This window comes from Methylobacterium sp. 092160098-2 (assembly GCF_028920805.1).
Taxonomy (GTDB): Bacteria; Pseudomonadota; Alphaproteobacteria; order Rhizobiales; family Beijerinckiaceae; genus Methylobacterium; species Methylobacterium fujisawaense.
Genome location: NZ_JAQPZJ010000001.1, coordinates 2,902,011 through 2,958,092 on the forward strand (window position 1 = coordinate 2,902,011; position 56,082 = coordinate 2,958,092).

Below are 56,082 nucleotides of genomic sequence, written 5' to 3' on the forward strand. Positions count from 1 at the left end.
TAGGCTCGCGCCTTCAACAGGACTCCGCCGGACCTGGAACACGCAATGGGCGCCGCCTGCTGCGACGATGATCGCGCCGGTCGCGATCGGGTCTATTCGGGCGGAACGAGACGGGATCGTTTTTTATCATGGCGCGCCGCTGCGAACTCACCGGCAAGGCCGTTCAGGTCGGCCACCTCGTGAGCCACTCGAACCGCAAGACCAAGTGCCGGTTCCTGCCGAACCTGTGCAACGTCACCCTCCAGTCCGACGCGCTCGGCAAGCGCGTCCGTCTGCGGGTCACCGCGCACGCCCTGCGCTCCGTGGAGCACCGCGGTGGGCTCGACGCCTTCCTGATCAAGGCTGGCGAGGGCGACCTGTCGCAGACCGCCCGCCTCCTGAAGCGCGAGATCCACAAGAAGCTCGCCGAGGCCCCGGCCGTCGCGGCCTGAGTCTCCGGGCTTCACGCCATCCTTCATCGGACGGTTCGAACCGCCGTGGCCCCCGAGGCCGCGGCGGTTTCCGCTTGCGCGCAACAGGCACAGTGATCCGGAAGATCCCGTTCACGACCGCATCCTGAGGGGCCCGCGTCAGCGGGCCGCCAAGGAGGGCTCCAGGGATCGGGCGGCCTGACGGAGGTTTCCTTCGCGGCCTCCGCGGCGCTCCGGCATCTCAGGGTGAGAGGCCGGAGCGGACGGGCCTCGAGGTCGGAGAAGGCCCGCGGACGGTCAGCGCCGCCCGCCCGCCGCGCGCAGCATCCGGCCGGTCGGTGCCGGCGTGCCGTTCTCTTCGAACAGCTCCGCGAGCTTCTCGGTCATTGCCCCGCCGAGTTCCTCGGCGTCGATGATCGTCACGGCGCGGCGGTAGTACCGCGTCACGTCGTGGCCGATGCCGATGGCGAGCAATTCCACCGGCGAGCGCGTCTCGATCTCCTCGATCATCCAGCGCAGGTGCCGTTCGAGATAGTTGCCGGCATTGACCGACAGGGTCGAATCGTCCACCGGCGCGCCGTCCGAGATCACCATCAGGATCTTGCGCTGTTCCGGCCGGCCGAGCAGGCGCTTGTGCGCCCAATCCAGCGCCTCGCCGTCGATATTTTCCTTGAGAAGACCTTCGCGCATCATCAGGCCGAGGTTCTTGCGCGCCCGCCGCCAGGGGGCGTCGGCCGATTTGTAGACGATGTGGCGCAGGTCGTTCAGGCGGCCGGGATTCGGCGGCTTGCCGGCGGCAAGCCACGCCTCGCGGCTCTGGCCGCCCTTCCAGGCCCGGGTGGTGAAGCCCAGGATCTCCACCTTCACGCCGCAGCGCTCCAGTGTCCGCGCCAGGATGTCGGCGCAGGTCGCCGCCACGGTGATCGGCCGGCCGCGCATCGAGCCGGAATTGTCGAGGAGCAGCGTGACGACCGTGTCGCGGAAGTTCGTATCCTTCTCCTGCTTGAAGGAGAGGGGCTGGTAGGGGTCGATGACCACGCGCACGAGCCGCGCCGGGTCGAGCTGACCTTCTTCCAGGTCGAAGTCCCAGGCGCGGTTCTGCTGGGCGAGGAGGCGGCGCTGAAGCCGGTTGGCGAGGCGGCCGACCACCCCCTGCAGATGGGAGAGCTGCTTGTCGAGGTAGGAGCGCAGGCGCGCCAGCTCGTCGGCGTCGCACAGCTCCTCGGCGTGGATGACCTCGTCGAACCGGGGGTTGAACACCCGGTATTCGGGGCCGCGCGCCTCGTTGCCCTGCCGCTGGGGCGGCCGCGAGGCCTCCGAGGCCTCCTCGGATTCCGCATCCTCCGCCTCCTCGGGCAGCTCGCCCGAGGGCGCATCGGCGGATTCCTGGGCGCCGTCCTCGATCTCGTCGGAGGCTTCCTCGGAGGTCTCGATCTCGGCGCGCTCGCCCTGGCTCTTCTCCTCCGAATCGCCCTCGCTCGGGTTCTGCTCCTCGTCCTGGGCGTCGTTCTCGTCGTCGTTCTCGTCATCCTCGGCGTCGAACGGCGTCTCGTCCGACATGTCGAGGGAGGTGAGGAGATCGCGCACCGAGCGGGCGAACTTGCGCTGGTCCTCGATCGAGCCGATCAGCCCGTCGAGATTCGGGCCGGCCTTGGACTCGATATGCTCGCGCCACAGTTCGACGATCTTGGTGGCAGCCTCGGGCGGCTTCTGGCCGGTCAGGCGCTCGCGCACCATCAGGGCGACCGCGTCCTCCATGGGGGCGTCGGCCCGGTCGGTGATGGTCTCGTACTTGCCGCCGCGGTGGTAGCGGTCCTCCAGCATCGCCGAGATGTTGCTGGCGACGCCCGCCATCCGGCGCGAGCCGATCGCCTCGACCCGGGCCTGCTCGACCGCGTCGTAGACCGCCCGGGCAGCGGCGTTCTCGGGGGCGAGGCGGCGATGGACGGCGACGTCGTGGCAGCCGAGCCGCAGCGCCATGGCGTCGGCATTGCCGCGCAGCACCGCGACGTCCTGCGCCGAGAGCTTGCGCGGCGGCTCGGGCAGCCGGGCCTTGTCGCCGGTGAGCGCTGGCCGGTCGGTGGCGTAGGTGACCTCGACCTCGGAGCGCCGGGCGATGGCGCGCAGGCAGCCGGCTACCGAGCGCTTCAGGGGCTCGGCCACGGGTTCGCGGCGCTCGCCGGGCTTGCGGTTGGAGATGGACATGCGGGCTACCGGTCGACGTCGACTTCGAAGGGGCGATTCAGGATGTCGTCCCAGCTGTAGGGACACTCCGTGGGCAGGGTTTTGGGCGAGCGCCTCATCTGCCGGGCCGCCCCGAGGCGACCGAGGCGGAACCCGTCGCGCTGCACCTCGTCCAGGCTGGATCTCAACCCGGGGCTCTTCCGCAGCGGGATCAGGATGCGCTCACGGTGCTCGGCGATGCTGATCGTCCAGCTGCGGCGTTCCGGCTGATGATCCCATTCCAGCATGTGGAGCAGGACGATCTCCACAGCGCTGGTGAGCCGGTGATATTCGCTCAAGCCCACGTCGCTCAGCTCCTCGGCGATGTTGTCGAGGTCGAGGGCGTCCACCCGGCCGGCGCGGAGCAACGCCACCTGCTCCTGAACCCAGCTGTAGAGATCATCCGCGTAGCGCGTCCGCCCCTCGGCATGCGGAGCCGCCGGAGCGTCCTCGCGGGTCGGGGCCGGATGCGCCATCGCGTCCTCCATGCAGATCAGCTCAGCGCGACGTTCACCGCGCTCTCGGGCAGCTCCTTGCCGAAGGCGCGCTGGTAGAACTCGGCCACCAGCGTCCGCTCCAGCTCGTCGCACTTGTTCAGGAAGGTCACCCGGAAGGCGAAGCCGATATCCTTGAAGATGTCGGCGTTCTCGGCCCAGGTGATCACCGTGCGCGGGCTCATGACGGTGGACAGATCGCCGTTCATGAAGGCGTTGCGCGTGAGATCCGCCACCCGCACCATCCGGTTGACGATGTCGCGGCCCTGGTCGCTCCGGTAATGCGTGGCCTTCGAGAGCACGATGTCGACCTCGCGGTCGTGGGGCAGATAGTTCAGCGTCGTGACGATCGACCAGCGGTCCATCTGACCCTGGTTGATCTGCTGGGTGCCGTGATAGAGGCCCGAGGTGTCGCCCAGTCCTACGGTGTTGGCCGTGGCGAACAGCCGGAAGGCCGGGTGCGGGCGGATCACGCGCTTCTGATCGAGGAGCGTCAGGCGGCCCGAGAGTTCCAGCACGCGCTGGATCACGAACATCACGTCCGGGCGGCCGGCATCGTACTCGTCGAATACGAGGGCCACGTTGTTCTGCAGCGCCCAGGGCAGGATGCCGTCCTGAAAGGCGGTGACCTGCTTGCCGTCCTTCAGGACGATGGCGTCCTTGCCGACGAGGTCGATGCGCGAGACGTGGCTGTCGAGGTTGATGCGGATGCACGGCCAGTTCAGCCGGGCGGCCACCTGCTCGATATGGGTCGACTTGCCGGTGCCGTGATAGCCGGTGACCATCACGCGGCGGTTGCGCGCGAAGCCCGCCAGGATCGCGAGCGTCGTCTCCCGGTCGAAGATGTAGTCCGGATCGAGATCCGGCACGTGCTCCTCGGGCTCGGCATAGGCCGGGACCTTGAGGTCGAGGTCGATGCCGAAGACATCGCGGACGGAGACGGTGCGGTCGGGCAGCGCGGCGGGCGTATCGTCAGAGAGCATTCGGAACCTCGTGAGGCGCGGTCGCTCCACTCCCTAGCAGTGGACCATCCGCGCGAAAGGACGTCGAGCCGGGCCTCCGCGGCGGGGCGAAGCCATCCTTAGACGGCGACGCGCCCGGGCGCCACCGACCGGCATCGACCCCATATAGGGTCGCGCCGTGCGGATTGCCCTATCCCGGATGCGAACCGGCGTGCAGGGTTCGTGCCGGTCAGCAGAGTCCGGCTCCACGCAGCACGTCGTGAGCCCGGATGATGTCGCGCAGCCGCTCCTCGAACGACCGGTCGCCGCCGTTGGCGTCGGGGTGGAAGCGCTTCACCAGGATCTTGTACTGCGCCTTGATGGCGGCCGAATCCGCGCCTTCCTCAAGGCCCATCACGTCGAGGGCCCGGCGGACCGTGGCCGAGTGGCGGGGCTTGCGCGGCTCCTCGGGCTGACGCGCGCGCCGGCGGGCATCGCCGACGCCCTCGCCGCGCAGGATGCCCAGCGGATCGACATAGGCCCAGTCGCGGGCCGGCTCGTCCGCCGGTTTCGCCTGGCCGGTCCGGTTCACGCCCATCGCCCAGGTCGGGCGATGCCCGATGATCGCGTCCTTCTGGTAGGCCTGGACGGCGGCATCGTTCATGCCGTCGAAGTAGTTGTAGGTCGCGTTGTAGGCGCGGACGTGGTCCATGCAGAAGCGCCAGTACTGGCCCTCCGCCTTCCGGCCCTTGGGCGCCCGGTACAGACCCGGATGGGTGCAGCCCGGACTCTCGCAGACGCCCTCGGCCGCGGCTTTCGGCTCGTCGCAGGACGGTTTGATCCGGATGCTGTCGAACAGGCGCGAGTTGAGATCCATGACGGGCCGATTATGAGGGGGCAGACCTGAGACACAAGGGCACCGGGCCTGATGACGCATGCGCGGGATCGGGCTTGACGGCAGCCCACGAACGCGACGCGAGGGCAGGATGACGGATGGTGCGGGCGCGAGGGGCACCCTGCGGGACTGGATGGAGACGCGGCTGCGGGAGCAACTCGCGCCGGCGCGCCTCGACGTGATCGACGAGTCGCATCTGCATGCCGGTCATGCGGGGGCACGGCCGGGGGGCGAGACCCACTACCGGCTCGACATCGTCGCGTCGGCGTTCGAGGGCAAGAGCCGCGTGGAGCGGCACCGCTTGGTGAACGCAGTCCTGGACGATGCGTTCAAGCGCGGTCTTCACGCCCTCGCCGTGCGCGCCCGCACGCCGGCCGAGGCCGCCTGACCCGGCCGCGCGGCCGCCCGCGGGCAGCCCTCGGTCCGCGCGGGGCGGTGGCGTGGGCGGGGCAGCGGATTGAGGGGAATGTGGTTATGGGGATACCCCTCTGCATCCTCCGCCCCGCGCCCGATACGCGGGCGCGGCGGCCGTTGACGATCCTGTCGGAGAGGCCGCCATGTCCCTGCGGGTGACGCCGCGCATCGCCATCGCGGAGGACGAGATCACCTTGTCCTTCATGCGTGCTTCGGGCGCGGGCGGCCAGAACGTCAACAAGGTCGAGACGGCGGTCCAGCTCCGCTGGCCGGTCTTGGATTCGCCCTCCGTGGATGACCGCGTGAAGGCGAACGTGGTGCGGCTCGCGGGGCGGCGCATGACCAAGGACGGCGTCCTGGTCCTCATCGGGCAGCGGCACCGGACGCAGGAGCGCAACAGGGCCGAGATCCTGCAGCGCCTCGTCGACCTCGTGGCCGAGGCCGCCAAGCCGCCGCCCCCGATCCGCCGGGCGACGAAGCCCACGAAGGGCTCCAAGGAACGGCGGATCGTCGCCAAGAAGAGCCGTGCCGTGATCAAGCAGGGCCGGGGCAGCTACCGGGATTCCGACGGCTGATCCCGCGCCCGCCCCGGTGGGATCTCAGTGGATGGCGTCGATGACCTCGGCCTTCGGGCTGGCGTCGGGCGCCGGAGAGGAGCCCGCCACCAGCGTGCTGCCCGGCTTGGCGATGGTCAGCACGATCGCGATCAGCGCCAGGATGGCGGCGAGCGCCGCCGGGAACAGGAAGGCCGATTCGCCGTAGCGGATGTCGAGCAGGCCGCCCACCACCGCGCCGGTGCTGAGACCGGCCCAGAGCGGCGCCTGGATCCAGAAGGAGGGCGCCACCGTGCCGAGCAGCAGGTTCGCGCAGCCGGTGCCGAAACGCACCACGGCGCCGGTGACGTAGGTGAGCGCCAGGGAGCGGCCGCCCTCGTCCTGCAGCGTCGCGTTCTGAAGGCCCAGCGCCAGGACGATGGGATAGGCGTGCAGCGGATAGGCGAAGGTGCCCCACGGCATCAGCAGGCCGCCGGCGAGCAGCAGGGCCTGGAGCGTCAGCAGCACGGCGAGGCGCCAGCGCCCGACCCAGGCGGCGATCAGGGTCCCCAGGAAGGCGCCGAAGCAGAACATGCAGATGGTGCTGGCGACGCGGGTGACGTTCTCCCAGTCGCCATTGGCCACCGCCACGCCGAAGCGGGTGGTGTTGCCCGACATGAACGACATGAACAGCTGCGAGAATTCCAGGAAGCCGATGGAATCGGCGCAACCCGCGAGCGCGGCCAGGGCGATCGCGAACGGGATGCGGGTCCGCGGATCGGCCGGAAAGGACTTGTCGGCCGGCGGTTCTGGCTTCCGCTCCGGTGTCGCGCGGCCTGTCCTGTTTCCGTAATCCGCCATGCTGATCCCCCGATCGAGCGGCCGCGCCCATTCGCGGCCGACAAACAATGGACGAAGAGCCAAGCGGTTTCATGCCGATGTGCGGCGCAGCACAACGACGCGCCCCGGCACCGGCCGCCCACCCTCGCGCCGGATGTGGGCGGGACGCAGAGTCAGGATCTCCAGTCCGGCGCCGATGGCCGTCGCCGCGATGTGGGCATCGGCATGGGCATAGCGTCCGTCCTTGCCCAGGACCGAGCCGGCACCGTCGTAGGATTGCACCGTGACGGCGCCGAGCCCGCCCGGTCGCAGGACTCGGCCGATCCCCGTCAGGAACGCGGCGAGGTCCGCCACGTAGATCAGGACGTCCGCGGCGAGGCAGAGATCGGCGCAGGCCTCCGGCAGGTCCGCCAGGGCGGCGGAGAGGTCGCCTTCGATCAGGCGGTCGTAGAGCGGCCGATCCCGCCACGTCTTGGCCCGCGCCATTGCCAGCATCCCGGGGGAGAGGTCGATCCCGGTGAGATGATCGAGCCGGTCGCGCAGAACGGTGCCCATCAGCCCCGTGCCGCAGCCGAGATCGAGCGCGACCGGGAAGCGCTCCGGGACGCCCGGCAGGGCGTCGCGGACGCGTTGCGGGCCGACATAGCCCAGGCCCTCCACGAGGTGGTGCTCGAAACGCGGCGCGTAGTCGTCGAACAGAGCCCGGACATAGGCGGGCGACAGGACCGGGAGGCCGTCGCCGACACCCAGGCGGACGAGATGCGTGCACACGCCCAGCCTGTCCTCCGGATCGATCTCGAGGGCGCTGGCATAGGCGCGTGCCGCCGCGGCACGCAGGGCCGGATCGGCGCCGGAGGCCGCCAGACCCTCCCGCGCCCGGCCCAGCAGGAGCCAGGCGGGCGCGTAGCGCGGAGCAAGGTCCAGGACCTGCTCGGCGAGGTCGGCGGCGCCCGCATGGTCGCCGTCGGCCAAGCAGGCCTCCGCGTAGCGATAGCGGCGATCGGCGAGGAGGTCGCCGGAACTGAGCTGCGAGGCCATGCGTCTGCCGGGTCGGGGGCGCCTATATATCGGGGCCACCGGCGGACTCCACCGGCTGCACGGACCCGATGCCGATACGCGCCAGCGATCTCCTCACCCTGACCCGCGAGGGTCTCTATTGCCCGCTCGGGCGCTTCCACGTCGATCCGACCTGGCCGGTGGAGCGCGCGCTGATCACCCACGGGCACGCCGACCATGCCCGCGCCGGCCACGGACAGGTTCTGGCGACGCCCGAGACCCTGCGGATCATGGCGGTGCGCTACGGCGCGGAGTTCTGCCGCCAGCGGCAGGAGGCGCCGCTCGGTGCGGCGCTCCGCGTCGGCGACGTCACCGTGCGCTTCGCGCCGGCGGGCCACGTGCTCGGCTCGGCGCAGATCGCCATCGAACGGGACGGGGTCCGGGTCGTGGTCTCGGGCGACTACAAGCGGGCGCCGGATCCGACCTGCCTGCCCTTCGAGGTGGTGCCCTGCGACGTGTTCATCACCGAGGCGACCTTCGGCTTGCCGGTCTTCACGCATCCCGACACGCGGGGCGAGGTCCGCAAGCTCCTCGACTCGGCGCGGCTGTTCCCCGAACGCGCCCACATCGTCGGCGCCTACGCGCTCGGCAAGGCGCAGCGGGTGATGGCGCTTCTCCGGGAGGAGGGCTGGGACCGCCCGATCCACCTGCACGGCGCCATGGAGAAATTGACGACGCTGTACAAGGAGGAGGGGGTGCCGCTGGGCGACACGCCCAAGGTCGTGGCTGCCGAGCGCAAGGACCTGCAGGGGGCGATCGTGATCTGCCCACCCTCGTCGATCCAGGATCTGTGGTCCCGGAAGTTCCCCGATCCCGTGACCTGCTTCGCCTCGGGCTGGATGCGGGTGCGCGCCCGCGCCCGCCAGAAGGGCGTCGAGCTGCCGCTGGTGATCTCCGACCATTCCGACTGGCCGGACCTGTGCCGCACCATCCGCGACACCGGTGCCGGCGAGGTCTGGGTCACGCACGGTCAGGAGGATGCGCTGGTCCATTGGTGCGGGACGCAGGGTATCAAGGCCAAGCCCCTCCACCTGCTCGGCTACGGCGATGACGGCGAGGCCGAGCCGGGCTCCGTCGAGGCCGGCTCCGGGACGGAGGCGGCGGCGTGAACGCATTCGCCCACCTCCTCGACCGCCTCGCCTACGAGCCGCGCCGCAACGCCAAGTTGCGGATGCTGCAGGACTACTTTTCGCGCACCCCCGATCCTGAACGCGGCTACGCGCTCGGCGCCATGACCGGCACGCTGAGCTTCCGCGAGGCCAAGCCGGCGCTGATCCGCGGACTCGTCGAGGAGCGGATCGACCCGGTCCTGTTCCGGCTGTCGCACAACTACGTCGGGGATCTCGCCGAGACGACGGCGCTGATCTGGCCCGTCCCTTCTCTCTCTCCCCGCGCAGAGGGGGGAGGGGATGGGGCCGCCGGGATCGGCCACAACAACCCGCCGCCACCGAGCTTGGCCGAAGTCGTCGAGACGCTCAGCACGATCCCCAAGCGCGAGCTCTCCCGTCACCTCGCCGGCTGGCTCGATGCCCTCGACGAGACCGGGCGCTGGGCGCTCCTGAAGCTCGTCACCGGCAACCTGCGGGTCGGCGTCTCGGCGCGGCTCGCCAAGACGGCCGTCGGCGCCTTGGGCGGCCACGAGGCCGATGCCGTGGAGGAGGTCTGGCACGGGCTGACCCCGCCCTTCGCGACCCTGTTCGCCTGGGTCGAGGGCCGGGCCGAGCGGCCCGAGACCCTGAATCCCGCCCCGTTCCGGCCGCCGATGCTGTCGCACCCGATCGAGGAGGAGGCCGACCTCGAGAAGCTGGAGCCCGAGGCCTTCTCGGCCGAGTGGAAGTGGGACGGCATCCGCGTCCAGCTCGTCGGCGGCCTCGACCGGGCGGGTCAGCAAGTCGGAAAGGTCTATTCCCGCACCGGCGAGGACATCACCGGGGCGTTCCCGGATCTCGCCGAGGCCATCACCTTTACGGGGGCGATCGACGGCGAATTGCTGATCCTGCGCGAGCGGCGCGTGCAGAGCTTCAATGTCCTCCAGCAGCGCCTGAACCGGAAGGCGGTGACGGCCAAGCTCCTGGAGGAGTTTCCCGCCCATGTCCGGGCCTACGACCTCCTCACCCTCGCGGGCGAGGACCTGCGGGCCGAACCCTTCGAGGCCCGTCGAGAGAAGCTGGAGGCGCTGGTCACCCGCCTCGACCACGCGCGGATCGATATCTCGCCCCGTGTGCCCTTCGCGGATTGGGCGGCGCTGGCAGCCGCCCGGGCGGATCCGGCCTCGGTGGGGGCGGGCGAGGATGCCGACGCCATCGAGGGCGTGATGCTCAAGCGCCGGAACAGCCCCTACCTGCCGGGCCGTCCCAAGGGACCGTGGTGGAAGTGGAAGCGCGAGCCGCACATCGTCGACGCCGTGATGATGTACGCCCAGCGCGGGCACGGGAAGCGCTCGTCCTTCTATTCGGACTACACGTTCGGGGTCTGGCGGGCGGCGCCCGAGGGCGGCGACGAGCTGGTGCCGGTGGGCAAGGCCTATCACGGCTTCACCGAGGCGGAACTCGCCAAGCTCGACCGCTACGTCCGCAACAACACCACCAAACGCTTCGGCCCGGTGCGCGAGGTCGCCCATGGACGCGACGCCGGGCTGGTGCTGGAGATCGCCTTCGAGGGCGTCCAGCGTTCGACCCGGCACAAATCGGGGGTGGCGATGCGCTTCCCCCGGGTCAGCCGCATCCGCTGGGACAAGCCACCCGCCGAGGCCGACCGGATCGACGTGCTGGAACGGATCCTCGCTCGCGGCGAGCGCGAGATCGCGCCGGGGGCGGCCCTGATGGAGGAGACCGGATGAGACGGGGAAACACCAGGGCCGGCACGATCGGTCCGGTCGAGGCGCTGGCCTCCGGCGCCGTGGAGCGCCAAGCGAGCGGGCGCCTCACCATCACAACCGCGGGGCCGGGCTTCACGGATTTCACCGCCGCGGTGGTGGCCTTCGTGCGCGGCAGCGGCATCCGGGACGGTCTCGTCACGGTGTTCTGCCGGCACACCTCGGCCTCGCTCACCATCCAGGAGAATGCCGACCCCGACGTCCAGACCGACCTGATGACCGCGCTGGACGGGTTCGCGCCGCGGCAGGCCGGCTACGTCCACGGCGCCGAGGGACCGGACGACATGCCGGCCCATATCCGCACCCTGGTCACCGATTCGGCCCTCACCATCCCGCTGGTCGATGGAACGCTGGCGCTCGGCACGTGGCAGGGGATCTACCTGATCGAGCACCGCGACCGGCCGCATCGGCGGGAGATCGTGCTGAGCGCCCTCGGGGCCTGACGCCTCCACGGTCGCCGCAGGTGGAGCGAAGCGACCCGGGCCAGTGCGACCGGATCGGGCTCGGCGCGGCGGGATTGCGGCGCCCCGCTACCCCCGACGCCCCCGGGCCGGCTCAGCAACATGTGTAAACACACCGTCGGTTAACCATAGTGCACGCCTATGGGTCGTCGTCGGGTCGGGAGCCGTGCCGCTCCGGCGAATGGAGACCCCGATGGGCCTTTTCACCGCGCTCTCGAATTCGATTTCCGGCGCCTCGGCGCAGTCGCTAGCCCTGAACAACATCTCGGGGAACATCGCCAACACCCAGACGGCGGGGTTCAAGTCCACCGAGACGAGCTTCGCCGACATGCTGGCCGAGACCGATCGCAGCACACAGCTGGCCGGCGGGGTGTCGCCGGGCACGCGCAACAGCCTGAACATCCAGGGTACGGTGCAGTCGACCGGCGTATCGACCAATCTCGCCATCTCGGGCAACGGCTATTTCATCGTCCGGAAGAACACCGGGACGACCCAGAGCCCGAGCTTCACCGGGGATACCGGCTACACGCGACGCGGCGACTTCGCACCGGACGCCAGCGGCTATCTCAGCAACGGTGCGGGCTACTACCTGTTCGCCGGCCCGTCGGCGACCGCGCCCGTCCAAGTCCCCACCGGCGCCAATACCCTGTCGAGCCTCACGGTCTCGCCGGCCGGCACGCTCACCGGCACGGCCGCGGATGGCAGCTCCGTGGCGCTCGGCTCGCTGCAGCTGGCGCAGTTCGGACTGCAGGACAATCTCGCTTCCCTCGACGGGGGGACCTACGTGGCGACGGGTCAGTCGGGCACGCCGAGCTACGGCCTCAACGGCGCGACCATCGCCGCCGGCTCCGTGGAGCAGTCGAACGCCAGCATCTCGGATCAGTTCTCGAAGATGATCGAGACCCAGCAGGCCTATACCGCCAACACCAAGGTCATGAGCACCACCGACCAGATGCTGCAGGACGCCATCGCGATGTACACCTGACGCGGTAGCGGGGCGGCCCGAGCGGTCGTCCAGGATCAGGGTGGCCCCCGGGACGGGGGCGAATGTCAGGATGCGGTCGGTCACGACACGGGGCAACCGGTCACAGGAACTTCAGCGGGTCCTTCTCGGGCGGGGGCGGCGCCACGTCGGCGCGGTTCCACCAGCCGCCGCCCAGGGCCACGAACAGGGCGGCGGTGTCGGCGTACTGCGTGGCGCGCGCCGCGGCCGAGGTGACCAGCGCCGAGAGGTAACCCTGCTGGGCGATCAGCACCTGCGAGGAGGTGATCGCCCCCGCCGTGTACTGCTTGCGGATCAGCCCGAGGCTCTGGTTCGTGGCGCTCACCGCCGCGTCGGCGGCGGCCACGGCCTTCGCGTCGGCCTGGAGCGCCCGCAGCGCGTCGGCGACGTTCTGGAAGGCGGTGATCACCGTCGCCTTGTACTGCGCCTGCGCCACCGTCAGCGATTCCTCGGCGGCGCGCTGCCGCCGGAACAGGGTCCCGGCATCGAAGATCGGCGCCGTCGCCTGCCCGATGATCGTGAAGAACGCCGCCCCTGGACTTGTGACCTGAGCGATCCGGGTGGCGCTGGAGCCGCCCGTGGCGGTCAGGCTGAATTGCGGCAGGCGGTTCGCCACCGCGACGCCCACCGTGGCGCTCGCCTGCTGCACCAGGGCCTCCGCCGCCTTCACGTCGGGCCGCTGCTGCACGAGCCGCGAGGGCAGGCTCACCGGGAGCCGCGTCGGCAGGCGCAGGGCGGCGAGGTCGAAGGTCTCGGAGACCTCGTCCGAGGGCAGGCGCCCGGCCAGCGCGGTGAGCAGGTTGCGCTGCTGCGCGAGCGCCTTCTCCAGCGGAGGCAGCAGCTGCTGCGACAGCGCCAGCGCCGCCTGCTGCTGCACCACGTCGGCCCCGGCAATCTGCCCCAGGGAGAGCTGCTTGTTGTAGAGCTGCAGCACCTCGGTCTGCGCCTGGATCACCTTGCGGGTCGCGTCGATCTGCGCCCGCAGGGACGCCTCCTGGATCGCGGCGGCGACCACGTTGGCGGTCAGGCTCAGATAGGCCGCCTCCAGCTGAAAGCGCTGGTTCTCGGTGGTGGCCTCCAGGGACTCGATCTGCCGGCGGTTCCCGCCGAACACATCCGGATTGTACGAGACCACCGCCTGCGGCGTGGAGAGGCTGTAGAGATACTGGTTCTGGTTGTTGAGGGGCGATTGCAGGTCGAGGCCGGGCGCCTGGGCGCCCTGGATCTGCGGGGTCGCGGTCAGGCTCGGATAGAGCGTGCCCTTCTGGGCCAGCACGTTCTGCTGCGCCACCCGCAGGGAGGCCTGCGCGGCCTCCAGCGTCGGGTTGTTGGCGAGGGCCTGCTCCACGAGGCGGTTCAGCGCCTTCGAGTGGAACAGGGTCCACCACTGGCCGGGGATATCGGCGCCGGAGACGAAGCTCTGGTCGGCCGAGCCGCCCTGCCGGGTCCGGATCTTGTCGGCCGCGGAGGGATTCTGCAGCGGTTCCTTGGTGTAGCGGCCGACCGGCGGATCCTCGGGCGGCACGAAGTTCGGGCCGACCGCGCAGGCCGACAGGCACAGGGAGGCCGCCAGCACAGCGGCTGCCCGTCTGCACCGTCCCGGCGCAAAGTCCACCATCCCGCCCCCGAAAACCCCACCTCGGTAGAGCGGCGCGGACCGCATCCAAGTCAATGCAACTGTCCCCTGTTGGCGCCCGCGGGGATGCCGTTGTGGCGCCCCTGCAACGGGCAGAGCCCCCGCCCGTGCGGTCGTGAACCGGCTCACGCGGCGGCCCGATGCGCGGACCGGGCCTGTGCGTCCGGGTTCGGGTGCCGTCGGGAGAACAGGGAGATCAGCACCGGCACGACCACGAGGATCAGGTTCGGCGCCAGGATGATGCCGCCCACCACCACGAGCGCCAGCGGCTTCTGCACCTGCGAGCCGATGCCGGTGGAGACCGCCGCCGGCAGCAGGCCGACGCAGGCCGCCACGCAGGTCATCATCACCGGGCGCATGCGCACCACGGCGGCGTGCCAGACCGCCTCCTGCCGCTTCCAGCCTTCGTCGAGCAGCTGGTTGTAGTAGGCGAGCAGGATCACGCCCTCCATGGTCGAGATCCCGAACAGCGCGATGAAGCCGATCGCCGCCGAGATCGAGAACGGCGTGCCGGTCAGCGCCAGGGCGAAGATGCCGCCGATCATCGCCATCGGGATCACCGACAGGGTCAGCAGCATGTCGGCCACCGACGAGAAGTTGATGTAGAGGAGCAGCGCGATCAGCAGCAGCGTGATCGGCACCACGAGGCTGAGCCGGGTGGCCGCCTCCTTCAGGTTGGTGAACTGCCCGACCCATTCCAGCCGGTAGCCCGGCGGCAGGTCCACCGCGTCGGCGACCTTGCGCTGCGCCTCGATCACCGCGCTGCCGAGGTCGCGGCCGCGCACCGAGAACTTCACCGGGATGTAGCGCTCCTGGTCCTCGCGGTAGATGAACGAGGCCCCCGAGACGAGATCGACATCGGCGATCTCGGAGAGCGGCACCTGGATGACGCCGCCGTTGGGGTTCTGGGCACCGACCGCGATGTTGCGGATGCCGGCCAGCGACGAGCGGTACTCCTTGGCGAGCCGCACGCGCATCGGGAAGTGACGGTCCGAGCCGTACTCGTAGAGGTCGCCCGCGGTCTGGCCGCCGATCGCCGCCTGGATGGTGGTGTTCACGTCGCTGATCGAGAGGCCGTAGCGGGCGGCCTTGTGGCGGTCGACATCGATCCGCACCGTCGGCTGGCCGAGGGATTCGAAGACCGACAGGTCGGTGACGCCCGGGACGCTGGCGAGGGCTGCCTTCACGGCATTGGCGGTCTTGGTGAGCTGGGTGAGGTCGTTGCCGTAGATCTTGACCGAGTTCTCGCCCTTCACGCCCGAGGCGGCCTCCTGCACGTTGTCCTCGATATACTGCGAGAAGTTGAACTCGATGCCGGGAAACTCCGCCTCCAGCTTCTTGCTCAGGTCCTGGATCAGCGTCTCCTTGTCGAGGCCCTTGCGCCACTGGTCGATGGGCTTGAGCGGCGCCAGGATCTCGACGTTGAAGAAGCCCGTGGCGTCGGTCCCGTCGTTCGGGCGGCCCTGGTGCGACAGGACGGTGGTGACCTCCGGGACCTCCTGGAAGATCTTGCGCATGCGCTGGACGTAGGCGTTGCCGGCCTCCAGCGAGATCGAGGCCGGCATCGTCCCGCGCACGTAGAGATTGCCCTCCTCGAGCCGCGGCAGGAATTCGAGGCCGAGATTGCGGGCCGTGAGCCCCGAGACCAGCAGGACCGCCAGCATCACGGCAAGCGCCAGGACGCGGTTGCGCAGGCCGAAGGCCAGCGCGCGTTCGTGGCCGACGCGCAGCACCCGCACGATCAGCGTATCGCGCTCCTCGAGCTTCTTCGGCAGCATCAGGGCCGAGAGCGCAGGCGAGACCGTGAAGGTGGCGAGCAGGCCGCCGAGCAGCGCGTACGCGTAGGTCTTGGCCATCGGGCCGAAGATGTGGCCCTCGACGCCGGTCATCGTGAACAGCGGCAGGAAGCCGACGATGATGATCGTCGCCGAGAAGAAGATCGCCCGGTTCACCTCGCGCCCGGCGACCGCGATGGTACCGAGCCGGCCCGTCAGGCCGTCGGGCGGCGTCTCGCCCTTCACGTGGTCGGGCTCGGCGATGTGGCGGAAGACGTTCTCCACCATGATCACGGTGGCGTCGACGATCAGACCGAAATCGATGGCGCCCAGCGACAGGAGGTTCGCCGAATCGCCGCGCACCACCAGGATCAGGATCGCGAAGCCGAGGGCGAACGGGATCGTCGCCGCCACGATGATCGCGCTGGTGAGCGAGCCCAGGAACAGCCACTGCACGACGAAGACCAGCACCACGCCGAAGACGAGGTTGTGCATCACCGTGTGGGTGGTGGTGTGGATCAGGCCCGAGCGGTCGTAGATCCGCTCGATCTTCACGTCGGGCGGCAGGATCGTGGAGCTATTGATCTTGTCGATCTCGGCCTCGACCCGTTCCAGCGTCGGCAGGCTCTTGCCGCCGCGGGTCATGAGCACGATGCCCTCGACGATGTCGGGCTGGTTGTCGTGGCCGACGATGCCGAGGCGCGGGGCGTTCGACACGCGCACCTCCGCCACGTCCCGCACCAGCACCGGGGTGCCGTTGACGAGGCTGATCATCGTGTCCTTGATGTCGTCCATGTCGCGGATCAGGCCGATGCCGCGCACCACCGCCGATTGCTGGCCGACGTTCAGCGTCTGGCCGCCGACGTTGATCGAGGCGTTGTTCAGCGCGTTGGTCAGCTGCACCAGGGTCAGGCCCTGGGCCTGGAGGCGGTTCAGGTCGACCGCGACCTCGTATTCCTTGGCCTTGCCGCCGAAGGCCGTGACGTCCACGACGCCGGGGATCGCCTTGAACCGGCGCTGCAGAACCCAGTCCTGCAGGGTCTTCATGTCCATGGGCGAGTAGCCCGCCGGGCCGACGAGCTTGTAGCGCATGATCTCGCCCACCGGGCTCGTCGGCGAGATCTGCGGCGTCGCTCCGTTGGGCAGCGTCGGCGCCTGCGACAGGCGGTTGAGCACCCGCTGCAGCGCCTGCTCGTACGTGTATTCGTAGTTGAACTGGACCTTCACGTCCGAGAGGCCGAACAGCGAGATCGTCCGCACGACCTGGGCGTTGGGGATGCCGGCGAGCGCCACCTCCAGGGGGATGGTGATGTAGCGCTCGATCTCGTCGGCGGACTGGCCCGGGTTCTGGGTGATCACGTCGACCAGCGGCGGGACCGGGTCGGGATAGGCCTCGATGTTGAGCTGCGTGTAGGCGCCGTAGCCGACGCCGAGCATCACGACGAACAGCAGCACCACCAGCACGCGCTGGCGCAGCGAGAAGGTGATCAGGGCGTTCATCGGACCGGATCCCCGCTCAGGACGCCTTGTCGCCGGTGGCCGCCCGATCGATGAACAGGGCCCCCCGGGTGACCACCTGCTCGCCCGCGCGCAGGCCCTGGACGACCTGGGCATTGTCGCCGTTGATCAGGCCGAGCTTGACGTCGCGCGCCTCCACGGCTCCGTCGGGCCGCGCCACCCAGACATGGGTGCGGTCGCCCTCGTACACGATGGCGGCCACCGGCACGCTCGGGCTCGGCTCGCCCTTGCCGGTGATGATCGTGTAGGTGGCAAACATCTCCGGGCGCAGCACCCGGTCCGGGTTGTCGACCTCGCTGCGCACGGCCAGCCGCCGCGTCGCCGGGTCGAGGCTGGAGGCCATGTAGTTCACCCGGGCCTTGAACACCCGGGCGCCGAAGCCCGCCACCTTCGCCTCGACCTCCTGGCCGATGCGGATCTTCGGGATCTCGCTCTCGCGGACGTTGGCGACGAGCCACACCGTCGACAGGTCACCGATCACGAAGACCGGGTCGCTGGAGGCGGAGAGGTACTGGCCGGTGCCGACCTTGCGCTGGACGATCGTGCCGGCGATCGGTGCCCGGATCTGCGTCTCGGCGCTCATCGTGCCCTTCTTCTCGAAGGCGGCCATCTCGGCGTCGGTCTTGCCCAGCATCCGCAGACGGTTCTTCACCGCGTCGAGGGCGCCCTCGGCGGTCTTCAGGTCGCTCTGGGCGGCGATGACGTCGTTCTGGGCCGATTGGTAGTCCTTCAGGGCCGTCGCGTGGGCCTGGAACAGCTCCTGCTGCCGCTGCGCGATGGTCTGGTCGAGCTTCAGAAGCGCCTGCTGCTTCTGGAGGTTGTTCACGGCGGCCTGATAGTCGTTCTGCGCCTGGACCATGTCGGTGGCCTCGAGCGTCAGCAGAACGTCGCCGGCCTTCACGTCGTCGCCGGCGCGGGCCAGGACCTTCGTCACGCGGCCGGCATAGGGCGAGACGACCGGGACGTTGTCGTCCTCGTTGAGGGCGATCCGTCCCTCGGCGGTGCCCTCGGGCCGGAACACCAGGTTGGCGACCGGCAGGATCTCGAAGGCGGCACGCTGCTCCTTGGAGGGCCGGAACACCCGTTCCACCGGGCCGGCCTTCTCCACATCGATGCCCGGGTCAGGGTTGGCTGGTGCGAACAGCCCCGTCAGCGCGGCGACGAGGTTCGAGGCCGTCTCGCGGGTCCGGTCGGAGAACGCGAAGGCCAGGCCCGCAGCGGCCGCGAGCAGGACGGCGACGACCAGGAGGCCGGACCACCGACGGTTGCGCGGGGGCACGGTGACGGCCTCGTCCTGGTCCAGCGGATTTCGGGCGTCCATGCGGATGATCTTCTAGGTCCGGGCCATGGGACCGGGCTGATTGACGAGGGTACGATTCGTGCCAGGACGACGCCGAGATCAATGCGATCGCTGGTGCTTTTCTATGGCGCTCCGCGGGATGGTTCCCGGCAGCAACGCGTGCCTAGAGCAAAGCTTGTCAGACAGGCAATCGATCTGGCGCCCCAGTCGCGAAACCGTGTGGCCCCGTCTTCCTTTGACGGGATTTGTTACAATATGACAACGCTCGCGGGGCCTGACCCGCCCGATCCCGATTCCGTCACCGAAGAACCCGTCATGTCCGAAACGAGCAACGCTCCCGCCCCGGCCGCATCCGGCTCAGCCGCCGGCAAGATCCCGGTCACCGTGCTCACCGGCTATCTCGGCGCTGGCAAGACCACGCTCCTCAACCGGATCCTCACCGAGAATCACGGTAAGCGCTACGCCGTGATCGTCAACGAGTTCGGCGAGATCGGCATCGACAACGACCTCGTCGTCGGCGCGGACGAGGAAGTGTTCGAGATGAACAACGGCTGCGTCTGCTGCACGGTGCGCGGCGACCTGATCCGGATCATGGATGGGCTGGTCAAGCGCCGAGGCAAGTTCGACGCGATCATCGTCGAGACCACCGGCCTCGCCGATCCGGCCCCCGTGGCGCAGACCTTCTTCGTCGACCAGGACGTGGGCGAGGCCGCCCGCCTCGATGCGGTGGTGACGGTGGCCGACGCCAAGTGGTTGTCCGACCGCCTGAAGGACGCCCCCGAGGCGAAGAACCAGATCGCCTTCGCGGACGTGATCCTGCTCAACAAGAGCGATCTCGTCTCCCCGGCCGACCTTGACCGGGTCGAGGCCGAGATCCGCACGATCAACCCCCTGGCCAAGCTCCACCGCACGCAGAACTGCGCGGTGCCCCTCGAGGCCGTGCTGGAGCGCAACGCCTTCGACCTCGACCGCATCCTCGACGTCGAGCCCGACTTCCTGGAGGCGGGACACCACCACCATCACGATTCCGACATTCGCTCGGTCTCGGCCAAGATCGATGGTGAGGTCGATCCGGACAAGTTCATGCCGTGGATCTCGAACCTGACCCAGTCGCAGGGTCCGGACATCCTCCGGTGCAAGGGGATCGTGGCCTTCCCGAACGAGCCGAAGCGCTTCGTCTTCCAGGGCGTGCACATGATCCTCGACGGCGACGTGCAGGGCGACTGGGGGAAGGACGAAAAGCGGGTCTCGCGGGTGGTGTTCATCGGGCGCAACCTCGATCCGGCGGCGATCACGGAGGGCTTCGAGGCCTGCCGCGCGTGAGCCGACCGGCCGCCTCCCACGGGGCGGCCGGGCCCTGAGCGCCGCCCGAAGGCGATTCTCAACGATTGGATGGCATCACGGCACGAGCGGGCCAGCGTAACCGGCCCGTGGAGCCCGCGTAGCCATGGCCCACACCGCAGCGCCTGCAGGCCCGGTCCCGTCCGGGATCGCGGGCGGACTCCCGCTCATCGTGGCCGTCGAGGGGCTGGCCAAGGCGCTGTTTGCGGCGTTCATCTTCTTCGCCTGCTTCGCCTTCTCGGAGACCTCCCCGTACGACGCGGTGGCGATCCCCACGATCCTGCTCTGGCTCTGCCTCGGCGTGCGGCTGCACCGCGGGGCGGTGCCCCTGGTCGCACTTCTCCTGCTCTACCTCGCGGCCATCGTCTCCGCACTGCTGCCCTACCTGAACGAGGAGTTCCCGGTCACCTGGACGGTGCAGCTGATCTACCTCGCGATCACCTGCATCTTCTTCGCGATGTTCTTCGCGGACGACACCCACGCCCGGATGGAGCTGGCGCTCAAGGCCTACACGGCGAGCTGCGTGTTCTCGGCGGTGCTCGGCATCGTCGGCTATCTCCAGTGGCTCGGGATCGAGGACCTGTTCTACAAATACGACCGGGCCTCGGGCACCTTCCAGGACCCGAACGTGTTCGGCTCCTTCCTGACGCTCGGCGCCCTCTACCTGATGCACGGCCTGCTCACCGGCTCGACCCGGCGACCGCTGGTCTCGCTCGTCGGCCTGCTGATCATCGTCGCCGGCATCTTCCTGTCGTTCTCGCGGGGCTCCTGGGGCGGGAGCGTCGTCGCGGTGCTCCTGATGGTGGGATCGGTCTATGCCGGCAGCACCGCCCCGCGCCTGCGCCGCCGCATCGTGCTCCTGACCCTCGCCACGGTCGTCCTCGGCACCGTCGCGGTGATCGGGCTGCTCTCGGTCGACCACGTCCACAAGATGTTCGAAACCCGCGCGGCCCTGACCCAGGACTACGACCAGGGCGAGACCGGCCGCTTCGGCAACCAGATCCGCGGCTTCGCGATGCTGCTGGAGCGGCCGTTCGGCATGGGGCCGATGCACTGGCGGCTGATCTTCGGGCTCGAACCGCACAATTCGTATATCGGCTCCTTCGCCAACGGGGGCTGGCTCGGGGGCACGGTGTTCATCGGCCTCGTGGTGATCACCGGCATCGTCGGGTTCCGGCTCCTGGCACGGCCGTCGCCCGTCCGGGCGCACGCGCAGATCGTCTGGCCGGCGCTGCTGATGTTCTTCCTGCAGGCGGTCCAGATCGATATCGAGAAGTGGCGCCACGTCTACATGATGCTGGGCATGGTCTGGGCGCTGGAGGCGGCGCGGCTGCGCGCGGGCGCGCCGCAGGCGGGTGCGCTTGAAACGCGGCGCTAGGCGCGGCATCGCTCGGCTCCGGCCGAGCTGCCAATCCGCACCCGGAGACGGTACGTGAACACACAGCCGGACAACGAGGGCGATCGGCTCGCCGCCCTTGAGGCCCTCGGGATCGTGGGCACGCCGCCCGAGCCGCATTTCGAGGCCGTCTGCCGGACAGCCTGCCGCCTGTTCGGCGTGCGCCACGCGTTCGTGGCCTTCCTCGGTGACACGCAGCAGTGGCTCAAGACGCCCTGCCAGGCCTTGCCGACCACGATGCGGCGGGATCAGAGCCTGTGCCAGCACACGATTCGCAGCGATGCCCTGCTCGTCGTACCCGACACCCGTCTCGACGCGCGCTTCCGTGACCTGCCCGCCGTCGCTGCGCCGGACGGGATCCGGTTCTATGCCGGTATCCCGCTGAGCCTCGAGCCCGGCCTGCGGATCGGCACCTTCTGCCTCGCCGACCCGGAACCCCGAGCCGGTCTCTCGCCGGCGGACGCCGCCGCCTTCCGCGACCTCGCCGCGATCGTCGTGGCCCATCTGAGGCTGACGGAGGCCAATGCCAAGCGCGAACGCGAGATCGCGCAGGCCGCGATCCGCGAGGCGGTGATCCGCGAGCAGCATCGCGAGATCCATGCCCGGTCCCGCACTCAGGAGGCGGCGAACCACCAGCTCCTGATGGCCGAGCAACTCGCCAGCGTCGGAAACTGGCGCGTGGACCTCTCGGACGGTCAGCCGGTCTGGTCGGCCAGCCTCTACGCCATCGCCGGTCGCGACCCCGCGACACCGCCGCCGCGTCTCGACGCCTTCTCGCAGATCTACCATCCCGACGACCGCGCCCGGCTCGAGGCGATCGTCGCCGACGCGGTCGCCCGCAGAACGCGATTCGATTTCGAGGCGCGGCTGATCCGTCCGGACGGCGAGCTCCGCGACGTGGTCGTCCGCGGCATGTGCCGGGGGGAGGACCCCAATGCCGGCCTCGTCGGCGTTCTCATCGACGTGACCGAGCGCCGGCGCGCCGAAGACGAGGTGCGCCGGAGCGAGCTGCGCTATCGCGGCCTCGCCGAGGCGCTGCCGCTGCTGGTCTGGACCATGCGGGTCGGGGACGGACAGTCCACTTACGCCAACGCCCAGTTCCAGTCCTATTACGGGCCGATCGGGCCCGAGCGCGCGGAGCGCCTGATCCGGAACCACCCGGAGGATGCGCCCGCTATGGAGGCGGCCTGGACCCGGGCGGTCGAGACCGGGACGGGCTATAGCGGCCAGTGGCGGATCCGCCGCCACGACGGCCTCTACCGGTGGCACAAGATCTCGCTGATTCCGATCCGCCTCGATCCGGCGGACGGCGCTGTGGCGGAGTGGCTCGGGACCGCACTCGATGTCGACGACATCATCACGGCGCGGCTCGCCGTCGAGGAGGCCCGCGGCCTGCTGGGCATCGCTTTGGACGCGGCCGAGGCCGGCACCTGGGACTGGGACATGCGCACGGGGCTCGTCACGCTGAGCCCGGAAAGCGCCCGGATGCACGGTCTGCGGGATAACGGCGCCGCACACACGCTGTCGGCGTCCGAATGGACCGCGTTGATTCATCCCGACGACGTCGCCGATGTCTGGATCGAGATCCGACGGGCGGTCGAGTCCGGGACCTCCTATGCGGCCGAATTCCGGGCCGGCGGGCGCTGGCTCTACGCGCGCGGGCGGACGCTCTGCGGCGCCGAGGGGCACCCTCAGAGCATGGTCGGCCTCCATCTCGACATCACCGAGCGCAAGGCGGTCGAGGCGGCCCTGCGCACCGCCACGCGGGATGCCGAGGCGGCGCGCACCGAGGCGGAGCGCGCGAGCGCGGCCAAGAGCGAGTTCCTCGCCGCGATGAGCCACGAGATCCGCACGCCGCTCAACGGCATCCTCGGCTATGCCGAGCTGCTCCTCGACGGCGATGCGATCCAGAGCGAGGACCGGCGGCGCCTGGAGCTGATCCAGAGTTCCGGAGCGGCCTTGCTCACGGTCGTCAACGACATCCTCGACTTCTCGAAGATCGAGGCGGGCGAGCTGACCCTCGATCCGGTCCCCTTCCCGCTGGTCTCGATCGTGGACGGGACGGTCTCGATCGTGCGCGGCAGTGCGCTGCGCAGCGGCCTCGCCATCGAGGCCTGGATCGACCCGGCCCTTCCGACCTTCGTGATCGGTGACGCGGGACGCTTGCGTCAGGTGCTGCTCAACCTCCTGAACAACGCCGTGAAGTTCACGCCCGAGGGTTCCGTCACGGTGACCGTGGAGCGGGAAGGCGATGATCGCGCCGCCGACGGTCGCCCCGGCGACGCGGTGCGGTTTTCCGTGATCGATACCGGCATCGGCATCGCGCCGGCGCAGCAGGACAGGCTGTTCAAGCGGTTCAGTCAGGTCGACGGCTCTATCAGCCGGCGGTTCGGCGGTACCGGCCTCGGTCTCGCGATCTCCCGGCACCTCGTGACCCTGATGGGCGGCGAGATCGGCGTCGAGAGCCGCGAGGGGGAGGGCTCGACCTTCTGGTTCCGCCTGGTGCTGCCGCGGGGCGAGCAGGGCGCCGACGCGGCGGAGGACCGGATCGAGGCGGATCCGGCGCTGCTGCGGTCGCAGTCCGTGGCCGCCCCGGCGGCCGGCGCCGTGCCAGCCTCCCCGATCCGGCTGCTCCTGGTCGAGGACGTCCCGCTCAACCAGGAACTGGCCTGCGCGGTGCTCGAATCCCAGGGCTACACGGTGGATGTCGCCGGCGACGGGGCCGAGGCGATCACGGCGGTCGGATCGTCCGTCGCGGCGGGGCGCGCCTACGATCTCGTGCTCATGGACGTCCAGATGCCCCGGGTCGACGGGCTCACGGCCACCCGGCGCATCCGCGCCCTGGCGCCGCCCGCCTGCGACATCCCGATCGTGGCCATGACGGCGAACGTCCTGCCGTCGCAGATCGAGGAACTGCGCGAGGCTGGGATGGACGATTATGTCGGCAAGCCGTTCCGGCGGGCCGATCTCTTCGCCACGATCAGCCGCTGGACGGCCCCGGGCGCCCGCCGCCCGGCGCGGGCCGAGGAGCCGCGCACCGTACCCGACATCGATTCCGCCGTCCTCGATGCCGCGGTCCTCACCGAAATGACGGCGAGCTTCGGCTCCGACCGGGTGGGGGCGCTGCTCGATCTCCTGGCCAACGAGCTGTCCGAGCGGTTCCGGCCGAGCGAGACCGACCGTCTTCAGATCGCTCACGACGCGCACGCCCTGGTGGCGGCGGCGGGGCTCCTGGGCTTCGTCGGCCTGTCGAGCCTGTGCCGCGAGGTCGAGGCCGCCGCCCATGCGGGGGCCGACCTGATGCCGCTGATTCGGCGCCTGGAAATCCAGCGGGCGACGGCGCTGCGCGCCATCCGGCAGCTGCGCGCGGCCTGATGCGACGCGGCTGAGGCGCGGGCCGGCGCCCCGACAGGGGCCGCCCCGCGCGGTTGGGCCCTATGCCTCGTCGGTCTCGGGCAGCGGGTCGCCGGTCCAGGTCGTCGCGAAGGCGGCGAGCTCCCGGGCGTCGGTGAAGGCCGCCACGGTGACCTCCCGCTCCGCCGGTTCCGCGCCCGGATAGGGCGCGAGCAGGATCCGCACCCGCGCCAGCCGGCCGCTGGGCGCCTTGTCGGCGATCCAGGCCTGCGCGTCCGGCGTAAAGCGTTCCGGGCCGTCGAGGGCCCGGGCGTCGGTGCGCAGCACGACCACGTAGGTGCCGAGGCTCGGATCGGCCTCCTGAACAGCCTTGACGATGTCGATCACGGGCTTTCCGCGAAGTCGTTGATTTGAACCTGGGCCTGCGCCGACGTGAAGTTCGGGATGTCCGCGAAGATCTCCTCGCCATGGGCGGCGACGGCTTTCTGGAAGGCGTCGACCGACGCGAAGGTCAGCAGCGCCATCACCTGGAACGGGGCGGTGCCGCCGTCCGGCGTGCCGGCGCCCTTGACCACCTTGGCCTCGTGCAGGCCGAGGGACGACCAGCGCTCGCGCACCAGCGGCATGTGATGGCCGAGATAGTAGCCCATGTCGAAGCTCGGGCCGGCCGGATACATCACGCTTACCAGGATCATGGGGCTTCCTTTCTGTGTCACGCCCGGTCCGCCCGGGCGCCCGTCCTCGGTTCGTGGGGCGACGGTCAGTGCAGCTTCACTCGCGGCTCGGTGCGCCGGGTCAGCGCGCGCGCCAGGGTGTCGAGGACCGTCTTGGCCGTGCCGTGGAGCGCCCGCTCGTGCATCTTGTAGAGCGAGCGGTACATCATGCGGGCGAACAGGCCGGCGATGAGCATGTTCTTGCCGCGGACGAACCCCATCAGGCTGCCCACGGTCGAGTACTCGCCGAGCGAGACCAGCGAGCCGAAATCCTTGTACCGGAACGGCTTCAGCGGCTTCCCGGCGATCTTGGCCGGGATCTGGCTGATGAGGTGGCTCGCCTGCTGGTGGGCCGCCTGGGCGCGGGGCGGCACCGGCGTGTCGGAGCCGGCCTCCACCAGATAGGCGCAGTCGCCGATGGCGAAGATATCCGGGTCGCGGGTCGTCTGCAGCGTCGGGGTCACCACCAGCTGATTGGTCCGCGTGGTCTCCAGGCCGCCGATACCCTGCAGGAAGGGTGGCGCCTTCACCCCCGCCGCCCACACGACCAGCTCGGACGGGATGAAGGTCCCGTCGGCGAGCTGGACGCCGTCGGCGCGCACCTCGGTCACCCGGGCCTTCACGCGCACGTCGACGCCGATCTTGTTGAGGAGCTGCATCACCTCGGCCGAGAGGCGCTGCGGCACCGCCGGCAGGATCCGGTCCGCGGCCTCCACCAGGGTGATGCGGATGTCCTTGCCCGGGTCGATCTTGTCGAGCCCGGTGGAGACGACGTGGCGCAGCGTCCGGTGCAACTCGGCGGCGAGTTCGGTTCCGGTGGCGCCCGCGCCGATCACCGTGACGTGGAGCTGGCCGGGCCGGACCGGGCCGACCTGGGTGTGGGCCCGCAGCGAGGCGTTCACGAGGCGCTGGTGGAAGCGCACCGCCTGCTCCTGGGTGTCGAGGGCGATGGCATGCTCGGCGACGCCCGTCGTGCCGAAATCGTTCGTGGTGGAGCCCACCGCCATCACCAGCGTGTCGTAGGGGACGGCGCGCTCGGGCGTGACCTCGCGCCCTTCCGCGTCGTGGCTCGCCGCGAGCTGGACCGTGCGCGCGTCGCGGTCGAGGCCGGTCATGCGCCCGATCCGGTAGCGGAAGCCGTGCATGTGGGCGTGATGCAGGTAATCCACCGCGTGGTGGCCCACATCGAGGCTGCCGGCCGCCACCTCGTGAAGCAGCGGCTTCCAGATATGCGTCCGGGCGCGGTCCACGAGGGTGATGTGCGCGCGCTTGCCGCGCCCGAGCTTGTCGCCGAGCTTCGTCACCAGCTGGAGGCCGGCGGCGCCGCCGCCGACCACCACGACACGATGCAGGCCGGACTCGTTCTCGACGGATGCCATCGACACTCTTTCTTTCCCCGGACCGGGATTAATCGCCGGCCTCCTTACACGGCCTGGGCCGCCGAATTCCACAACCGCTTGTCGCGGCCCCAGGTCACCAGCGCGGATTCACGCGCACGCATGGCGTGCGATCACGCCGACGGGGCACCCGGCTGACGCAACGGGTGTGCCTCCGCGACCGCGGGCAGGGCGAGGCAGGCCTCGGCGATTCGCGCGACCGTCGGGTAGGCCGCCGTGTCGATGCCGAAGATGCCGGTCCCGACCCAGAGGCTGACGAGGCAGAGATCGGCATGGCTCACCGAATCGCCCTGGCAGAAGCGTCCCGTGCCCGCCTCGGTGGACAGCCGCGTCTCCAGGGTCACGAGGCCGGTCGTGAAGGCGTTGCGCAGGAAATCCAGCATCCGCTCCCGGGGCAGACCGTAATGCTCCATCAGGAAGGTGCGCACCCGGGGCACGTAGAGCGGGTGGGTGTCGCACGCGACCACCTGTGCCAGCGAGCGGGCCCGGGCCCGCGCCCGCGGCTCCTCCGGCAGGAGGCGCACGCCGCCCCGCGTCTCCTCCAGGTAATCGAGGATCGCGAGCGACTGGGTGAGCGGCGGCCCGTCGCCGTCGAACAGGGCCGGTACCGCGCCCTGCGGGTTGATCCTCCGGAACTCCGGCTTGTGCTGATCGCCCGCGTCGAGATCGATGAAGGTCTCCTCGTAGGCGATGCCCTTCAGCTTCAGGGCGATCCGCACCCGGAAGGCCGCAGCCGAGCGCCAGTTGCCGTACATGTGCATGGGGAGCGATCTCCGACGGGATCGGAAGAGCACAGCCGAGTTTGCCGTGCACCGCAAGTGGGACGTGGACGCGGCCGCCCGGGGGCGACAAGCGGCTTCGGCCGGCCCATATCGGTCTTCCGTCCCGGAGAGCCCGCACGATGGCCGATCAGACCGACGCCCGCCGCTTCATCCCCCTGAACATCGCGGTCCTGACCGTCTCCGACACGCGCCGCCCGGAGGACGACCGCTCGGGGGACACCCTGACGCAGCGCCTCACCGAGGCGGGGCATCGTCTTGCGGCCCGGTCGATCGTGCCGGACGAGGTCCCGGCGATCCGCGGCCAGGTGGAGGCGTGGCTGCGCGATCCCGGCGTCGACGTGGTGATCACCACCGGCGGGACCGGCTTCACCGGCCGCGACGTCACCCCCGAGGCGCTGGAGCCGCTGTTCGAGAAACGGATGGACGGCTTCTCGGCCGTGTTCCACCGGATCTCGTACGACAAGATCGGCACCTCGACCCTGCAATCCCGCGCCACCGCGGGGGTCGCGCACGCGACCTACGTGTTCGTGCTGCCGGGCTCACCGGGCGCCTGCCGGGACGCCTGGGACGGGATCCTGGCCCAGCAGCTCGACTACCGGCACCGGCCCTGCAACTTCGTGGAGATCATGCCGCGTCTCGACGAGCACCTGCGGCGCGGGGCCAGCATCGCGGTGTGAGCATGAGCCTCAGTCCGGGCCCGCCCGCGGCGGCCCGGAATGACGGGATCGTCATGGGGGATCGTGAGGGGCCGGTCCGTCTGCCCTACGCCGCGTTCCCCTCCTTCCGGCGCAGGACCGAGTGCTTGCGGCCGTAGAAGAAGTACACGACGAGGCCGATCGCCATCCAGATCACCAGCCGCAGCCACGTGTCGAGGGGCAGGCCGATCATCAGGAGCAGGCAGAACAGGATGCCGAGGATCGGCACGACCGGCACGGCGGGGGCCCGGAACGGCCGCTTCATGTGGCGCTCGGTCCGCCGCAGGTAGAGCACCGAGCCGCAGACGAGGATGAAGGCGGCGAGCGTGCCGATGCTCACCATCTCCCCGAGGATGTGGATCGGCACCAGGGCCGCCACCACGGCGACCACGGCCCCGATCAGCGCCTGGCTGCGATACGGCGTCTGATAGGTCGGATGGACGTGGGAGAACATCTTCGGCAGCAGGCCGTCCTGGGCCATGGTGAAGAAGATCCGGCTCTGGCCGTAGAGCAGGACGAGGATCACCGTCGTGAGCCCGGTCAGCGCCCCGAGCTTGATCAGGAGGGCGAACCAGCCGATGCCGATCACGTCGACGCCCTTGGCGATCGGGTCGGGGACGTTCAGCTCCTTGTAGGGGACGAGGCCGGTGAGCACGGCGGCGACGAGCACGTACAGGATCGTGCAGACCGCCAGCGAGCCCAGGATGCCGATGGGCATGTCCTTCTGGGGCTTGCGCGCCTCCTGGGCGGCGGTGGAGACCGCGTCGAAGCCGATGAAGGCGAAGAACACCACGCCGGCGCCGCGCAGGATGCCGCTGGCGCCGAAATGCCCGAAGGTGCCGTCGTTGTCGGGGATCAGCGGGCTCCAGTTCGCGGTGTCGACGTGGCCCCAGCCCAGTGCGATGAAGGCCACCACCACGGTGAGCTTCACCGCGACCATGATGTTGTTGAAGCGCGCCGATTCCTTGGTCCCGCGCATCAGCAAAATCGTGATCAGCGCCACGATCAGCACCGCCGGCAGGTTGAACAGAGCCGTCCCGCCGCCGTCGATCGGCGTGCCGGGCGCGTTCGCGAACTGGGCCGGGATCACGATCCCGACGGTCTTCAGGATGCTGATGACGTAGCCCGACCAGCCCACCGCTACGGTGGCGGCACCCATGGCGTATTCGAGGATCAGGTCCCAGCCGATGAGCCACGCGAAGAACTCGCCCAGCGTCGCGTAGGTGTAGGTGTAGCTCGACCCCGCCACCGGGATCAGCGCGGCCATCTCGGAATAGCACAGGCCGACGAAGGCGCAGGCGATGCCGCCGAGCACGAAGGACAGCATGATCCCCGGTCCGGCATACTGGGCCGCCGCCGTGCCGGTGAGAACGAAGATGCCGGCGCCGATGATCGCCCCGATGCCCATCGCGGTGATCGAGAGGGCGCCGAGCGACTTCGAGAGCTGCTGCTCGCCCTCGCCGCTCTCGACGATGTCGTCGACCGATTTGCGCCCCATCAGGCCCGACGATTCCATTGCACCATCCTTCCAGATCGAGCCGGGTCAGCCCGCTTCCACAGATGTAGAGTCGGCGAAATTTCTGCCGCGCTTCAAGTGTTGTAGAGGCGGACTGACCGACAACAACGAGGGCCGGCGCAAGATTCTGCCGGTCAGGCGCGTTCGATCCGGGCGATCAAGGGCCGGACCTTGAGGCGCGCCGCGAACGGGCCGCCGCTCCGCAGGGCCTCGCGCCGGACGACGTCCCCGGCCCGGGCCTGCCGGGCGCCCATCACGCTCTCCAACCGGCCCACGAGCCGTTCGAGCCAGCCCGCGGCCGTACGGTGCAGGCGGCCGAGGGCCGTCTCCGGCCGCGCCGTCCCGACGAAGCGGTCGAGGGTGCGGATCCAGCCCTCGGCCGGAACGTCCCCGGCCTCAAGGCACAGGATCCAGTCCCGGCGGGCCGCGGCAGCGCCCGCGGCGTAGGGATTGCCGCCCCGGTGCAGCACGAGCGTCGCGCCCGTGGCCTCCGCGACGGCCGCCACGGCTTCACTCTCGCTGCCCGAAACGATCACCGCGTCGCCGATGAGGCCGCCGGCCACGCCGGAGACCAGCACGCTGAGCGTGTCGGCCAGGCGATCGATCGCGTCCGGATCGGCCGGGTCGGCCAGATAGGTCACGGCGGAGAGCATGAGCGCGCGCATAGACGATTCTGCGCCGCCGTAAACCGCCCGGCCGCCGTCGGGCGGCCGTGTCGCTGTCCGGACAGGCGACAAAGCTGGGTCTGCCTGAAAAAGAGGCGTTCGGCCGACGGATGTTCGCTTTATGTTCCGAGCGGGATCGGGCAGGAGACGAGTCGCCATGGTGTCGATACCCGATGACGTCTCGGGCCGGCCCGCCCAGCGACTCGGCCCGAGCAGCGTGCCGCGGGATGCTCGGCGCGGGCGTGGTGCCACGGCCAATCCCACCGGCCGCCACGAGCCGGCCCGGCGGGAGACGTTCCACGAGGAGACCGGGATGGCGGACGCGCCGGCGCCCCTGCGCACGCAGGTCACCCCGGAGCGCTCCACGCGGATCATCGCCCGCAACAGCTCGCCCGACATCCCCTTCGACCGGTCGATCAACCCTTATCGGGGCTGCGAGCACGGCTGCATCTACTGCTACGCGCGCCCCACCCATGCCTGGCTCGGCCTGTCGCCGGGGCTCGACTTCGAGTCGCGGATCTTCACCAAGCCAGACGCCGCAAGGCTGCTGGCCCGCGAGATGGCCGCGCCGGGCTACCGGCCCGAGACGATCGCCCTCGGCACCGCCACGGATCCCTACCAGCCCGTCGAGCGCGCGCACCGGATCACCCGCGCGGTGCTGGAGGTGCTGCGGGACGCCCGACATCCCGTCAGCATCACCACCAAGTCGGACCTCGTGCTGCGCGACCTCGATATCCTGGCGGCGATGGCGGCGGACAATCTCGTGCTGGCGGCGATCTCGTTGCCGACGCTGGATCCGGACCTCGCCCGCCGCCTCGACCCGCGGGCGCCGCGGCCGGACAAGCGGCTCGCGGCGATGCGCGCGCTGAGCGCGGCGGGGGTGCCCGTCATGGTCAACGTCTCGCCGATCATTCCCGGCCTGACCGATCACGAGATCGAATCGATCCTGGCCGAGGCGCGTGCGCACGGGGCGAGTCGCATCGGCCACGCGCTGCTGCGCCTCCCCGGCGAAGTCGCCGACCTCGTGGCCGACTGGTTCGCCGAGCACTATCCGGAGCGCAGGGCGCGGGCCTTCGCGCTCCTGCGGGAAGCCCGGGGCGGGCGCGAGAACGACCCGCGCTTCGGCCACCGCTTCCGCGGGGAGGGGGCCTACGCGGCGATGATCGGCCAGCGGGTCCGGCTCGCCGGCACGCGACTCGGCTTCGCCTTCGGGCGGATGGCGCTGAACCGGGAGTTCTTCCGCAGACCGGGGGCACAGTTGTCGCTGTTCTGAGACGGCGCGGCGTCGAGCCCGGCTGGCCAGGATCGTATGAGCGGAGCGCCTGCCGGGCCAGATGAATCCGCCGTCGGTGCAGCAGCTTATCGATCATCCATCTCCAATTCCGCTGGAAATGGCGACGTACCGCACTCGTCGCGTCAATCGGGACTTCGATTGCGCGAATACTCGGCTTGTTGACTCTAGGTTTAATCTTAATTGCCAAAATACATATTTCGATTTAGTCTTGAATTCGAGGTTGACAGCAAAGATCTTTTGTCATCTATGAAGTCGTTTTCTGGGTTTTCATTGAGAAGGACTTACGCTTTGTCTCGATATTCCAGATTTTCAATAGGATCAATTATCGGATTAGTATTGCTGAGTATGGGAGTAATGCTGCTTGCCGTGCGTACAGACACGCTCCTGAGCGCTGTGGAGCACGCGCGAGAGGGGCAGCGCGTCGTCACGCTCACGCGGGTCAGCCGCACGCTGCTCCGGTCGGTGATCGCGACCCGCATGGCGCGGGGCATCGTTCAGAAGGTCCTGGCCGTCGAGGGTCCGATCTCGGTGGCCGATAGGGCGGATCAGCTGTCCGAGCGGCAGGCCCTGATGGACGCGGAGACGGAATTCTGGACCCTTGTGCGCGACCTCGCCGTGCCGTCGGTCCAGGCGACGCTGGAGCCGCTTCGGAGCGCGCAGGCGACCTTGGCGGCGCTGAGGCCACAGATCGACGCGGTCGTCGCGCTCCCGAGGGAACGCCGCGATGCGGCGTTCAGACAGACCTTCGACACAGCCGTCACGAGCCTCCTCAACGCCTTCGCGGCAACCAACGCCGCGGTGGACGCGGCCATCCCGCGCCGGGACACGGCGGTCGCGCAGGCCCTCGACATCAAGCGTGCCAGCTGGGCGACGCGGGTCGCACTCGGCAATTCCTGGCGCCGTATGGAAACCTCGGTGGCCGCCAAGGCGTCTTGGTCGCAGGAGGAGATCATCGCGGCGGCCGAGGAGCGGGGTCGCCTGATGGCGGACTGGGGTAAAGTCGTCGACCTGTTCACGGAAGACGTCCCGGTCGCCCTGCGTGCCGCCTTCCAGAAGGCGCAGGCCAGCAACTTCGAGGGCGAGTCGGCGCGGCGGCGCGTCGCGATCACGGACGCGCTCAGCCGGGGCAGGGCGCCCGGCATCGAGGCCGATGCGTTGCGCGCGCGCGACATCGCCGACGGGAGGGCGCTTCTCGATCTGGCCCACGCGGGTCTCGACGCGATGATCGACCGGGCCCAGCTCCTCGCCGCCGAGTCGCAGCGCGCGCTTTTCGGGGCCGTGCTGTTCCTGACCGCAGCGGTCCTGCTGGCGGTCGGCGGTATCGTCATCGTGTTCCGTTGGGTGCTCCGGCCGTTGCGGGCCATGACCCAGGCCATGCAGGCGCTCGCGGGAGGAGACGCCGACGTGCCGATCCCGGCCCGAGAGCGGCGGGACGAGATCGGCGCGATGGCGGCGGCCGTGCAGGTCTTCCGGGACAACCTCGTCCGCACCCGCGCCCTGGAGGCCGAGGCGGCCGAGGCGGCGCTGGCCGCGGAGGCGCAGCGTCGGAGCATGACGCTCACGATGGCGCAGGGTTTCGAGTCGGCGGTGGCCGGCATCGTCGGTCAGGTCTCCGCCGCCGCGGCCGAATTGCAGACCACGGCCTGGCAGATGACCACGACCGCCCAGCAGACCGCCAGCCAGTCCGATACCGTGGCCGCCGCCGTGGAGGAACTCGGCACCTCCGTCCAAGAGATTGCGCGCCAGGTCCAGGGCTCGTCCGAACTGGCGCGGGCCGCCGTCGGCGAGGCCGACCGGACCGCCGTGCTGGTGGCCGCGCTCAACACGGCGGCCGCCCGGGTCGACGCGGTGGTCGAGCTGATCGCCGGCATCGCCGCACAGACGAATCTGCTGGCGCTCAACGCCACCATCGAGGCGGCGCGGGCCGGCGAGGCGGGGCGGGGCTTCGCGGTGGTCGCCACCGAGGTGAAGGACCTCGCAGCCCAGACAGGCCGCGCCACCGAGGAGATCGGGCGGCAGATCGGCGACATCCAGACCGTCACCGGTCAGGCGGTGGAGGCGATCGGGACGATCACGGGCCGGATCGGGGAGATCAGTGCGGTGGCCGCCGCGATCGCGGCGGCGGTGGAGCAGCAGGGGGTGGCCACGCAGGAGATTGTCCGCAACATCACGCAGGTCTCTACGGGGACGCAGGAGGTGACCGGCACCATCGCCGGGGTTGCGCAGGCAGCCGACCAGACGGGGCGCGCGGCCGACCACGTCCTGACGGCCGCGACCGCGCTCACGCGTCAGTCGGAGCAGCTCGCCGTCGAGGTCGGTCGCTTCCTGGCCGGCGTCCGGGCTGCGTGACCCCTGGGGGTCGGGATCAGTCGAAGGCCCGGGTGAAGCTGAGCCGGTGATGCGGGCTGCGGCCGAGTTGCGTCAGGCCGGCGCGGTGGACGGCCGTGCCGTAGCCGACGTTGCGCTCCCAGCCGTAGCCGGGATGGCGCTGAGCCAGGCGCCGCATCAGCCGGTCGCGGAACACCTTGGCGACGATCGATGCGGCGGCGATCTGCGGCACCAGCCGGTCGCCGCCGACCACGGCGCGACCCGGAAGGCCCGGCAGGGCGTCGCGCCCGTCGACCAGCACGGGCGCGGCGAGGCCGAGCCGAGCGACCGCCCGCGCCATCGCGTCGAGGGTTGCGCCGCGGATGTTGATCTGGTCGATCAGCGCCCGGGAGCCCGCCGCCATCGCGACCCGGGCATGGGTGTGGATCATGGGGGCCAGACGTTCCCGGGCCGGCTCCGGGACGCGCTTGCTGTCGTCGAGGGCGCCCAGCAGGTCGGCGGGGATCGCCGCCGGATCGAACCAGACCGCGGCCACCACGACCGGCCCACAGAGTGCGCCGCGACCGACCTCGTCGCAGCCGATCACCGCCGGGTAGGCTGCGGCCCGGTTGGGATCGAAGGGCGGCCGGCCCGCCATCGGTTTGGTCGGCGACGTGGCGGCGACCGACTTGCCGACCGACTTAACAGTCGACTTGGCAGTCGATTTGGCGATGGGCGGGGCGGACGGCTTGGCGGGCGGCATGACGCCGTCCTGCCATCCCGCGCGGGCGCCGTCACGGGTCAGGCGGCGTCCCGGGTGCCGCGCGCGCCGCCATGCGCCTCGATGATATTGCCGAAGAACTGCCGCGCGCTCACGTCCCAGCCGCAGCGCAGGGCCTCGGCCCGGCACTCGGCCCGCGACAGCCGCAGGGCCGCCAGCGCGGCAGCCCGGAGATCCTGATCGAGAACCCCGACGCGACGGCCGCCGACCACGTCGTTGGGGCCCGGCACCGGGAAGGCCGCCACCGGAAGGCCGCTGGCCAGGGCCTCGAGGAGCACGATGCCGAACGTGTCGGTGAGGCTCGGGAACACGAAGACGTCGCAGGCGGCGTAGACCGCCGCGAGGTCCGCGCCGGTGCGGGTGCCGAGGAAGCGCGCCCCCGGCGCGAGACCCTGCAGCCGCGCGCGGTCCGGCCCGTCGCCCACCACGACCTTGGTGCCGGGCAGGTCGAGGGCGAGGAAGGCGGCGACGTTCTTCTCCACCGCCAGCCGCCCGACATAGAGGAACAGCGGCCCGGGCAGGTCCGCGAGTTCCGCCGGCACGGGCGTCCCCGGTCCGGCGGGCCGGAACCGTTCCGTGTCTACGCCCCGGGTCCAGCGCATCAGCCGGCCGAATCCCCGCGCCGCCAGTTCACCCTGGAGCGAGGCGGTGCTGACCATCGTTCCCCGCGCCGCGCCGTGGAACCGGCGCAGATAGGCGTAGGACCACGCTTCCGGCACCGGCGCGCGGGCCGCGAGATATTCCGGGAAGCGGGTGTGGTAGCTCGTCGTGAACGGCAGGTTGTGCGCCAGGCAATGGCGCCGCACGGCCAACCCCACGGGCCCCTCCGTGGCGATATGCACGTGGGTCGGCCGTTCCGCCGTCCAGCGCGCCGCCACCCGCTCCCGGCTGGCATAGGCGAGGCGGATCTCGGGATAGCCCGGGAGCGGCAGCGACCGGAAATCCGCCACGGAGAGCAGGGCCGTCGCGAAGCCGTGTTCCGGGGCGCGGCGGACCATCTGCTCCAGGGAGCGGACGACGCCGTTCACCTGGGGATGCCACGCGTCGCTGGCGATCAGAAGCTTCACGGCGGTGCCCTCAAGCCACCGCGCGCCGGCCCGCCAGGGGATGCGGCACGGCCTCGGCCGCCTGCGCCCGCAGGAGGCTCGGATAGTGCAGAACCTCGATCCGGCCGTCGTAATGCTCCACGAGACCGGTGCAGGATTCCACCCAGTCGCCGGTGTTGAGGTAGCGCAGGTCGCCGATCGGCCGGTCCGCCGCATGGTGGATGTGGCCGCAGATCACCCCGTCGGCACCCTGGCGGCGCGCCTCCTCGGCCAGGATCGTCTCGAAGCGGCCGATGAAGCTCACGGCGTTCTTCACGCGCAGCTTCGCCCAGGCGGAGAGCGACCAGTAGGACAGGCCGAGGCGCCGCCGCACCTTGTTGATCAGGGTGTTGAGGGACAGGGCCAGGGTGTAGGCGCCGTCGCCGAGATGGGCGAGCCAGCGCGAGTGCCGCACGACCATGTCGAACTGGTCGCCGTGGATCACGAGGTAGCGCTTGCCGTCCGCCGCCTCGTGGATCGCGGTCTCGGCCAGCTCGATGCCGCCGAAGCTCGTGCCCACATAGTCGCGCAGGAACTCGTCGTGGTTCCCGGGCAGGTAGACGATCCGCGCGCCCTTGCGGACCTTGCGCAGGAGCTTCTGCACCACGTCGTTGTGCTCCTGCGGCCAGTACCAGCCCGAGCGCAACTGCCACCCGTCCACGATGTCGCCGACGAGATAGATCGTGTCGGCGTCGTAATCCTTCAGGAACGACAGAAGCAGACCGGCTTGGCAGCCGCGCGTTCCGAGATGCAGGTCGGACAGGAACAGCGTCCGCACGCGGACCGGCATCTCCTCAACCTCGGCCACGGCAACCCTCTCCCGGCGGCTGAACGGTGCCGGGATCCAGAGCGCGATCCCATCTCAGTTTGATGACGCGGAGTCCCGGCGGGGCCACCCGTCCGCGTTGCGGCGCCGCAAAGCATCTCAACCGGACCTCGGCTTCGTTGCGCCGCACAAAAAATTTTTTTGCCAAGTTCTGGAAGTTTTTCCGGTTTTCCTTTCGAGCTTCGCCCGCTCATAATACCAGGAACCGGCGGCTCGGCACGAGTTCGGCCGGACCTTGACAGGAAGGCGGCGAGGACGGCCCTGAGGCCGTTGGACGGGACGGCATTTCGGAGGCGACCGGCGCGCGGGGGCGTGCCGCGACGCGAGCGGCGTGAGGCCGCCTGCCGCTCCGCGGAGGCCCCCCGATCACGGCAGAGGATGGCGTTCGAGGGGGCGCGGCGCGAGCCGCTTTCGACGGCGCCGGACCGACTCCCTGAGGACGCTTGGACAACCCGGCGCGGGTTCACGCCCGCGCACAATGGATTTTTCGGAGGAAACATCATGGCCGCAACCCGGCGCCCCGGTCGCAACCACCTCTTCATTCCCGGCCCTACGAACATCCCGGAGCGCGTCCTGCGCGCCATGCACGTGCCGTCTGAGGATCACCGCTCGCCGAGCTTCCCCGAGCTGGTGAAGCCGCTGCTCCAGGACTCCAAGATGGTGTTCGGCTCGACCGCCGGGACGGTCATCCTGTTCCCGTCCTCGGGCACCGGCATCTGGGAATCGGCCCTGTCCAACACCCTCTGCCGCGGCGACACGGTGCTGACCTCGCGCTACGGCCAGTTCAGCCACCTCTGGGTCGACATGGCTCAGCGCCTCGGCCTCGACGTGGTCGTCCAGGAGGAGGAGTGGGGCACCGGCGCCGATCCGCAGAAGATCGAGGAGGCCCTGCGCGCCGACAAGGACCATAAGATCAAGGCCGTCATGGTCGTCCACAACGAGACCGCCACGGGCGTCACCAGCGACATCGGCGCGGTGCGCAAGGCGATCGACGCCGCCGGCCACCCGGCCCTGCTGTTCGTGGACGGCATCTCGTCGATCGGCTCGCTGCCGTTCTACATGGACGACTGGAAGGTCGACTGCGCCATCGCGGGCTCCCAGAAGGGCTTCATGCTGCCGGCCGGCCTCGGCCTGATCTGCATCAGCCCGAAGGCGCTCAAGATCGCCGAGGGCGGCACCGGCCGCAACGACCGGCTCGGCCATGCCTACTTCGCCTGGAAGGACCAGCTGGCCGCCAACGCCACCGGCTACTTCCCCTACACCCCCGTCCTGCCGCTGCTCTACGGCCTGCGCGAGGCCCTGGCGATCGTGAAGGAGGAGGGGCTGGAGAACGTCTACCACCGCCATCACGTGCTCGCCGAGGCGACCCGTCAGGCCGTGGCGGCCTGGGGCCTCAAGCCCTGCGCCAAGGAGCCGAAGTGGAACTCCGACACGGTCACGGCGATCGTGGTGCCGGAGGGCGCCGACGCCGCCAAGGTGATCATCCACGCCTACGAGCGCTACAACCTGTCGCTCGGGGCCGGCCTCTCGAAAGTCGCCGGCAAGGTGTTCCGCATCGGCCACCTGGGCGACCTGAACGAGCTCTCGCTGCTGGGCGCCATCGCGGGCGCCGAGATGGCCATGATCGATTGCGGCATCAAGGTCACGCCGGGCTCGGGCGTCGCCGCCGCCTCCAGCTATCTGCGCGAGAATCCGCTGCATAAGGCGTAATCGGCGCACGCGATCGGGGCGGGGCCGGGTTGCCGGGCCCGCCCCGACGCGCAAGTAAGAACAAGACTATCGAGGAAACTGCCCGTCGTACGAGAGGGGTCCTATGACCAAGAAGATCGTGTTCCTGGATCGTGAATCCCTCGATGCCAGGGTCCGACCGTTCAACTTCCCGCACGAATACGTCGAGCACGACTCGACCTGGACGCCGGGAGAGATCGTCTCCCGCCTCCAGGGGGCGGAGATCGCGCTGATCAACAAGGTCCCGATGCGGGCCGAGACGCTGAAGCAGCTCCCCGACCTGAAGCTGATCGCCGTCGCCGCCACCGGCACCGACGTGGTCGACAAGGCCGCGGCCAAGGCGCAGGGCATCACCGTCGTCAACATCCGCAACTACGCCTTCAACACCGTGCCGGAGCATGTGGTCGGGCTGATGTTCGCCCTGCGCCGGGCGATCGTGCCCTACGCGAACTCGGTGAAGCGGGGCGACTGGGCGAAGTCCAAGCAGTTCTGCTACTTCGACTACCCGATCTACGACATCGCCGGCTCGACGCTGGGCATCGTCGGCTACGGGGCGCTCGGCAAGTCGATCGCCAAGCGCGCCGAGGCGCTCGGCATGACGGTCATCGCCTACGACGTGTTCCCGCAGGACGGGCTGGTCGATTTCGAGACGATCCTGACGCAGTCCGACGTGATCACGCTGCACGTGCCGCTGACCCCCGAGACCAAGGGGATGATCGGCGCGGCCGAATTCAAGAAGATGAAGAAGAGCGCCATCCTCATCAACACGGCCCGGGGCGGGCTCGTGGACGAGGCGGCCCTGCTCGAAGCGCTCAAGGACGGCACCATCGCGGGCGCCGGCTTCGACGTGGTGGCGCAGGAGCCGCCCAAGGACGGCAACATCCTGTGCGAGGCCGACCTGCCGAACCTGATCGTCACGCCGCACGTCGCCTGGGCCAGCAAGGAGGCGATGCAAATCCTGGCCGACCAGCTCGTCGACAACGTCGAGGCCTTCGTGGCGGGTAAGCCGCAGAACGTGGTCGAGTAGGCGCGACAGGCCCCCTCTCCCGTGCGGGAGAGGGTTGGGGTGAGGGAGGACAATTCTCCGGATGAGGCACGCCCCTCACCCTGTCCCTCTCCCGCACGGGAGAGGGGGCCCGCGCCTCGCCCGCTATGCCATCTGAAAGCTCGGGCGCACGATGACGCGGATGGGTCGCGCGCTGCGACCGCCCTTTGAAAACAAGACGATAGCGCCGCAGGGCGCGACAGAAAGGTCTGAATCGTGACGAAGAAGCTGCTGTTCCTGTTCGACACCGATGCCGTGCCGAACGTGTTCGACACGGTCGTCGGCTACGACGGCGGCGCCGACCACATCGCCGGCTACGGTGGCGTGAACCCCGACAATGTCGGCGCTCTGGTCGACGGCACGATCTACACCCGTGGCGGTTCCGAAAAGAAGTCGACGGCGATCTTCGTCGGCGGCGGCAGCATGGCGGCCGGCGAGGAGCTGTTCACCGCGGTCAAGAAGCGGTTCTTCGGCCCGTTCCGCGTCTCGGTCATGCTCGATTCCAACGGCTCCAACACCACGGCCGCCGCGGGCGTCGCGCTGGTGGCGAAGGCCGCAGGCTCGCTCCAGGGCAAGAAGGCCGTCGTGCTGGCCGGCACCGGCCCGGTCGGCATGCGCTCGGCCGCGCTGCTCGCCGGCGAGGGCGCCGAGGTCACCATCGCGGGCCGCGCCCTCGACAAGACCCAGGCTGCCGCGGACCAGATCAACAAGCGCTTCAAGGTCAACGTGAAGGCCGCCGCCACCCCCGACGAGGCGTCCCGCGTGGCCCTCGTGAAGGGCACGAACCTCGTGTTCACGGCCGGCGCCATCGGCGTCGAGCTGCTCCCCGAATCCGCCTGGGCGCAGGAATCGTCCATCGAGTTCGTCGCCGACTACAACGCCCAGCCCCCGACGGGCATCGGCGGCATCGACGTGATGGACAAGGGTAAGGAGCGCAACGGCAAGCAGGCCTTCGGCGCGCTGGGCATCGGCGGGTTGAAGCTCAAGCTGCACCGGGCCTGCGTGGGCCAGCTCTTCGAGAGCACCGACAAGGTGCTCGACGCCGAGGAGATTTATTCGCTCGCCAAGTCGATGGCCTGACGGGAGGGACGCCCATGTCGGACACGCAGCAGGCGCCGGAAAACGCGTCCATCCAGACCTTCCTGACGGAACTCGCCAGCGCCGCCCCGACCCCCGGCGGTGGCGGCGCGGCGGCGATCTCCGGCGCCATGGGCGCGGCTCTGGTGTCGATGGTCTGCAACCTCACCATCGGCAAGAAGAAGTATGTCGAGGTCGAGGCCGAGCTGAAGGAAGTCCTGGCCAAGTCCGAGGGCCTGCGGGTCGTGCTCACCGGCATGATCGGGGAGGACGTCCAGGCCTTCGACGCCGTGATGGGGGCCTACGGCCTGCCCAAGGCCACCGACGACGAGAAGGCGGCCCGCGCGGAGAAAATCCAGGCGGCCCTCAAGACGGCCTGCGACGTGCCGCTCGCCTGCTGCCGGGCTTGCCGCGCGGTGATCGACCTCGCGGCGATCACCGCCGACAAGGGCAACCTCAACGTCGTGTCGGATGCCGGCGTGGCCGTGCTCTCCGCCTATGCCGGACTGCGCAGCGCAGCGCTCAACGTCTACGTGAACGCGAAGGGTCTCGAGGACCGGGACTTCGCCGACGAGCGGCTGAAGGAACTCGAAGACCTTCTGGCCGGGGCCGGGGCCTTGACCGAGAAGGTCTACGAGGTGGTGAAGACCAAAGTGAACTGACGCTCGCGGCGCTTGATCCTGGCGCCGGCAAACCATCGACAGTCGAGGCCGGGTGCATCATGCCCCGGCCTCGTTGTTTTTGAGTATGCCGCAGCGCAACATCGAATACGATCCGTGCTGCGACCGCGAAAAAGTCGTCGTCAAGCCCGAGATCAAAAAATTTGACGGGCTTATTCCTTCGACTCAACTAAAGTGAAGGGCATCAACGGCGGCAACGAACCGCGGAGGAGGCGCCGAATGGACGTCCACGAGTATCAGGCCAAGGAGCTGCTTGCGAGCTTCGGCGTGGCCGTCCCGAAGGGCGCGATCGCGTTCAGCCCGGATCAGGCGGTTTACGCGGCTACGGAATTGGGCGGATCCTTCTGGGCCGTGAAGGCGCAGATCCACGCGGGTGCCCGCGGAAAGGCCGGCGGCATCAAGCTCTGCCGGACCTATAACGAGGTCCGCGACGCCGCCAAGGATCTCCTCGGCAAGCGCCTCGTCACCCACCAGACCGGCCCCGAGGGTAAGCCGGTCCAGCGGGTCTACGTCGAGACCGCCGACCCGTTCGAGCGTGAGCTCTACCTCGGCTACGTGCTGGACCGGAAGGCCGAGCGGGTCCGCGTCATCGCCAGCCAGCGCGGTGGCATGGACATCGAGGAGATCGCCGCGAACGAGCCCGACGCCCTGATCCAGGTGGTGGTCGAGCCGGCGGTGGGCCTGCAGCAGTTCCAGGCCCGGGAGATCGCCTTCCAGCTCGGTCTCAACATCAAGCAGGTCTCGGCCGCGGTGAAGACGATCATGAACGCCTATCGGGCGTTCCGCGACTGCGACGGCACGATGCTGGAGATCAATCCGCTGGTCGTCACCAAGGACGACCGGGTGCTCGCGCTCGATGCCAAAATGTCCTTCGACGACAACGCGATGTTCCGCCGGCCGGGCATCGCCGACATGCACGACCCCTCGCAGGGCGATCCCCGCGAGGCGCAGGCCGCCGAGCACAACCTCAGCTACATCGGCCTCGAGGGCGAGATCGGCTGCATCGTCAACGGTGCCGGGCTGGCCATGGCCACCATGGACATGATCAAGCACGCGGGCGGCGAGCCGGCGAACTTCTTGGATGTCGGCGGCGGCGCCTCGCCCGAGCGGGTGGCCACGGCCTTCCGGCTGGTCCTGTCGGACCGCAACGTGAAGGCGATCCTCGTCAACATCTTCGCCGGCATCAACCGCTGCGACTGGGTCGCCGAGGGTGTCGTCCAGGCGGCGCGCGAAGTGAAGATCGACGTGCCGCTGGTGGTCCGGCTCGCCGGTACGAATGTGGAGGCGGGCAAGAAGATCCTGGCCGAGAGCGGCCTCGACCTGATCACCGCCGACACCCTGTCGGAGGCGGCCAAGAAGGCGGTCGACGCCTGCGCCACCGCCAAGACGCAGCACTGAAGGGGAGACCGCGCCATGAGCATCCTCATCGACGAGACCACCCCGATCATCGTCCAGGGCATCACGGGCGACAAGGGCACCTTCCACGCCAAGGAGATGCTGGATTACGGCACGAACGTCGTCGGCGGCGTCACCCCGGGCAAGGGCGGCCGCACCCATCTCGGCCTGCCGGTGTTCAACACCGTCAAGGAGGCGGTGGCGGCGACCGGCGCCACCACGTCCATCACCTTCGTGGCGCCCCCCTTCGCGGCCGACGCGATCATGGAGGCGGCCGATGCCGGCCTGCGGCTGGTCTGCTCGATCACGGACGGCATCCCGGCCCAGGACATGATGCGGGTGAAGCGCTACCTGATGCGCTATCCGCGGGATCGCCGCACGATGGTGGTCGGCCCGAACTGTGCCGGCATCATCTCCCCCGGCAAGGCGATGCTCGGCATCATGCCCGGTCACATCTATCTCCCCGGCAATGTCGGGGTGATCTCCCGGTCGGGGACGCTCGGCTACGAGGCGGCCTCGCAGCTCAAGGAGCTCGGCCTCGGCATCTCCACCTCGGTGGGGATCGGCGGCGATCCGATCAACGGCTCGTCCTTCCTCGACCACCTCGCCCTGTTCGAGACCGATCCGGACACCGACGCGGTGCTGATGATCGGCGAGATCGGCGGCCCGCAGGAGGCCGAGGCGTCGGCCTGGATCCGCGAGAACATGTCGAAGCCGGTGATCGGCTTCGTGGCGGGGCTCACGGCGCCGAAGGGCCGCCGCATGGGCCATGCGGGGGCGATCATCTCGGCTGCCGGCGACAGCGCCGCCGAGAAGGCCGAGATCATGCGCTCCTACGGCCTCACCGTGGCGCCGGATCCGGGCTCGTTCGGGCAGACCGTGGCCGACGTGCTGGCCCGGGCGGCGTAGCCGCAGCCAGCCTGCCGCACAGTCTCAGAATGCGGCGTGGGTCCCCCCTCCCGTGCGGGAGAGGGACAGGGTGAGGGATCGGATCCTTCCGGAGAAGGCGCGGTCCATCGGCGTACCGGCGGCGCGCTCGATCCTGAACCATCGCGTCCCTCACCCCGACCCTCTCCCGCACGGGAGAGGGGGCTCGTCGCGCTGGGCACCGGCCGATGCGCGTACCTCCCGAGCCGGCGGTGACGACGCTTCGCGCTGAACATCATCCAAGAAAACCGCGCGCCACGAGGTGGCCTCATGACCCGCACCCTTCACGCACATCCAGGTCTCGTCGACGCGACAGCCTTCGCGCCGCCGGTGATCGTCGGCACCTCGGCCGAGCAGGCGCTGGACATCCTGTTCCAGGCGCTGCTCGATGTCGCCCGCCGGCACGATCCCGACCTCGAGGCGGTCCTGCACGGCACGGCCGACATCTCGCGCTTCTCGCCGCAGATGCTGGCGCGCGCGCTGCAGGTGCAGGGCATCTGGTTCCAGCTGATCTCCATCGCCGAGCAGAACGCCGCGATGCGCCGCCGCCGGCACGTGGAGCGCACGGAAGGCCGTGCCGCGCTCAGCGGCTCCTTCGCCAAGGTCTTCGCGGATGCCCGCCGGCAGGGCGTGCCCCCGGAGAAGATCCAGGCGCTGCTCAGCGACCTGCGCATCCGCCCGACGCTCACCGCGCACCCCACCGAGGGCAAGCGCGTGACGGTGCTGGAGAAGTTCCGCCGGATCTACCTCGTGCTGCGCGAGCTGGAGATGCCGCGCTGGACCGATCGTGAGCGCAACGGTCTCATGAACGAGCTCCGCGACCAGATCGAGCTGGTCTGGATGACGGGCGAGCTGCACCTGGAGAAGGCGACGGTCGAGCGGGAAGTGGCCTGGGGGCTGCACTTCTTCGACGAGACCCTGTTCGAGATGCTGCCCGAGACCCTGGAGACCCTGCACGAGGCCCTCGCCGAGACCTATCCGGGCACGGACTTCAAGGTGCCGCCGTTCTTCCAGTTCGGCTCCTGGATCGGCGGCGACCGGGACGGCAACCCCTACGTCACGGCCGCGGTCACCCGGCAGACCCTGCACCGCAACGCCCTGGCCTCGCTCACCCGCTACCGCGACGGCGTGCGCGAACTGGGCCGGACCCTCTCGCTCACCGAGCGCTCGCTGCCGCTGCCCGAAAGCTTTCACGCGGAACTCGAACGGCAGCTCGCCGAGAGCGGCCAGGCCCGCGCCATCACCCGGCGCAACCCGGGCGAGCCTTATCGCCAGTATCTCTCCTGCGTCCTGCGCAAGATCGAGGCGACGATCGCCCGCAACGAAGGTGAGCACCCGTCCGGTCCCGACTACGCCAGCGCCGACGGCTTGATCGAGGATCTGCGCACCCTGGAGCGCGGCCTGACGGAGGCCAAGTGCGGGGCGCTGGCGCGGGATCTCGTCCGCCCTGTCCGGCGCATGGTGGAGATCTTCCGCTTCTCGACGGTCCGGCTCGACCTGCGCGAGAACACCACGCGGACCACCGACACGCTCCATGCCCTCTGGCGCCAGCGCAACGGCGACGGCGAGCCGCCGGCCCTCGGTTCGACCGCGTGGCGCCAGTGGCTCGATACCGAACTCGCCCGGCCCCGTGATCCCGAGCGGTCCTTCGAGGACCTGCCCGACGCCGCCCGGGAGACCCTCGCCACCTTCGCCCTCGTCGCCGAGATGCGCGAGGCCCTCGACCGGGAGGCGTTCGGCGCCTTCGTGCTGTCGATGACCCGCTCGGTGGAGGACGTCCTCGGCGCCTACCTGCTGGCCAAGGAGGCGGGGGTGTTCCTCGACGCGGCCGGGACGGAGATCTGCCCGCTGCCGATCGTGCCCCTGTTCGAGACCATCGACGACCTGCGTGCCGCCCCGGCGATCATGCGGGCGCTGCTCGGCGTGCCGGTGGTGCGCCGCTCCACCCGCTGGCAGGGCGGGGTGCAGGAGGTCATGATCGGCTATTCCGACTCCAACAAGGACGGCGGCTTCGTCGCCGCCAACTGGGAGCTCTACAAGGCGCAGAGCAAGCTGACCCGGCTCGGCGAGGAACTCGGTGTCGGCATCGCCTTCTTTCACGGGCGCGGCGGCTCAGTGAGCCGCGGCGGCGTGCCGACCCATCGCGGAATCATGGCCCAGCCGCCGGGCTCAATCCGCGGCCGGTTCCGCACCACCGAGCAGGGCGAGGTCGTCTCGTTCAAGTACGCCAACCGCGGCACCGCCGCCTACCAGATGGAGCTGCTCGCCGCCTCGGTGTTCGAGCACGCGCTCGCCGGCGACGGCGAGCGAGCGGGCCCCGGCCACGACGACGCCCTGGAGGCGCTGGCCGGCGCGTCCCGGGCGGCCTACGTCCAGCTGCTCCAGACCGACGGCCTCGTCGATTACTTCCAGGCGGCGAGCCCGCTGGACGAGATCGCGCTCCTCAACATCGGCTCGCGGCCGGCCCGCCGGTTCGGCGCCCGCTCGCTCTCGGACCTGCGGGCGATCCCCTGGGTGTTCGCGTGGTCGCAGAACCGGCACGTGATCACCGGCTGGTACGGGGTCGGGTCCGGGCTCGCGAGCTTCATCGACGTGCGCGGCCGCGACGGCGAGGCGACCCTCAAGCGGCTGTTCAACGAATCCCGCATCCTCCGCCTCGTCCTCGACGAGGTCGAGAAGACGCTGATGATGGTCGATCTCGACATCGCCCGCGCCTATGCGGGCCTCGTCCCGGATGCGGTGATCCGGGACCGGATCTTCTCGATGATCGAGGCCGAATACGCACTGACCCGGGAGATGGTGCTGCGGGTGAGCGGCGGCGCGGATCTCGCCGAGCGCTTCCCCCTGTTCCGGGACCGCCTGAAGGGGCGGCTTCCGACCATCAACCAGGTCAGCCGCGAGCAGGTGGAACTGCTCGCCCGCTACCGCGCCGAGACCGACGAGGACCGGCGCGAGGCGGTGAAGTCGGCCCTGCTCCTGTCCATCAACTGCATCGCGGTCGGCTTCGGGGCGACCGGGTGAGGCGGTGCGGGCCTCGCACGTTGAGGGATCGGATCGAAACGCGCCTGCGCGCCCTGTCAGGCAGCCCAGTGCGCGCCATTTGCCGCCGGTGAACGGGGTCCAGCCCCGCAACGGCATCAGAACCGTCACCAGGAGAGAGAATCCAAGATGAGCTTCACCCTGATCCAGCAGGCCAAGCCGCGCCTGCACCGGTCCGAACTCGCGGTCCCCGGCTCCAACCCGACCTTCATGGAGAAGTCGGCGCAGTCGGCCGCCGACGTGATCTTCCTCGACCTCGAGGACGCGGTCGCCCCCGACGACAAGGAGAAGGCCCGCACCAACATCATCCAGGCGCTCAACGACCTGGATTGGGGCAACAAGACCATGATGATCCGCATCAACGGTCTCGACACCCACTACATGTACCGCGATGTGGTCGACATCGTCGAAGCCTGCCCGCGCCTCGACATGGTGCTGATCCCGAAGGTCGGCGTGCCGGCCGACGTCTACGCCATCGACGTGCTGGTCACCCAGATCGAGCAGGCCAAGAAGCGTGACAAGCAGATCGGCTTCGAGGTGCTGATCGAGACCGCGCTCGGCATGGCCAATGTCGAGGCGATCGCCCAGTCGTCGAAGCGCCTGGAGGCGATGTCCTTCGGCGTGGCCGATTACGCCGCCTCGACCCGCGCCCGCTCGACGGTGATCGGCGGCGTGAACCCCGACTTCTCGGTGCTCACCGACAAGGACGAGGCCGGCAATCGCCAGACCCACTGGCAGGATCCGTGGCTGTTCGCTCAGAACCGCATGCTGGTGGCCTGCCGCGCCTACGGCCTGCGCCCGATCGACGGCCCCTTCGGCGATTTCTCGGATCCGGACGGCTACCGCTCGGCGGCCCGCCGCTGCGCCGCCCTCGGCTTCGAAGGGAAGTGGGCGATCCACCCGTCGCAGATCGATCTCGCCAACGAGGTGTTCACCCCCTCGGAAGCCGAGGTCACCAAGGCCCGCCGCATTCTCGAGGCCATGGAAGAGGCCGCCAAGGCCGGCCGCGGCGCCGTGTCCCTGGACGGACGCCTCATCGACATCGCCTCGATCCGCATGGCCGAGGCGCTGATCGAGAAGGCGAACGCCATGAAGGGCTGAGGCCGCCCGAACGGCGCGCCAAGCAGCTGCATGACCGGGGCCGGGCTTGCCGGGCCCCGGGGCAGATCAGAGCGGATCGCGGGCAAGCCCGTGACCGCGTGACAGGTTCGGATGAGGGTTGGAGAAGGCCCCGGAGCGGGTTCACCCCTCACCAGTCTCTTCGGGAGAAGGGACAAACTCTGCGGCGCGGCGGCCGCGACGGCCCTAGAACGGCCGATCGTCCGGCAGCCGCGCCGCAGCCATCTCGTCCGGCGTCGGGTCGCGATGGATGACGATCCCGTTCGACCGATCCGCCGCGATCAGCCCCAGCCGGGCGAACCCGTCGAGCCAGCCGTCCATCGGCCAGATTCCGTGCCGGTCGTGAAAGCGGGCCGCGTTGGCGACGATGTCGCGGAAATGCTGCAGGGGCGGGTCGTAGCCCGGATGATGCTGGTGGTAGGCCCGGGGGCCTCCCAGGAACAGGATCGGCACCCCCGCCTTCTCCGCCCGGGACGCCAGATCGGTGTCCTCCGCGCCGTAGCCGGAAAAGGTTTCGTCGAACCCGCCGAGGCGGTCATAGGTCTCGGCGCGCACCGCGAAGGCGAGCGACCAGAACAGCCCGGCCTGCGGTGCCGGCGCCACCACGCCTGCGGACGGGAAGGCCCGCACCGGGTGCGGCTGGCCGAACCGCTCCAGATCCGCCGCGCACCATCCATCCGCCACCGCGCCGGCCGGCAGGTAGCCGATCTCGCAGCAGATCAGGCCGTCCTGCTCGGCCACCGCCCGCGACAGGCCCGCGACGAGCCCCGCCGAGGGGATGCAATCGACGTCGAGGAAGATCAGCGTCTCGGCCCGGGCCGCCCGGCGCCCGGCATTGCGCGCCGCCGCGAGGGGCAGGCCGGCATGCGGGAACGCGACGCGCTCCACCGGGAAGGGCAGAGCCGGATAGGGCGCCTCATCGCCGCCGATCTCGACGACGACGCAGCGATCGGGTGGATCGCCGCGACCGAGACCGTCGAGCAGGCGGGTCAGGTGTGCGCGCCGACCTTTGTTGAGCGTGATGACCGCGATGCTCACGAGGCGGCTCCGGCGCGCAGGACATCGATCCGATAATCGGGGGTCCGCGACTGACTCAGGACCTGGGCGAAGGCGGTGGAGAGGCGGATGAAGCCATCGGCGGCACCATCGCCCGAAAGCGGGTAATCGGTCTCGCCCAGCCAGTGCACCAGAACGATGTCCCCGCCGGGCGCGATCGTCTCGCCGGCCCGGCGCACGAGCTCGGCGAAATCCGGCGGGGCCAGGAAGTACAGGAACTCGGAGAGGACGATCAGGTCGAAGGGCCCGGTCGGCCAGTCCGCCGGCATGGTCCCCTGCCGGATCTCGACATGGGGACGATCCGCGCATCGCGCCCGGGCGGCCTCCGCGGCGGCCGGGACGAGATCGGTGGCGAGGAGCCGGGCGCAGCGTTCCGAGAGGGCGCGGGTGAAGACGCCGATCGAGCAGGCCGGCTCGAAGGCGGACCGGTAGCGCGGCTGGGGAAGGGCCGCGAGCGTCGCCGCGTATTTCTCGCGTTCGTAGGGCGAGGAGGTGAAGCGCCAGGGATCCGGGTCGCTGGCGTAGATGCCGCGGAAGTAATCCTCCGGCAGGGTCTGGGTCCGCCGGGTCATGCGGGGATCGCGACGAAGCGCTCGTAGGGACCGCAGAGCCGGTCGATCATGGCGGGCTCGAGCCGGAAGCCCTGGGGATCGTCCGCGATGAGGTCGGTGGTCTGCGATTCGTGCGCCGCCACGGCCCGCGCCTTGGTCTCGCGATAGGCGGAGACGTCGAGGCGCAGGCCGGTCGGGCTTGGGCCGACCTCGGTCTCGGGCGGTAGGGTCCAGCCCCAGACGGGATACTCATAGACCCGGACTCCCGGCATCTGCGGTCGGGCGCGGGCGACGATCGCGGCGGCCGCCTTGTGATCGCAATGGGGATCGTGGCGCCACGTGACGAAGACCGCGCCGGCCCCGATCGCCGCGGCCGCGCGGGCCACGGCCGCCGCAGCCGCGTCGGCCTCCGGCCCGTCGCTCGGGACATGGGCGTCGGGCAGGCGCAGGAAGGTCACGTCCCCGGATCCGAGGCCGAGCACCGCTCCGGCCCGCTGCGTCTCCGCCTCGCGCAGGGCGCGCAGCTTCTCCGGCGGATAGAGGCGGGACTGCGTGTGCGAGCCGCATCCGTCGCTGACCACGACGAGGTGAACGGGCCGCCCGGACGCCCGGGCGGCTGCGATCAGGCCGCCGCATCCGAGGCTCTCGTCATCGGGGTGGGGCGCGACGACCACCAGCCCCCGGCTCCCCAGGAGGGCATCGAGGCTCGCCAGGGGCAACGCGTCGGCGGCGGCCAGAAAGGCGTCGGCGCGCATCACTGGCCTCCGGTCCGTTCGAAGACAGGACGCCGGTCGCGCGGCGACGGGCTGCTGACGAGATCGATCACGGGACGCTCCAAGGACGGTGCGCGGGTTCGGGCGTCCCTGGTTCTCGGATTCTGCGCCTGAACACGCCATGAGCGGCGCGTTCCGGAATTCCGGCGCGCGTTACCGATCGTTCTCGGTGGTGAGCGCGTCGGCGCGGGTGCCCTCGTCGACGCCCGGTCCGGCCGCCAGATGGACGCCGAGGGTCGGAGCGTCGGTGAACACCGCGCCGGCTGCGCTGAGGGCGCTCCGCAGGGCCTCGATCTGCCCGCTCGGCGGGTCGCTGTAGCCGCCCTCGAAATCTCGCACGAAGTGCTCGTCCAGGCCGACTTTGCCCGCGAGATCGGCCTGCGACCAGCCGAGCAGCCCACGGGCCGCCCGCGACTGCGCGGGGCTCATGATGGGCGCCTGCGTTCCGCTCTGTGCGCCCTCGTCCGATCCTGCCACGCTCACTCTCCTCCTCGGGTATCATCAACAACGATTGCGGTCGCGGATCGTTTCCGGGCACATCCGGTCGGAGCGCGACCATAATTGTGCTGAAATCCTGTCGCATCCGCCAAGGCGCAAGGATTCGGAGCGGTCTCTCGCGGGGCCGTGCTGCGCGGCCGGCGTGGCGCCTCCGGACCGGGACAACCTGCGCGCGGTGCGCGCGACATGGGGACTGGACGATGAGAGGGGTGCTGATCGCGAGCTTGGCCTGTGCCGTACTGGCCATGGACCTATCCGCGGTGACGCAGGCGCAGGCCCAGATGGGCGGTTCGCCGACGGGCTTCGGCCGGGGCAATCGCCGCCCCGGCGGCGAAGAGGAGAAGAAGCCCCAGTACGTGCCGGGGACCAAGGCCAGCGAGAAGATCTTCCCGCTCGATTCGACCTGGACCGCCGTGAGCCTCAACGGAAAGCCCTTCACGGGTGGCGACCGGCCGAGCTTCATCATCGACAAGCAGTATCGCGCCCGCGGCTACGGCGGTTGCAACACCTTCGCGGCGACCGCATTCCCGCTCAAGGAGCAGCACATCGCCGTGGGCCCGCTCGCACTCACCAAGAAGAGCTGCGACAAGGGCCTCGCCGCCGCCGAGCAGGCGTTCTTCATCGCCTTGCGCACCTCGGCGGTGTGGGACTTGGTCGGCTCGCAGCTCGTGCTCAAGAGCCCGAACGGCGAGCTGAAGTTCGACCGCGCCCTTTAAGGAGCGGTTCACCACGCCGCATGATGGCGGCCGCCGATTCAGACGGCCTTGAGGGGCGCCGGGGCTCATTCCTCGTGTATCGAGGAGGCCACGGATGCCAGTCGGAATCGGGATCGGACGCGGGGACCCCTCGCGTCCCGCGGTGACGCGGAGCCTCCGTTTCACGGGGCCCGAGGGGTTTCATCCCGGCGCCCTATGGCTCGCCACCGCCGTGCCGGCTGTGGCGACGCTTCTCCTTCTCGCGCGGCTGGCTTCCTGACGGGCAGCGCTGGCGGCGTCTTACCGGGACGCCGTCGCGTCCCGGGGCCGGTCGCCCTCGGCATGTCCGCGCGGCTCGGAACGATCCTGCGCTTGCGCCGTTACGGGCGGAAACAGCGAGGCCAAGCCCGCGGCGACACCATATAGAATTGGATCGGCGTTCAGGCCGCCCTCGGGCGGATGAAGATTGCTTGTCAGCAGAGTGCGACGGCGGGCCTCGCGCGCGTTCACGAGCATCTGTGCGCGTCCCCGTTGTTCAACTGTCCGAGACCGGTCAATGCCGCGCTCCGCGTTTCGTTGCCGCAGCGGGCGGAATTTTCTCCCGGAGACCGGACGCGACGGAAACTCAGCCCCGGCGCCGGAGACCCATCGCCGGTTGGACGTCGGGCGGCCGGCAGACGCTCGGCACGACATCGATGATCGACGCGCTCGGGCAGCGCGCCCGGCAGCCCTGGGCCGCGGCGATCTGGTCGCCGCCGCAGGCATCGGCGAAGCAGAAGGTCGCGAGATCCTCGCAGGTCGCCCGGAACCGGCCCAGGGGCGACCGCTCCCGCAGGTCCGCCGCCCCCGCCCCCTGCGTCAGCAGGATCACCGTCAGACCGATCAGAGCCGGGAATCGCGCCATCTCTGTTTCCCGTCCAGGTCGAGGCTGCTTGCGGAACCAGCCTAGCATTGGCAGCCTGGACGCGCCGTACCATTCCCGCGACAGGCGATGCGCGTCAGCGTCGCGATCCCGGCCGCATCGCGCGGCCGTTAAGCCCGATCCCCACGAAAGGCCGCCATGCCGCTCTACGCCCTCGACGATCACGTCCCCGACCTCGCCGACCCCGCCCGGGTCTGGATCGCGCCCGACGCGCAGGTGGTCGGCCGCGTGCATCTCGGCCTCGATGTCGGCATCTGGTTCGGCGCGGCTCTGCGCGGCGACAACGAGCCGATCCGCATCGGCGATCGCACCAATGTCCAGGAGGGCGTGATCATGCACGTCGATCCCGGGTTTCCCCTCGTCATCGGCAGCGACGTCACGGTCGGCCACGGCGCGATCGTGCACGGCTGCACCATCGGCGACGGCAGCCTCGTCGGCATGGGGGCGACGGTCCTGAACGGCGCCCGGATCGGCCGCGGCTGCCTCATCGGCGCCAACGCGCTGGTCACCGAGGGCAAGGAATTCCCGGATCACAGCCTGATCGTCGGGGCGCCGGCCAAGGCCGTGCGCACCCTCGACGAGGCCGCGGTCGAGGGGCTGCGGCAGGCCGCCCTGCGCTACGTGGAGAATGCCCGGCGCTACAAGGTCGGGCTGCGCCGCATCGACGGCTGAGGGACATGGGCCGCTCCCGGGCGGGAGCGGCCGCCCCGCTTACTTCTTGGCCTTGGCGCGCTCGATCGCTTCCTCGATCAGCCGGTGGGCCTCTTCCTTGTCGCCCCAGCGGACGAACTTGACCCACTTGCCGGGTTCCAGATCCTTGTAGTGCTCGAAGAAGTGCTGGATCTGCTGGATCGTGATCTCGGGCAGGTCGGTGTAGTTCTCGACCCGGTCGTACCGCTTGGTCAGGTGGCGCGAGGGCACCGCGATGATCTTCTCGTCTTCGCCGCCCTCGTCCTGCATCACCATCACGCCCACGGGACGCGCGCTGATGATCGCGCCCGGCAGCACGGCGCGGGTGTTGGCCACCAGCACGTCGCAGGGATCGCCGTCGCCCGACAGGGTGTGAGGGATGAAGCCGTAATTCCCCGGATAGAACATCGGGGTGTAGAGGAACCGGTCGACGACCAGCGCGCCGGATTCCTTGTCCATCTCGTACTTGATCGGTTCGCCGCCGAGCGGCACCTCGACGATCACGTTGACGTCGTGCGGCGGCTTCTTGCCGAGCGGGATGGCGTCGATCTTCATGGCGTGTCGCTTCCGGAATGCGGTCTCGTCCGCTTCCCGGATCTCTTAGTGGCGCCGCTTGGCAAAGCAAATCGGCCGATGGTGCGGCCCGGCAACGAGCGCTGGAAAACGTTAGCCGAACAGGAAGCCCACCTTGGGGAGCGGGATGCCCGCCACGCGGTCCAGCGCCCGCGGGCCGGCGACGCCGCCGAGCCCCTCGTAGAAGGCGCCGGCGCGGACATTGTCCTCCAGGCTCCACACGCCCAGCCGCGTGAGGCCGTGATCCGCGAGGTCGTTGCGCACCGCCCGGAACAGGCGCCGGCCGAGGCCGACGCCCTGATACTCCGGCAACAGGTAGAGTTCGTCGATCTCGGCCTCGGTGCCGAGCGCCCGGCTGCGCGTCCGTCCGTAGGCCGCGTAGCCGACGACGAGTTCGCCCGTCTCCACCACCGCGATCGGCCGGCCGCGGCGCAGGGCGCTCTGCCACCAGGCCCGGTCCCGGGTCGAGATCACCCGCTCCAGGGCGACGCCCGGGATGATGCCGCGATAGGCCTCGCGCCACGAGGCATCGAACACCTTGGACAAGCCGCCGAGATCGGCCTCGCGGGCCCGGCGGATGCTCGTGGTGCGCGTGCTCATGGGCTTCGGGCCTCCCGTCGTCCGACCGGCGGATAACCCGCGCGGCCCGCGCAGGTTCGATGCCGATCCAGGCGGAGTGAAGGCAAGAATGGCGCCGCGTCGCGTCGGCCTGCGTGACGTCGCGTGATGCCGGTGCCGGCCCGCCGGCCCGCGAATTGCCGGGCCGGCGGGCGGCTGATAGAGCCCGGGCTCGGTTCCCCCGGCAGCACGGCCTTGTTCAACCGCTTCCTCAAGCCCGAGAGGCGCTACGCGCGCCGCATGGCCCGGATCGCCCGCTTCGAGCGGCCGATAGCCGGCCCCGGCGACCGGCTCATGGCCTGGGCCAGCATGCTGCTGATCGACCACGGCGTCTTCCGCCTCGCCTATCTCAACCGGCACCGCGTCGGCTCCGGCGCCCTCTGGCGCTCGGCCCAGCCCGGCCCCCATCAGCTCGCCCGCTTCCGGGCCGAGGGCGTGCGGACGATCATCTCCCTGCGCGGCGGGCGCGAGCACGGATCCTGGCCGCTGCAGCGCGAGGCCTGCGAGCGCCACGGGCTCAAGCTGGTCGAGTTCGTGCTCCGCTCGCGGGAAGCGCCGGACCGGGCCACCATCCTCGGCGCCAAGGCCTTCTTCGCCGGCATCGAGTACCCGGCGGTGATGCACTGCAAGTCCGGCGCCGACCGGGCCGGCCTCGCCTCGGCCCTCTACCTGATCCTGCACGAGGGGCGCCCGGTGGCCGAGGCCGCCCGGCAGCTCTCCGCCCGCTACGGCCATCTCCGTTTCGCCAAGACCGGCATCCTCGACGCGTTCTTCGCCCGGTATCGCCTCGAGGGCGAGGCGAGGGGGCTCGACTTCCTGACCTGGGTCGAGACCGTCTACGACCCCGAGGCGCTCAAGCGCGATTTCCGGCCGGGCTTCTGGTCGGATCTGGCGGTGGACCGGGTGCTCCGGCGGGAGTGAGGATCACTCCGCCGCCGGCCGCGCCATCTCGCGGAAGGGGTGGGCCGGGTAGGTGCCGATCACCCGCAATTCGCGCGAGAAGTAGCCGAGTTCGTCCAGCGCCCGGCTGAGGCCCGGATCGTCCGGATGGCCGTCGACCTCGGCGTAGAACTGCGTGGCGGTGAATTCGCCGTCGACCATGTAGCTCTCGAGCTTCGACATGTTGACGCCGTTGGTCGCGAATCCGCCGAGCGCCTTGTAGAGCGCGGCCGGGATGTTGCGCACGCGGAACACGAAGCTCGTCACACAGGGCACGGTGCCCTGTTCCACCGGCTGGGGCTCCGGGGAGAACACCACGAACCGGGTGGTGTTGTGCGCCTCGTCCTCGACGTCGCGCTCCAGGATGTCGAGGCCGTAGACTCCGGCGGCGAGTGCGGGCGCCAGAGCCGCCCGGCTCGGGTCGCCGATCTCGGCGATCTCGCGGGCGGCCCCGGCGGTGTCGCCGGCGACCACGGCCTTCAGGCCGAGCCGGCGGATGATCCGGCGGCACTGGCCCAGGGCATGGACGTGGCTGTGGACGCTCTTCAAAGCCTCGCGCTGCGTGCCCGGCAGGACCATCAGCTGGAAGTGGATCGGCAGGAAGTGCTCGGCCACGATGTGCAGCGGCGAGATCGGGATCAGGTGGTGGATGTCGGCGACGCGGCCCGCGATCGAGTTCTCGATCGGGATCATCGCCCGCTGGGCGCGTCCCTCTGTCACCGCCGCGAAAGCGTCCTCGAAGGTCGGGCAGGGCAGCGGCGTCCAGTCCGGATACGCCTCCGCGCAGATGATGTGCGAGTTCGCCCCGGGCTCCCCCTGATAGGCGATGGTGCGGTCTGTCATGGCGGTCTGGATTCGTTCGTCGGGTCAGTTCAGGCGCCGGCTCTGGAGCAGGGCGCGGGCGCGCTCCAGGTCGGCGGGGGTGTCGACGCCCAGCGGCAGGTCGTCGACGATGGCAGCGTCGATGCGCATGCCGGCTTCGAGCGCCCGCAGCTGCTCCAGCTTCTCGCGCATCTCCAGCTCGCCGGGCGGCAAGGCCACGAATCGGCTGAGCGCCCTGCGCCGGTAGGCGTACAGGCCGATATGGTGCCAGAGCGGCCCGTCGCCCCAGGGAGCCCGGGCGCGGGTGAAGTACAGGGCGCGCAGGCGCCCGGGACCGACCATGTGGCCGACGAGCTTGACCACGTTCGGGTTGTCGGCCTCGTGGGGGTCGGTGATCGGCGCACAGAGG

General features: G+C 69.9%; 51 protein-coding genes (1 of these 51 cut by a window edge). 24 read left to right on the top strand and 27 right to left on the bottom strand.

Annotated features, from left to right (window positions below):
* Positions 1 to 128 precede the first annotated feature (128 nt).
* Complete coding sequence (gene rpmB, locus PQI07_RS13705; RefSeq protein ID WP_043351177.1) at positions 129 to 431, top strand: 50S ribosomal protein L28; 303 nt, start codon at positions 129 to 131, stop codon at positions 429 to 431.
* A 276-nt stretch (positions 432 to 707) separates the two neighbouring features.
* Here the strand turns inward: rpmB and cobT are convergent, their stop codons facing one another.
* From cobT to PQI07_RS13725, 4 genes are all read right to left on the bottom strand, one after another.
* A complete protein-coding gene (gene cobT, locus PQI07_RS13710; protein ID WP_043385115.1) occupies positions 708 to 2,615 on the bottom strand; it encodes a cobaltochelatase subunit CobT in 1,908 nt (635 codons plus the stop codon).
* Between the two features lie 5 nt (positions 2,616 to 2,620).
* A complete protein-coding gene (locus PQI07_RS13715; RefSeq protein ID WP_274926792.1) occupies positions 2,621 to 3,109 on the bottom strand; it encodes a DUF29 domain-containing protein in 489 nt (162 codons plus the stop codon).
* 17 nt (positions 3,110 to 3,126) lie between these two features.
* Complete coding sequence (cobS, locus tag PQI07_RS13720; protein WP_043358054.1) at positions 3,127 to 4,110, bottom strand: cobaltochelatase subunit CobS; 984 nt, start codon at positions 4,108 to 4,110, stop codon at positions 3,127 to 3,129.
* Between the two features lie 208 nt (positions 4,111 to 4,318).
* Positions 4,319 to 4,945, bottom strand: a complete 627-nt coding sequence (locus PQI07_RS13725) for a J domain-containing protein (RefSeq protein WP_043358056.1) — start codon at positions 4,943 to 4,945, stop codon at positions 4,319 to 4,321.
* 109 nt (positions 4,946 to 5,054) lie between these two features.
* Between PQI07_RS13725 and PQI07_RS13730 the strand changes: the two genes are divergently transcribed.
* Together PQI07_RS13730 and arfB are read left to right on the top strand one after the other, a co-directional pair.
* On the top strand, positions 5,055 to 5,351 hold the full coding sequence (locus tag PQI07_RS13730) for a BolA family protein (RefSeq protein WP_274926793.1): 297 nt from the start codon (positions 5,055 to 5,057) through the stop codon (positions 5,349 to 5,351).
* 169 nt (positions 5,352 to 5,520) lie between these two features.
* A complete protein-coding gene (gene arfB, locus PQI07_RS13735) occupies positions 5,521 to 5,952 on the top strand; it encodes an alternative ribosome rescue aminoacyl-tRNA hydrolase ArfB (RefSeq protein WP_043358059.1) in 432 nt (143 codons plus the stop codon).
* A gap of 24 nt (positions 5,953 to 5,976) precedes the next feature.
* On the opposite strand, the gene PQI07_RS13740 is transcribed toward arfB, so the two are convergent.
* A complete protein-coding gene (locus tag PQI07_RS13740; RefSeq protein ID WP_043358073.1) occupies positions 5,977 to 6,771 on the bottom strand; it encodes a YoaK family protein in 795 nt (264 codons plus the stop codon).
* A gap of 69 nt (positions 6,772 to 6,840) precedes the next feature.
* Positions 6,841 to 7,788 carry a methyltransferase domain-containing protein gene (locus PQI07_RS13745; RefSeq protein WP_274926794.1) on the bottom strand — a complete coding sequence of 316 codons (948 nt, stop codon included), beginning with the start codon at positions 7,786 to 7,788 and terminating at the stop codon, positions 6,841 to 6,843.
* Positions 7,789 to 7,856: 68 nt separating this feature from the next.
* Between PQI07_RS13745 and PQI07_RS13750 the strand changes: the two genes are divergently transcribed.
* From PQI07_RS13750 to PQI07_RS13765, 4 genes are all read left to right on the top strand, one after another.
* Positions 7,857 to 8,915, top strand: coding sequence for a ligase-associated DNA damage response exonuclease (locus PQI07_RS13750; RefSeq protein WP_043358063.1), 1,059 nt, complete (start codon positions 7,857 to 7,859; stop codon positions 8,913 to 8,915).
* Entirely contained in the window at positions 8,912 to 10,645 is a 1,734-nt protein-coding gene (locus tag PQI07_RS13755; RefSeq protein ID WP_274926795.1) for a cisplatin damage response ATP-dependent DNA ligase, read from the top strand. Before PQI07_RS13750 ends, PQI07_RS13755 begins: the two co-directional genes overlap by 4 nt.
* On the top strand, positions 10,642 to 11,124 hold the full coding sequence (locus PQI07_RS13760; RefSeq protein ID WP_274926796.1) for a secondary thiamine-phosphate synthase enzyme YjbQ: 483 nt from the start codon (positions 10,642 to 10,644) through the stop codon (positions 11,122 to 11,124). Before PQI07_RS13755 ends, PQI07_RS13760 begins: the two co-directional genes overlap by 4 nt.
* A gap of 211 nt (positions 11,125 to 11,335) precedes the next feature.
* A complete protein-coding gene (locus tag PQI07_RS13765; protein WP_043358075.1) occupies positions 11,336 to 12,127 on the top strand; it encodes a flagellar hook basal-body protein in 792 nt (263 codons plus the stop codon).
* A gap of 100 nt (positions 12,128 to 12,227) precedes the next feature.
* Here PQI07_RS13765 and PQI07_RS13770 read toward each other — a convergent pair whose 3' ends face one another.
* The 3 genes from PQI07_RS13770 to PQI07_RS13780 form a co-directional block, all read right to left on the bottom strand.
* Entirely contained in the window at positions 12,228 to 13,763 is a 1,536-nt protein-coding gene (locus PQI07_RS13770) for an efflux transporter outer membrane subunit (RefSeq protein ID WP_043358068.1), read from the bottom strand.
* Positions 13,764 to 13,906: 143 nt separating this feature from the next.
* The gene (locus PQI07_RS13775) at positions 13,907 to 17,056 is read right to left on the bottom strand and encodes an efflux RND transporter permease subunit (RefSeq protein ID WP_043758984.1); all 3,150 of its coding nucleotides are present in this window, start codon (positions 17,054 to 17,056) and stop codon (positions 13,907 to 13,909) included.
* 16 nt (positions 17,057 to 17,072) lie between these two features.
* Complete coding sequence (locus PQI07_RS13780; RefSeq protein ID WP_043385132.1) at positions 17,073 to 18,395, bottom strand: efflux RND transporter periplasmic adaptor subunit; 1,323 nt, start codon at positions 18,393 to 18,395, stop codon at positions 17,073 to 17,075.
* A gap of 294 nt (positions 18,396 to 18,689) precedes the next feature.
* Between PQI07_RS13780 and PQI07_RS13785 the strand changes: the two genes are divergently transcribed.
* The 3 genes from PQI07_RS13785 to PQI07_RS13795 all read left to right on the top strand — a co-directional run bounded on the left by PQI07_RS13785 (position 18,690) and on the right by PQI07_RS13795 (position 24,486).
* A complete protein-coding gene (locus tag PQI07_RS13785; RefSeq protein ID WP_179697116.1) occupies positions 18,690 to 19,697 on the top strand; it encodes a CobW family GTP-binding protein in 1,008 nt (335 codons plus the stop codon).
* Between the two features lie 124 nt (positions 19,698 to 19,821).
* Positions 19,822 to 21,093: an O-antigen ligase family protein gene (locus PQI07_RS13790; RefSeq protein ID WP_043355737.1), complete on the top strand. Its 1,272-nt coding sequence runs from the start codon at positions 19,822 to 19,824 to the stop codon at positions 21,091 to 21,093.
* A gap of 54 nt (positions 21,094 to 21,147) precedes the next feature.
* Complete coding sequence (locus tag PQI07_RS13795) at positions 21,148 to 24,486, top strand: ATP-binding protein (protein WP_274926797.1); 3,339 nt, start codon at positions 21,148 to 21,150, stop codon at positions 24,484 to 24,486.
* A gap of 60 nt (positions 24,487 to 24,546) precedes the next feature.
* Here PQI07_RS13795 and PQI07_RS13800 read toward each other — a convergent pair whose 3' ends face one another.
* The 4 genes from PQI07_RS13800 to maiA form a co-directional block, all read right to left on the bottom strand.
* Positions 24,547 to 24,852 (bottom strand): hypothetical protein, encoded by a 306-nt coding sequence (locus tag PQI07_RS13800; protein WP_043355733.1) that lies wholly within the window; start codon positions 24,850 to 24,852, stop codon positions 24,547 to 24,549.
* The gene (locus PQI07_RS13805) at positions 24,849 to 25,160 is read right to left on the bottom strand and encodes an EthD family reductase (protein ID WP_043355731.1); all 312 of its coding nucleotides are present in this window, start codon (positions 25,158 to 25,160) and stop codon (positions 24,849 to 24,851) included. The genes PQI07_RS13800 and PQI07_RS13805 overlap by 4 nt, the downstream gene beginning before the upstream one ends.
* Positions 25,161 to 25,225: 65 nt before the next feature.
* Positions 25,226 to 26,557 carry an NAD(P)/FAD-dependent oxidoreductase gene (locus tag PQI07_RS13810; RefSeq protein ID WP_182592833.1) on the bottom strand — a complete coding sequence of 444 codons (1,332 nt, stop codon included), beginning with the start codon at positions 26,555 to 26,557 and terminating at the stop codon, positions 25,226 to 25,228.
* A 131-nt stretch (positions 26,558 to 26,688) separates the two neighbouring features.
* A complete protein-coding gene (maiA, locus tag PQI07_RS13815; protein WP_182592834.1) occupies positions 26,689 to 27,336 on the bottom strand; it encodes a maleylacetoacetate isomerase in 648 nt (215 codons plus the stop codon).
* Between the two features lie 140 nt (positions 27,337 to 27,476).
* On the opposite strand from maiA, the gene moaB reads away from it, so the two are divergent.
* Positions 27,477 to 28,034, top strand: coding sequence for a molybdenum cofactor biosynthesis protein B (moaB, locus tag PQI07_RS13820; protein ID WP_043355725.1), 558 nt, complete (start codon positions 27,477 to 27,479; stop codon positions 28,032 to 28,034).
* Between the two features lie 85 nt (positions 28,035 to 28,119).
* Here moaB and PQI07_RS13825 read toward each other — a convergent pair whose 3' ends face one another.
* Together PQI07_RS13825 and PQI07_RS13830 are read right to left on the bottom strand one after the other, a co-directional pair.
* On the bottom strand, positions 28,120 to 29,568 hold the full coding sequence (locus PQI07_RS13825) for an amino acid permease (RefSeq protein WP_043385144.1): 1,449 nt from the start codon (positions 29,566 to 29,568) through the stop codon (positions 28,120 to 28,122).
* A gap of 134 nt (positions 29,569 to 29,702) precedes the next feature.
* Positions 29,703 to 30,233, bottom strand: coding sequence for a hypothetical protein (locus PQI07_RS13830; RefSeq protein WP_100794004.1), 531 nt, complete (start codon positions 30,231 to 30,233; stop codon positions 29,703 to 29,705).
* Between the two features lie 157 nt (positions 30,234 to 30,390).
* On the opposite strand from PQI07_RS13830, the gene PQI07_RS13835 reads away from it, so the two are divergent.
* Together PQI07_RS13835 and PQI07_RS13840 are read left to right on the top strand one after the other, a co-directional pair.
* Positions 30,391 to 31,506: a PA0069 family radical SAM protein gene (locus tag PQI07_RS13835; protein WP_274926798.1), complete on the top strand. Its 1,116-nt coding sequence runs from the start codon at positions 30,391 to 30,393 to the stop codon at positions 31,504 to 31,506.
* A gap of 366 nt (positions 31,507 to 31,872) precedes the next feature.
* Complete coding sequence (locus PQI07_RS13840; protein ID WP_274927718.1) at positions 31,873 to 33,876, top strand: methyl-accepting chemotaxis protein; 2,004 nt, start codon at positions 31,873 to 31,875, stop codon at positions 33,874 to 33,876.
* A 16-nt stretch (positions 33,877 to 33,892) separates the two neighbouring features.
* On the opposite strand, the gene rnhB is transcribed toward PQI07_RS13840, so the two are convergent.
* The 3 genes from rnhB to PQI07_RS13855 form a co-directional block, all read right to left on the bottom strand.
* Positions 33,893 to 34,492, bottom strand: a complete 600-nt coding sequence (gene rnhB, locus PQI07_RS13845) for a ribonuclease HII (protein WP_274927719.1) — start codon at positions 34,490 to 34,492, stop codon at positions 33,893 to 33,895.
* Positions 34,493 to 34,635: 143 nt separating this feature from the next.
* Complete coding sequence (locus tag PQI07_RS13850) at positions 34,636 to 35,682, bottom strand: glycosyltransferase family 4 protein (RefSeq protein WP_043355708.1); 1,047 nt, start codon at positions 35,680 to 35,682, stop codon at positions 34,636 to 34,638.
* Between the two features lie 10 nt (positions 35,683 to 35,692).
* Positions 35,693 to 36,508, bottom strand: a complete 816-nt coding sequence (locus tag PQI07_RS13855; protein ID WP_043758972.1) for a UDP-2,3-diacylglucosamine diphosphatase — start codon at positions 36,506 to 36,508, stop codon at positions 35,693 to 35,695.
* A gap of 519 nt (positions 36,509 to 37,027) precedes the next feature.
* Here PQI07_RS13855 and PQI07_RS13860 point away from each other — a divergent pair.
* The 8 genes from PQI07_RS13860 to PQI07_RS13895 all read left to right on the top strand — a co-directional run bounded on the left by PQI07_RS13860 (position 37,028) and on the right by PQI07_RS13895 (position 47,518).
* Positions 37,028 to 38,236, top strand: a complete 1,209-nt coding sequence (locus tag PQI07_RS13860) for an aminotransferase class V-fold PLP-dependent enzyme (RefSeq protein ID WP_043385155.1) — start codon at positions 37,028 to 37,030, stop codon at positions 38,234 to 38,236.
* Positions 38,237 to 38,339: 103 nt separating this feature from the next.
* Positions 38,340 to 39,281: a D-2-hydroxyacid dehydrogenase gene (locus PQI07_RS13865; RefSeq protein WP_274926799.1), complete on the top strand. Its 942-nt coding sequence runs from the start codon at positions 38,340 to 38,342 to the stop codon at positions 39,279 to 39,281.
* 234 nt (positions 39,282 to 39,515) lie between these two features.
* Positions 39,516 to 40,379 carry an NADP-dependent methylenetetrahydromethanopterin/methylenetetrahydrofolate dehydrogenase gene (locus tag PQI07_RS13870; RefSeq protein ID WP_043381233.1) on the top strand — a complete coding sequence of 288 codons (864 nt, stop codon included), beginning with the start codon at positions 39,516 to 39,518 and terminating at the stop codon, positions 40,377 to 40,379.
* A 14-nt stretch (positions 40,380 to 40,393) separates the two neighbouring features.
* On the top strand, positions 40,394 to 41,038 hold the full coding sequence (fchA, locus tag PQI07_RS13875) for a methenyltetrahydrofolate cyclohydrolase (protein ID WP_043355701.1): 645 nt from the start codon (positions 40,394 to 40,396) through the stop codon (positions 41,036 to 41,038).
* Positions 41,039 to 41,275: 237 nt separating this feature from the next.
* Entirely contained in the window at positions 41,276 to 42,454 is a 1,179-nt protein-coding gene (locus PQI07_RS13880) for a malate--CoA ligase subunit beta (RefSeq protein ID WP_043355699.1), read from the top strand.
* A 15-nt stretch (positions 42,455 to 42,469) separates the two neighbouring features.
* Entirely contained in the window at positions 42,470 to 43,360 is an 891-nt protein-coding gene (sucD, locus tag PQI07_RS13885) for a succinate--CoA ligase subunit alpha (protein WP_043355698.1), read from the top strand.
* Positions 43,361 to 43,648: 288 nt separating this feature from the next.
* Positions 43,649 to 46,399 (top strand): phosphoenolpyruvate carboxylase, encoded by a 2,751-nt coding sequence (locus PQI07_RS13890; protein ID WP_274926800.1) that lies wholly within the window; start codon positions 43,649 to 43,651, stop codon positions 46,397 to 46,399.
* A gap of 147 nt (positions 46,400 to 46,546) precedes the next feature.
* Positions 46,547 to 47,518 carry an HpcH/HpaI aldolase/citrate lyase family protein gene (locus PQI07_RS13895; protein ID WP_043355694.1) on the top strand — a complete coding sequence of 324 codons (972 nt, stop codon included), beginning with the start codon at positions 46,547 to 46,549 and terminating at the stop codon, positions 47,516 to 47,518.
* A 204-nt stretch (positions 47,519 to 47,722) separates the two neighbouring features.
* Here the strand turns inward: PQI07_RS13895 and PQI07_RS13900 are convergent, their stop codons facing one another.
* From PQI07_RS13900 to PQI07_RS13915, 4 genes are all read right to left on the bottom strand, one after another.
* On the bottom strand, positions 47,723 to 48,574 hold the full coding sequence (locus PQI07_RS13900; RefSeq protein WP_274926801.1) for a glycosyltransferase family 2 protein: 852 nt from the start codon (positions 48,572 to 48,574) through the stop codon (positions 47,723 to 47,725).
* Positions 48,571 to 49,164, bottom strand: a complete 594-nt coding sequence (locus tag PQI07_RS13905) for a class I SAM-dependent methyltransferase (protein WP_274926802.1) — start codon at positions 49,162 to 49,164, stop codon at positions 48,571 to 48,573. The genes PQI07_RS13900 and PQI07_RS13905 overlap by 4 nt, the downstream gene beginning before the upstream one ends.
* Positions 49,161 to 49,898 carry a PIG-L deacetylase family protein gene (locus tag PQI07_RS13910; RefSeq protein ID WP_043355972.1) on the bottom strand — a complete coding sequence of 246 codons (738 nt, stop codon included), beginning with the start codon at positions 49,896 to 49,898 and terminating at the stop codon, positions 49,161 to 49,163. The genes PQI07_RS13905 and PQI07_RS13910 overlap by 4 nt, the downstream gene beginning before the upstream one ends.
* Before the next feature lie 171 nt (positions 49,899 to 50,069).
* Positions 50,070 to 50,393: a helix-turn-helix domain-containing protein gene (locus PQI07_RS13915; RefSeq protein ID WP_043355970.1), complete on the bottom strand. Its 324-nt coding sequence runs from the start codon at positions 50,391 to 50,393 to the stop codon at positions 50,070 to 50,072.
* Positions 50,394 to 50,614: 221 nt separating this feature from the next.
* Here PQI07_RS13915 and PQI07_RS13920 point away from each other — a divergent pair, with 221 nt between their 5' ends.
* Positions 50,615 to 51,130, top strand: a complete 516-nt coding sequence (locus PQI07_RS13920; protein ID WP_043381219.1) for an META domain-containing protein — start codon at positions 50,615 to 50,617, stop codon at positions 51,128 to 51,130.
* 604 nt (positions 51,131 to 51,734) lie between these two features.
* On the opposite strand, the gene PQI07_RS13925 is transcribed toward PQI07_RS13920, so the two are convergent.
* Positions 51,735 to 52,013 (bottom strand): hypothetical protein, encoded by a 279-nt coding sequence (locus tag PQI07_RS13925; protein WP_043758962.1) that lies wholly within the window; start codon positions 52,011 to 52,013, stop codon positions 51,735 to 51,737.
* Positions 52,014 to 52,169: 156 nt separating this feature from the next.
* Here PQI07_RS13925 and PQI07_RS13930 point away from each other — a divergent pair, with 156 nt between their 5' ends.
* A complete protein-coding gene (locus PQI07_RS13930; protein WP_182592839.1) occupies positions 52,170 to 52,703 on the top strand; it encodes a gamma carbonic anhydrase family protein in 534 nt (177 codons plus the stop codon).
* Between the two features lie 39 nt (positions 52,704 to 52,742).
* On the opposite strand, the gene ppa is transcribed toward PQI07_RS13930, so the two are convergent.
* Both ppa and PQI07_RS13940 read right to left on the bottom strand, forming a co-directional pair.
* Complete coding sequence (gene ppa, locus PQI07_RS13935; RefSeq protein ID WP_043347104.1) at positions 52,743 to 53,276, bottom strand: inorganic diphosphatase; 534 nt, start codon at positions 53,274 to 53,276, stop codon at positions 52,743 to 52,745.
* Positions 53,277 to 53,387: 111 nt separating this feature from the next.
* The gene (locus PQI07_RS13940) at positions 53,388 to 53,894 is read right to left on the bottom strand and encodes a GNAT family N-acetyltransferase (protein WP_043347102.1); all 507 of its coding nucleotides are present in this window, start codon (positions 53,892 to 53,894) and stop codon (positions 53,388 to 53,390) included.
* A gap of 213 nt (positions 53,895 to 54,107) precedes the next feature.
* On the opposite strand from PQI07_RS13940, the gene PQI07_RS13945 reads away from it, so the two are divergent.
* Positions 54,108 to 54,833, top strand: coding sequence for a tyrosine-protein phosphatase (locus tag PQI07_RS13945; protein WP_274927720.1), 726 nt, complete (start codon positions 54,108 to 54,110; stop codon positions 54,831 to 54,833).
* 3 nt (positions 54,834 to 54,836) lie between these two features.
* Here PQI07_RS13945 and PQI07_RS13950 read toward each other — a convergent pair whose 3' ends face one another.
* Together PQI07_RS13950 and PQI07_RS13955 are read right to left on the bottom strand one after the other, a co-directional pair.
* Positions 54,837 to 55,694, bottom strand: a complete 858-nt coding sequence (locus PQI07_RS13950; protein ID WP_043347099.1) for a prephenate dehydratase — start codon at positions 55,692 to 55,694, stop codon at positions 54,837 to 54,839.
* A gap of 24 nt (positions 55,695 to 55,718) precedes the next feature.
* A protein-coding gene (locus tag PQI07_RS13955) for a 3-deoxy-manno-octulosonate cytidylyltransferase (protein WP_043347096.1) crosses the window boundary here: on the bottom strand, positions 55,719 to 56,082 show its final stretch. The gene runs 380 nt beyond the window's last position; only the last 364 of its 744 coding nucleotides appear in the window; the start codon falls outside the window, past its right edge — the gene reads right to left on this strand; it ends in the stop codon at positions 55,719 to 55,721.

Coding starts and splice junctions, on each gene's coding strand:
- rpmB (WP_043351177.1), top strand. CDS start 129: ATGGCGCGCCGCTGCGAACTCACCGGCAAGGCCGTTCAGGTCGGCCAC.
- cobT (WP_043385115.1), bottom strand. CDS start 2,615: ATGTCCATCTCCAACCGCAAGCCCGGCGAGCGCCGCGAACCCGTGGCC.
- PQI07_RS13715 (WP_274926792.1), bottom strand. CDS start 3,109: ATGGCGCATCCGGCCCCGACCCGCGAGGACGCTCCGGCGGCTCCGCAT.
- cobS (WP_043358054.1), bottom strand. CDS start 4,110: ATGCTCTCTGACGATACGCCCGCCGCGCTGCCCGACCGCACCGTCTCC.
- PQI07_RS13725 (WP_043358056.1), bottom strand. CDS start 4,945: ATGGATCTCAACTCGCGCCTGTTCGACAGCATCCGGATCAAACCGTCC.
- PQI07_RS13730 (WP_274926793.1), top strand. CDS start 5,055: ATGACGGATGGTGCGGGCGCGAGGGGCACCCTGCGGGACTGGATGGAG.
- arfB (WP_043358059.1), top strand. CDS start 5,521: ATGTCCCTGCGGGTGACGCCGCGCATCGCCATCGCGGAGGACGAGATC.
- PQI07_RS13740 (WP_043358073.1), bottom strand. CDS start 6,771: ATGGCGGATTACGGAAACAGGACAGGCCGCGCGACACCGGAGCGGAAG.
- PQI07_RS13745 (WP_274926794.1), bottom strand. CDS start 7,788: ATGGCCTCGCAGCTCAGTTCCGGCGACCTCCTCGCCGATCGCCGCTAT.
- PQI07_RS13750 (WP_043358063.1), top strand. CDS start 7,857: ATGCCGATACGCGCCAGCGATCTCCTCACCCTGACCCGCGAGGGTCTC.
- PQI07_RS13760 (WP_274926796.1), top strand. CDS start 10,642: ATGAGACGGGGAAACACCAGGGCCGGCACGATCGGTCCGGTCGAGGCG.
- PQI07_RS13765 (WP_043358075.1), top strand. CDS start 11,336: ATGGGCCTTTTCACCGCGCTCTCGAATTCGATTTCCGGCGCCTCGGCG.
- PQI07_RS13770 (WP_043358068.1), bottom strand. CDS start 13,763: ATGGTGGACTTTGCGCCGGGACGGTGCAGACGGGCAGCCGCTGTGCTG.
- PQI07_RS13775 (WP_043758984.1), bottom strand. CDS start 17,056: ATGAACGCCCTGATCACCTTCTCGCTGCGCCAGCGCGTGCTGGTGGTG.
- PQI07_RS13780 (WP_043385132.1), bottom strand. CDS start 18,395: ATGGACGCCCGAAATCCGCTGGACCAGGACGAGGCCGTCACCGTGCCC.
- PQI07_RS13785 (WP_179697116.1), top strand. CDS start 18,690: ATGTCCGAAACGAGCAACGCTCCCGCCCCGGCCGCATCCGGCTCAGCC.
- PQI07_RS13790 (WP_043355737.1), top strand. CDS start 19,822: ATGGCCCACACCGCAGCGCCTGCAGGCCCGGTCCCGTCCGGGATCGCG.
- PQI07_RS13805 (WP_043355731.1), bottom strand. CDS start 25,160: ATGATCCTGGTAAGCGTGATGTATCCGGCCGGCCCGAGCTTCGACATG.
- PQI07_RS13810 (WP_182592833.1), bottom strand. CDS start 26,557: ATGGCATCCGTCGAGAACGAGTCCGGCCTGCATCGTGTCGTGGTGGTC.
- maiA (WP_182592834.1), bottom strand. CDS start 27,336: ATGCACATGTACGGCAACTGGCGCTCGGCTGCGGCCTTCCGGGTGCGG.
- moaB (WP_043355725.1), top strand. CDS start 27,477: ATGGCCGATCAGACCGACGCCCGCCGCTTCATCCCCCTGAACATCGCG.
- PQI07_RS13825 (WP_043385144.1), bottom strand. CDS start 29,568: ATGGAATCGTCGGGCCTGATGGGGCGCAAATCGGTCGACGACATCGTC.
- PQI07_RS13830 (WP_100794004.1), bottom strand. CDS start 30,233: ATGCGCGCGCTCATGCTCTCCGCCGTGACCTATCTGGCCGACCCGGCC.
- PQI07_RS13835 (WP_274926798.1), top strand. CDS start 30,391: ATGGTGTCGATACCCGATGACGTCTCGGGCCGGCCCGCCCAGCGACTC.
- PQI07_RS13840 (WP_274927718.1), top strand. CDS start 31,873: ATGGGAGTAATGCTGCTTGCCGTGCGTACAGACACGCTCCTGAGCGCT.
- rnhB (WP_274927719.1), bottom strand. CDS start 34,492: ATGGCGGGCCGGCCGCCCTTCGATCCCAACCGGGCCGCAGCCTACCCG.
- PQI07_RS13860 (WP_043385155.1), top strand. CDS start 37,028: ATGGCCGCAACCCGGCGCCCCGGTCGCAACCACCTCTTCATTCCCGGC.
- PQI07_RS13865 (WP_274926799.1), top strand. CDS start 38,340: ATGACCAAGAAGATCGTGTTCCTGGATCGTGAATCCCTCGATGCCAGG.
- fchA (WP_043355701.1), top strand. CDS start 40,394: ATGTCGGACACGCAGCAGGCGCCGGAAAACGCGTCCATCCAGACCTTC.
- PQI07_RS13880 (WP_043355699.1), top strand. CDS start 41,276: ATGGACGTCCACGAGTATCAGGCCAAGGAGCTGCTTGCGAGCTTCGGC.
- sucD (WP_043355698.1), top strand. CDS start 42,470: ATGAGCATCCTCATCGACGAGACCACCCCGATCATCGTCCAGGGCATC.
- PQI07_RS13890 (WP_274926800.1), top strand. CDS start 43,649: ATGACCCGCACCCTTCACGCACATCCAGGTCTCGTCGACGCGACAGCC.
- PQI07_RS13895 (WP_043355694.1), top strand. CDS start 46,547: ATGAGCTTCACCCTGATCCAGCAGGCCAAGCCGCGCCTGCACCGGTCC.
- PQI07_RS13905 (WP_274926802.1), bottom strand. CDS start 49,164: ATGACCCGGCGGACCCAGACCCTGCCGGAGGATTACTTCCGCGGCATC.
- PQI07_RS13910 (WP_043355972.1), bottom strand. CDS start 49,898: ATGCGCGCCGACGCCTTTCTGGCCGCCGCCGACGCGTTGCCCCTGGCG.
- PQI07_RS13920 (WP_043381219.1), top strand. CDS start 50,615: ATGAGAGGGGTGCTGATCGCGAGCTTGGCCTGTGCCGTACTGGCCATG.
- PQI07_RS13925 (WP_043758962.1), bottom strand. CDS start 52,013: ATGGCGCGATTCCCGGCTCTGATCGGTCTGACGGTGATCCTGCTGACG.
- PQI07_RS13930 (WP_182592839.1), top strand. CDS start 52,170: ATGCCGCTCTACGCCCTCGACGATCACGTCCCCGACCTCGCCGACCCC.
- ppa (WP_043347104.1), bottom strand. CDS start 53,276: ATGAAGATCGACGCCATCCCGCTCGGCAAGAAGCCGCCGCACGACGTC.
- PQI07_RS13940 (WP_043347102.1), bottom strand. CDS start 53,894: ATGAGCACGCGCACCACGAGCATCCGCCGGGCCCGCGAGGCCGATCTC.
- PQI07_RS13950 (WP_043347099.1), bottom strand. CDS start 55,694: ATGACAGACCGCACCATCGCCTATCAGGGGGAGCCCGGGGCGAACTCG.